The organism is Halovulum marinum (assembly GCF_009697225.1).
GTDB lineage: Bacteria > Pseudomonadota > Alphaproteobacteria > Rhodobacterales > Rhodobacteraceae > Halovulum > Halovulum marinum.
Window position 1 is genome coordinate 451,372 of the sequence record NZ_WIND01000002.1, and the last position, 54,869, is coordinate 506,240.

Below are 54,869 nucleotides of genomic sequence, written 5' to 3' on the forward strand. Positions count from 1 at the left end.
CGCGCCCATGGTGAAGACGTCGCGCAGGATGCCGCCGACGCCGGTCGCCGCGCCCTGGTAGGGCTCGATGTAGGACGGGTGGTTGTGGCTCTCCATCTTGAAGACCACCGCCAGTCTTCGTCCATCGGGGCCGTCGCCGATGTCGACCACGCCGGCGTTCTCGCCCGGCCCGCAGATCACCTGCGGGCCCTCGGTCGGCAGCGTGCGCAGCCATTTCTTCGACGACTTGTACGAGCAGTGCTCGTTCCACATGGCCGAGAAGATGCCCAGCTCGGTCAGGTTCGGATCGCGCCCCAGCAGGCGGCGGATCCGCTCCATCTCGTCGGGCGAAAGGCCGTGTGCGGTGGCAAGGTCTTCGATGGTGTCGCGGTCGCTCACGCCGGGTCCTCTTCAGCTCGGGCGCCCGCGGGGGCGCGGCCATGTCTTAGGATCGGGCGCTGTTTAGGGCAGTCGGCGGCAAAGGGGAAGGGGCGTCGCCGCCGCCGCGCCGCGCATCGGCCCGGCCGGCGCGCGAAAGATGTTGGCTTGCCACCGGATTGCCCCGACAATCGCCGCGCCTCGCTGCGGCCGGCACGGCGCCGGGCAGGCGGGCCGATTGCGAAGAGGAGGATCATGCTTTTCATCGAGCCGATCGCGGACCGGGACGCCAGCGGGCCGGCCGCCGAATTACGCGGACGAGCGGCAGGGCCTCGGCCGCGTTCTGAACCTGCACCGGGCGCTCGCGCACATTCCGTCGCTGGCGCGGCACTTCGAGGCGATGACCGGCGAGCTCAAGGCGCAGATGGGACTGCGCCGATACGAGCTTGTGACCATCGCGGCGGCGCTGGCGCTGCGCAGTTCCTACTGCGCGCTGGCCCATGCCTCGGTCCTGCTGCGCGACGGCATGGAGCCTGACGAGCTGTTGCGGATCGTCACCGATCCGCCCGGCGCGGCGCTGACCGGGGCCGAGCGGGAGATGATGGCCTATGCCGGCGAGATCGCCCGCGACGCCGCGGCGATCGACCCGGCCCGGATCGAGCGGCTGCGGGCGCACGGGTTCGCGGATGCCGAGATCTCCCGGATCGCCGCGACCGCGGCCTTGCGCAGCTTCTTCAGCAAGTACCTCGACGCGGTCGGCACCGCGCCGGACGCGGACTACCTGGCGCTCCCGCCCGAGTTGCGCGAGGCGCTGGTCCGCGGGCGGGCCATCGCCGCCGCACCCGGCGACACGGCGGCGCCGCCGGCCTGACCAGCGAACGCTGCCCGCCGCCTGGGGCTGTCGGCAAAAAAGGCCCGGGGCTTTCGCCAAAAAAAAGGCCGAGCACAAGGCTCGGCCCAAGTCCAACAGGGAGGTGAGAACGCTGCCGCGCTCTCGACCCCTGATATAGCGGGCACGCCCCCTGCAGACAAGCTTTAGGGCGTCCCGCACCGTGCATACCCGCCATATTGATTCCGCATAGCTGCAGATGCGTCACAGGAAGCCGGCCGCGGGCTCGGGCTGAATATCCATGATGTCGGGATGGCGTCTCTTGAAGGTGTTGATCTCTTCGATGATGAAGTCCCGGAACGCCGCGACGCGCTTGGACTGCCGCAGTTCCTCGGGATAGGCGAGATAGACCGGGATCGACTTGCTCATTTCGCGCGGCAGCACGTTTACCAGCTGCGGGAAATCCGCGGCCACGTAATGCGGCAGCGAGCCGATCCCCAGCCCGTTCAGCACCGTCTGCAGGATGCCGAAATAGTTGTTCACCGTCAGCCGGCTTTCGAACTCGGCCAGCAGGAACGGCTGCAGCCAGGTCAGCCCGGCGCTGACCTGCCGGCTCGAGGGGCTCTGGGTGATGATCCGGTGCTGCGCCAGCTCGTCCCTGGTCTTCGGCACGCCGTGGAACTCGATGTAGTCGGTCGAGGCGTAGAACTTCATCACCACGTCCATCAGCCGCCGCCGGATCAGATCGGCCTGGCTGGGCTCTTTCATCCGGATCGCGACGTCGGCCTCGCGCATCGGCAGATCGAGGACGCGTTCCTCGAGGATCAGGTCGATCTTCAGGTTCGGATAGCGCTCGTAGAGCCGGCCCAGCCGCGGCGCCAGCCACATCGTGCCGAAGCCGGTGGTCGTGGTCACCCGCAACTCGCCATAGATCGCGTCGGAACTGTCGCGGATGCGCGCGGTCGCCGCGTCCAGCCGCTTGCGCATGGATTTCGTGGCGTCGAACAGTAGCTCTCCCTGCTCGGTCAGGATCAGCCCGCGCGCATGGCGGTGGAACAGGGTGACGTTGAGACTTTCCTCCAGCGCCCGGATCTGCCGCGACACCGCCGACTGGCTCAGGTGCAGCGCCTCGCCAGCGTGGGTCAGCGACCCCGCGTCGGCGACGGCATGAAAGATCCTGAGCTTGTCCCAGTCCATCGGCCCCTCCCGATCGTCCTTTGGCGCTCGGGCCGCTTCACGAACATGCGTCCGGGGCGCCGAGGAAGTGCGCATATTGCCAGACAGGGGCGCAATTGAAAGGTTTCTTTCTTTTCGCTGCATGGGGGCGTCCGCGGGCGCGAATTCGCTTTCCGCGCTCGGCGCCGGACCCCTATTATCCCCTGGAAAAGGGAGGGTGCGCATGAGTTTGCAATCGGTTTCCCTGAAGGACCGCTTCGACCTGACGAAACGCCAGATCCTGCTCGGCGGGATCCACGCGCTGGCCAGGCTGCCGCTGATGCAGGCGGCGCGCGACCGGGCTGCCGGCCACGACACCGCCGGCTACGTCACCGGGTACCGCGGCTCGCCGCTGGGCGGGGTGGACCTTGCGATGCTGCAGGCCGGCAAGCAGCTGGACGCGGCGGGGGTGGTGTTCAACCCCGGCCTGAACGAGGATCTCGCCGCCACCGCGCTCTGGGGCACGCAGCAGGCCGAGCTGCGCGGCGAGGGTGCGCACGACGGCGTCTTCGGCATGTGGTACGGCAAGGGGCCGGGGGTGGACCGCTGCGGCGACGTGTTCCGCCACGCCAACATGGCCGGAACCTCGCCGCTGGGCGGCGTGCTGGTCTGCATGGGCGACGATCACACCGGCGAAAGCTCCACCGTCCTGCACCATTCGGAATTCGCGCTGGTCGATGCGCTGATGCCGATCCTCAGCCCGGCGGGCGTGCAGGAGGTGCTGGACTACGGCATCCTCGGCTGGGAACTCAGCCGCTACTCCGGCTGCTGGGTCGGGCTCAAGTGCATCAAGGACACGATCGAGGTCAGCCAGGTCGTCGACGGCGATCCGCACCGGCTGCAGATCGTCGCCCCCACCGATTTCGAGATGCCCGAGGGCGGGCTGAGCATCCGCCTCGGCGACACGCCACCGGCGCAGGAGGCGCGGCTCCACGACTACAAGCGGTTCGCCGCGGAAGCCTTTGGCCGGGCGAACAAAATCGACAAGCGCATGCATGGGCAGGCGGGCGCGCGCATCGGCATCGTCTCGTCCGGCAAGGCCTGGCTCGACACCATCCACGCGCTCGAACTGCTGGGTATCGACGCGCAGCGCGCCCGCGCGCTGGGCATCACCACCTACAAGGTCGGCATGGTCTGGCCGCTGGACGAGCGCAGCTTCAAGGAATGGGCCGAGGGGCTGGAGCTGATCATCGTCGTCGAGGAAAAGCGCAAGCTGATCGAGGTGCAGATCAAGGAGGCGATCTTCAACGACCGCCGCGGCCGCCGCGTCATCGGCTGGAAGACCGAAGCGGGCGAGGTCGTCTTTACCGTCAAGGGTGCGCTCGATCCGGTGATGGTGGGGCGCAAGCTGGGCGGCCTGCTGGCCGCCGAGGGCATCGACGATCCGGACATCGCCGCCCGCAAGGCCCGGCTGGACGAGGCCGCCGCCGCCGACAACGCCCCGGACATCGCCGCGCGGCTGCCCTGGTACTGCGCCGGCTGCCCGCACAACACCTCGACCAAGCTGCCCGACGGCGCCCGCGCCTATGCCGGCATCGGCTGCCACTACATGGTGCAGTGGATGGACCGCGAGACGACCGGTTTCACCCACATGGGCGGCGAGGGCGTGAACTGGGTCGGCGAGGCGCCGTTTTCCAAGCGCAAGCACGTGTTCCAGAACCTTGGCGACGGCACCTACAACCACTCCGGCGTGCAGGCGATCCGGGCGGCCCTGGCGGCGAACACCAACATCACCTTCAAGATCCTCTACAACGACGCCGTCGCGATGACCGGCGGCCAGGCCAACGAAGGCGGGCTCTCGCCCCAGCAGATCGCCCGGGAACTTCTGGCGATGGGTGTGAAGAAGGTCGTCGGAGTCTACGATCCGAAAGAGGAAACAGACCTGCGCAGCTTCCCCTCCGAGGTGCCGATGCGCCCGCGCGAGGAGTTCATGCAGGTCCAGCGCGAGATGCCCGAGGTCGAGGGCGTTTCGGCCATCATCTACATCCAGACCTGCGCCGCCGAGAAGCGCCGCCGCCGCAAGCGCGGCACCTTCCCCGATCCCGACACCCGCGTCTTCATCAACCCGGACGTCTGCGAGGGCTGCGGCGATTGCGGCGTGCAGTCGAACTGCGTCGCCATCCTGCCCGAGGAAACCCCCTTCGGCCGCAAGCGCCGCATCGACCAGTCCGCCTGCAACAAGGACTTCAGCTGCCTCGACGGCTTCTGCCCCAGCTTCGTGACGCTCGAGGGCGCCGCGGTCCGCAAGGCCGAGCCGAAGGCGCTGTCGATGCCGGATCTGCCGGCGCCGGCGCTGCCGGCGATCGACGGCACCTTCAACATCGTCATCACCGGGGTCGGCGGCACCGGCGTCGTCACCGTCGGCGCGCTGCTGGGCATGGCCGCGCACCTCGAGGGAAAGGGCTCCGGCGTGATGGAGATGGCCGGCCTCGCGCAGAAGGGCGGCGCGGTGCACATCCACTGCCGCATCGCCGGGCGGCCCGGCGACATCAAGGCGATCCGCGTCGCCACCGCCGAGGCCGACGCGCTTGTCGGCTGCGACATGGTGGTGGCGGCCGGGTCCAAGACGCTGGGCCTGCTGGCGCGCGGGCGCACCCGTGCGGTGCTGAACACGCACGAGACGATGACCGGGGCGTTCACCCGCGATCCCGGTTTCCGCCTGCCCACCGACCGGCTGGGCGTCAGCCTGCGCGGGCGGATCGGCGACGACGCGTTGACCGCGCTCGATGCGACGGAGCTGGCGACCGAGGTGCTGGGCGACGCGATCTTCGCCAACGTGCTGATGCTGGGCGCTGCCTGGCAGGCGGGCATGGTGCCGCTGTCCGAGGCGGCGCTGCTGCGTGCGATCGAGATCAACGGCGCGGCGGTCGAGGGCAACCGCACCGCCTTCGCGCTGGGCCGCTGGGCGGTGGTGGATCCGGCGGCGACGACGAAGCTGCTGCGCCATGCCCCGGCGCCACAGGCCGAGGGCTTCGAGCAGATCGTCGCCCGCCGCGAGGCGCACCTTGTCCGCTATCAGAACGCGGCGCTGGCGCGGCGCTACCGCGCGCTGGTGGACCGGGCCGCCGCACGGGACAGCGCGTTCGGCGAAGCGGTGGCAAGAGGCTACCACAAGCTGTTGAGCTACAAGGATGAATACGAGGTGGCGCGGCTGCACCGCGAGACCTTGCAGACCGCCATCGAGCAGGAATTCACCGGCGTCCGGCGGGTCCGGTTCCACCTGGCGCCGCCGATCCTGGCGCGCAAGGGGCCGGACGGCCGCCCGGTCAAGCGCCGCTTCGGCCCCTGGATGATGCGCGCGTTCGGCGTGCTGGCGCCGTTCAAGGTGCTGCGCGGCACGCCGTTCGATCCGTTCGGATACAGCGCCGAGCGGCGCATGGAACGGGCGCTGATCCGCGACTACGAGGCCGAGATCGCGGCGCTGCTGGCCGACTGGCCCGCGGACCATGCCGACATCGCCCGCGCCCTGGCCGAACTGCCGCTGCAGATCCGCGGCTTCGGCCCGGTGAAGGAGCAGGCGGCCAACGCCGCCGCGGCCCGGCGCGACGAATTGCGCGCCGCGCTGCGCCAGCCGCCGCCTGCCGCGCAAAGCGCCGCCGAGTGAGCTTCGCGACAGGTTCCGCGCGCTCGTGACCGGTCGTTAGCGAATTTCGTGCTATCTTGTGCGCGGGGTAGCGTTAGGGGTGTGTGATGAAAGCTTTGTTCAAGGAAAGGCCGTTCACCTGTCGGACCTACAGCCGAGCCGAACGGCTGTCGGACGCCGCGATCCACATCGTCGGCGTGGTATCGGCGATCGTCGCGGCCGGGGTCCTGATCACGCTGGCGTTTTCCTGGCGGCCGGAGCCGGCGGTGCGCATCGGCGCGGTCATCTACGGGTTGTGCCTGTTGCTGATGCTGGCGGCGTCGGCGGCGTATCACATGACACCCTGGCAGGAATGGAAGGAAACGCTGCGGCGGCTGGACCAGTCGGCGATCTACGTCAAGATCGCGGGCACCTACACGCCGTTCGCGCTGCTGGCCGGGACCTTGCCGCTGCTGATCGGGATCTGGGGCGCGGCGGCCGCCGGACTGTCGCTGCGGGTGTTCGCGCCGAACCGGGCGGTGCCGGTGGCGCTGGCGCTCTACCTGCTGATGGGCTGGGCCGGGGTGCTGGTGGGCGACGCGCTGCTGGACAGCCTGTCGCCCAAGGCGCTGCTGCTGATGCTGTCCTCGGGCGTGATCTACACCGTGGGCGTGGTGTTCTACCTTTGGGATGCGCTGCCGTTCCACAACACGATCTGGCACGCCTTCGTGCTGGTCGGAACCGCGGTGATGTACGTCGCGATGCTGCTGCAGTTCGCCGAATTCCCGGCGGCGATCCCGCCCGCCGCGGTCATGCCTTCCTGATCAGCCAGACCTGGCGCGGAAAGCCGTCCTCGCGGCTTTCCACCAGTTCGTGCCCCTGCTCGGCGCAGAAATGCGGCACGTCCACCAGCGCCGCGGGATCGTCGGTCAAGACGCGCAGCACCTGGCCCGCGGCCAGCGGCGCAAGCCGCTTGCGGATCTTCAGCACCGGCAGCGGGCACAGCAGCCCGGCGGCGTCCAGTTCGGCATCCCAGGTCATTGAATCCGCCTAATCCCAGCTGTCGCGGATGTCCACGGGTTTGTAAGCCATCGACGGATGAGGCGTCGGGGCAGGGCGCGTAACGCCGTGCTCCGGCCTGTCGCCACCCGGGCGGAGATGCGAAAGACGCCATGTTCGGAGTCGAGTTCATCGACGTCATCGACGTCATCGACGGCTCGCGCGCGCGCCCGCTGTTCTTTCTCGTCCTGGCTGCGGCAAGCCTTTCCGCGCCTCGGCCAGATCGGCTGATCGGGCCTTCCCCTTCGCCGCGCCCGCGCATAGTCTGCGCGCGATGGCAGGGGCAGGCAGATGACGGCGGCGGATCCCGCGCGCACCGTGCGCAAGCGGCATGTGTTCTATGTGCCCGGCCACGACCCGGCCGGCGGGCGGCGCTATCGCGAGATCTATCGCGCCGAGGCGGCGAAGCAGGCGGCGGTCTCGGGCTACCGGATCGACGTCGAGGGGCTGCCGCCCGAGGACGGCGTCTACCGCTGGCAGGCCGAGGCGACGATCGACGGCGTGACCACGCGCACCACCTTCGACTTCCTGCTGTGGAACGACCTGGTCAAGCAAAGCCTGAACAAGTCGATGCTGGCCACCTACTGGCTGACCCTGCGCACCTTCTGGGCCTATCTGGCCAGCGGCACGCTGGCGGCGATCGCGCGGGTGCGCCCGGTGATGCTGTTCAGCACGCTCTACCCGATCGCCGTCTACCTGCTGACGCCGGTGGCAGGGCTGCTGGCGGGGCTGCTGGTCGCCTGGCTTGCCGGTCTGGTGCTGCCGGTGCCGGGCTGGGCCACGGCGCTGGCGATGCTGGCCGGCATGGCCGCCGCGCTGGCGTTGCTGCGGCGCTATGACCAGAGGTTCTTCATCACCTACCTGGTGCTGGCCTACGCCTACATCGCGCAGAACCGCGGCGGCACGCCGCCGGGGCTGTACGAGCGCGGGCTGAAGTTCAACGAACGGATCGCCGCGGCGCTGGCCTCGGACGTGGACGAGGTGCTGATCGTCGGCCACTCGGCCGGGGCCGGGATCGGCGTGTCGCTGTGCGCGATGCTGCTGCGCGACGGCAAGGTGCCGCCGGGCAAGCTGGCGCTGCTGGGCATCGGCTCGGTCACGCAGATGATCAGCTTCCTGCCGAAGGCGCAGTGGATGCGGGCCGACCTGAACCTGCTGGCGCAGACCGCGCACCTGGCCTGGATCGAGGTCTCGGCGCCGTCGGACGGGATGTGCTTCGCGCTGTCGGACCCGGCCGCGACCTCCGGCGTGAACCCGCCGCCCGAGAAGAAGCGCTGGCCGGTGGTGTTCTCGGCCGCCTATCACCAGAGCCTGTCCGAGGCGGTGCGCAATGACCCCGACTTCAACATCTACCGCAAGCATTTCCAGTATATTCACGCTTTCGACCGACCCCGGGACTACGATTACTTCCAGATCACCGCGGGGCCGCGGACGCTGATGGCGCGCTATGGCGGCCGCAAGTCCAGCAAGGGCCGCATCGACCGGCCCGCCAGCCGCTACCGGGACTTCTGATGGCCGAGCAAGACTACACCCCGCCGATGCCGCGCACGCGGCCCGAGAACGCCTCGATCCTGGCGCGCCTGCGGCTGGCGCGGCGCGACGTGTTCGCGTCGCAGCCGCGACGGCTCTACAGCGCGTGGATGGCGCAGCAGCGGGCGGTGTTCTTCGACAGCTTCACCATCAACCAGCCCGACATCGTCAAGCTGATCCTCGAGGGGCGCCCCGACGATTTCCCCAAGTCGCCGATCATCGGCGACACGCTGAAGCTGCTGCTGGGCGAATCGGTGTTCGTGACCAATGGCGAGCAGTGGAAGCGCCAGCGCCGGATCATCGACCCGGCGTTCGAGGGCGGCCGGCTGCGCGAGATCTTTCCGGCGATGGTCGAGGCCGGGAACGCCTGCGTCGCGCGCCTGTCCGGGCACGCGCCCGACCAGCCCGTCGAGATCGAGTTCGAGACCGCGCACGCCGCCGCCGACGTCATCTTCCGCACCCTGTTCACGATCCCGATCACCGACGACAAGGCGCGGCAGGTGTTCTACGGCTTCCGCGACTACCAGCGCGCGCAGCCGCTGATGACGTTCCCGGCGCTGCTGAAGATGCCGCCCTGGATCCCGCGGTTCCGCTCGTCGAAATCGGCGCGGGCGGCGGCGAAGATCCGCGGCGTGCTGACCGACATCATCAAGGTCCGACAGGCCGAGATCGCCGAGGGCCGGGCGCCGCGGGACCTGGCCACCAAGATCATGACCACCGCCGATCCGCAGACCGGCGAGACCTTCGACGCGCAGGAGATGACCGACCAGGTGGCGATCTTCTTCCTCGCCGGGCACGAGACCTCGGCCAGCGCGCTGGCCTGGACGCTCTACCTGCTGGCCTCGCGGCCCGAGGTGCAGGAGCGCGCGGCGGCCGAGGCGGCGGCGGCCTGGGACGCGGCGCCCGAGTTCGGCGACATGCGCAAGCTCGGCTTCGTGCGCGACGTGTTCCGCGAGGCGCTGCGCCTGTACCCGCCGGTGCCGATGATGGTCCGCGAGGCGCAGAAGGAGGAACGCTTCCGCAAGCGCAGGGTGAAGACCGGCTCGCTGTGCATCCTGTCGCCGTGGCACCTGCAGCGGCACGAGCGGATCTGGGACCGCCCGCACGTGTTCGACCCGGACCGCTGGAAGACGCCCGAGACGCGGGCGACGGCGCGCGCGGCGTACATGCCGTTCTCGACCGGGCCGCGGGTCTGCACCGGTGCCGGTTTCGCGATGATCGAGGGCGTGATCCTGCTGGCGCAGCTGCTGCGCGCGTTCCGCTTCGAACCCGTCGAGGGCCGCGTGCCGGTGCCGGTGCAGCACCTGACCGTGCGCTCGGAGAAGGGCATCTGGCTGCGGCTGGCGCCGCGTCAGAGCTGCTCGGCCGAGAAGGTGTCGCAGGCTTCCGGATCGCCGGACGCATAGCCGCGCTCGAACCATCGCTGGCGTTGCTCGCTGGTGCCGTGGGTGAAGCTGTCGGGCACCACCTGGCCCTGGCCGGCGCGCTGCAGCGCGTCGTCGCCGATCGCGGCGGCGGCGTTCATCGCCTCCTCGATGTCGCCCGGTTCCAGACTGCCGAAGCGGTCCTCGGCATGGCGCGCCCACAGCCCCGAATAGCAGTCGGCCTGCAACTCGATCCGCACCGACAGCCGGTTCGCCTCGGCCTCGGGCAGGCGGCTGCGGCGGGCGTTCACCTCGCCCAGCACGCCGGTCTCGTTCTGGACGTGATGGGCGACCTCGTGGGCGATGACATAGGCGAAGGCGAAATCGCCGCCCGCGCCCAGCCGCTGCTCGAGCGTCGCGAAGAAACTGGTGTCGAGGAAGATGCGCCGGTCGCCGGGGCAGTAGAACGGCCCGACCGCGGCGTTGGCGGTGCCGCAGGCCGAACCGGTGACGCCGGAATAGAGCACCAGTTCGGGTTCGGCATAGCTGCCGCCCGAGGCGTCGAAGATCGCGCTCCAGACCTCCTCGGTGTCGGCCAGCACGACGCTGACGAATTCCTCGGTGCGGTCGTCGATGGTGTTCGGTCCGGTCGGCTCGGACACCGGGCCGCCGCCGCCCTGCAGCAGCGGCGTCAGGTCGACCCCGGCGAAGGCGCCGATCAGCACCACCACCAGCGCGCCGAGCCCGCCGATCCCGGCGACGCGGCCGCCGCGCATGCCGCGCCGGTCCTGGATGTTGCGGCTGCCGCGCCGGCCCCGCCATTTCATGTCGTCACCTCGTGATTGTCGGGCTGGCCATACATCGCCGCGAACCTGGCCAGCACATACAGCCGGATCGCGCCGGCCAGTCCGCAGCCGACGCCGCGGGCGGCGTCGATCTCGGCCGCCAGCGCGTTCAGCGGCTTGTTCTCGGCGCGGGCGAGGGCGCGGAACGCGTGCCAGAACGGCTCTTCCAGCGAGACCGAGGTGCGGTGTCCGCGCAGGGTCAGCGACCGCTTCCGGGGCGGTCCATAGTCAACTTGCGTCATCGTCGGGCGAATCCTCGAGTCGGTGACCGTCCAGCTGCCGCGCCTGCTGCGCGCGGCGGGCCCGGTCGAGGCGCGCGGGCTCGCTCGCGGCGGCGGTGCCGGCGCGGGTCTCGGCATCGCTGCGGGCGCGTTTTTCGGCCCGGGAACGGGCCTTGCGGGCACGACGGAGATTGATGGTCTGACCGGTCATGTTCGTCTGTCCAGGCGGCTGTGGCGGCAGGGTCCAGAACAAGTATAGGGCGCCCCCTGGGGGTGGTCGAGGCGTCGGATACGCCCGTTGCAGGGGGATTTCACCGTGAAAACCCCATCAACCCGTTGTTTTAAAAGGAAAACCAAATCCTGAAAATAGATGAACGCCGGTCCGGTTTGCCGGGCCGGGCGATCCGGGCGGGGCAGGTACTGCGGCGCCGCCGCGGTGGCGCCGCGGGACGTCAGGGCAGGGTGATCTCGCCGCCGATGGTGTTGGTCTCCTCGCCGGCGTCGTTGTCGGAAAGAGAGCTGAACTGACCGCCGCCCGAGGCGCCGTCGAACGCGCCGGTGCCGCCGACCAGCTGCCAGTCGCCGGTGATGGCGCCCTGCTCGGACATGCCGGTCGCGGTCCACTCGATCGAGATCATGTCGCCGCCGCTGGCGGTGAAAACGCAGCGTCCGGCGCCGGTGACCTGCGGCGGCTTCACCTCGGTCGCGCCGAAGCAGGGGCCGGTGGCGCCGTGCAGCGGGTTCGACGGATCGGCATCGGCAATCTCGGTATATTCGCTGTGGTTCATGATCACCATGTGGCTGTCGGACAGCTGGTGGACCTTCGACATGTCCGAGGCCTTGCCGACGCCGTCGACGGTCCAGGACTGGGCCTGCGCCGGAACCTGCGACAGGCCCAGGCCCAGCACTGCAAGCGCGGCGACCACCGCGTGGCGGGTCGTTTCCGATTTCATCTTGTCCTCCCATACCAACAAGGCGCGCACGGCACCGGACCCGCCGCGCGCGCGGCAAGTATAGCAGAAAGCTGATGTTTTTGCGCTCAGGCGTCCCAGGCGGCGCGCACCTCGTCGTCCCAGCCCAGCGTCATCCGCGCGTCGCTGGCGATCACCGGGCGTTTCATCACCGCCGGCTGCGCCTCGAGCAGGGCGTCCACCTCGGCGTGTTTCAGATAGTCGTTGAGATTGCGCCAGGTCTGCGACTGGCGGTTTACCAGCCGGTCGCCGAACTCGGTCAGCAGCGGCTGCCATTCGTCGGCGCTGAGCGGCTGCGCGCGCACGTCGCGGAACTGCACCTTGTGGCCGGCGGCCTCGAGCGCCTTGCGCGCCTTGCGACAGCTGTCGCAGGTCGGCAGGCCATAGAGCGTGAGAACGGTCATCGGGGGACTCCTGTCGCTGGGTCGCCTGCCGGATATGCCACGGCCGCCGCGCCGGGGCCAGAGCTGGCGCCGGGCCGGGGCCGTGCCGTCCGTGCAACAGTCGTTCCCGCAGCGGCGCAGCGGCGGGAACCGCGGCTCCGGCCCCACGTTTCCCCGGGCCGACCGACGAGAGGACCGATGCGCCGCCTGATCCGCCTGCTTTGCACCTCGCCCGTCGAGGGTATCGCCCTGCTGCTGCTGGCCGGCGTGCTGGTCGCCGGCGTGCTGGACGCGACCGAGGCGCGCGAACTGCCGCCGCTTGGCCGCGTCGGTGCGCGCTGAACGCGGGGCCGGGCGGGCGCGGGGCGCCGGTTTCGTTCGATCTGTCCATGCCGCCTCTCGCTCCTGTTACGCCTGCGTCGAAAATGTTCCCGGCATTCATGCCGGGGCCGGCGGCGGAGAGGCAGCGCGCGGTGCTTTCCCCTTGGAATGCCGAAGGAATTTCCCCGTGGCGCGGCCGGTCAATATCATGTGACTTAAAACCCGGACATTCTCCTGCATCTTGAGGGCGTGTCCGGGCGCCTGCGCGCGGACGACCCGATACCCACAGCAGGAGCCTGCCCCGTGAAGCAGACAGCCGCCGCACCCGCCGCCGCCCGGGACCCGTCGCAGATCGCCGCCCGGTTCGCGCGCACCCGCGCGCGCAGCCGCGCGCTGGCCGCGCCGCTGACGCCCGAAGACATGATGCTGCAGTCGATGGAGGACGCCAGCCCGGCCAAGTGGCACCTGGCGCACACCACGTGGTTCTTCGAGGAGTTCATCCTCAAGCCGCGGCTGCCCGGCTACCGCTCGCCCGACGATCGTTTCGCGCTGCTGTTCAACAGCTACTATGTGCAGGCCGGGCCGCGGCACGCGCGCGACAAGCGCGGGCTGATCTCGCGCCCCGGTCTGGACGATGTCTGGGCCTACCGGGCGCAGGTCGACGACGGCATCGCCGCGCTGATGCAGGCCGGGCGCGACGATCTGGACCAGATCGCCGCGCTGGTCGAGCTGGGCTGCCACCACGAGATGCAGCACCAGGAGCTGCTGGTGACCGATCTGCTGCACGGGCTGTCGCACAACCCGCTGCTGCCGGCCTATCGCGACCCGGCGCCGAAGCCGGTCAGCCAGGAACGGCCGCTGAGCTTCACCCGCCACGACGGCGGCCTGGTCGAGATCGGCCACGACCCCGGCGATCCCGCCTTCGCCTACGACTGCGAGGGGCCGCGGCACCGGGTGTTCCTGGAGCCGTTCGCGCTGGCTGACCGGCCGGTGACGAACCGCGACTGGATCGCATTCATGGACGACGGCGGCTACCGCACGCCGACGCTGTGGCTGATGGACGGCTTCGCCGCCTGCGAGGCCGCGAGCTGGGACCGCCCGCTGTACTGGTGGCGCCAGGACGACGAGTGGTGGACCTTCACCCTGCGCGGCGCGCAGCCGGTGAACCTGGACGCGCCGGCGGTGCACGTCAGCTACTACGAGGCCGACGCCTTCGCCCGCTGGGCCGGCGCGCGGCTGCCGACCGAGGCGGAATGGGAACACGCCTGCGCCGGCGTCGCCATCGAAGGCAACTTCCTCGACGCGCGCGAGTTCCGGCCGCTGCCCGGTGGCGGGCTGTGGGGCGACGTCTGGGAATGGACGCAGAGCCCGTTCACCCCGTACCCCGGCTTCCGCCCGCCCGAGGGCGCGATCGGCGAGTACAACGGCAAGTTCATGGTCAACCAGTTCGTGCTGCGCGGCGGCTCGTGCGCGACGCCGGTCGAACAGATGCGCGAAAGCTATCGCACCTTCTTCCACCCGCACCAGCGCTGGCAGATGCTGGGGCTGCGCCTGGCCAGGGACGCCTGATCATGGACGCACCGCTGATCCGGGACCGCGCGCTGTACGCCGCCGCGCTGGACGGGCTGACCGCCCGGCCGAAGCGGATGGAGGCGAAGTGGTTCTATGACGCGCGCGGCAGCGCCCTGTTCGAGCAGATCACCCGGCTGCCGGAATACTACCCGACGCGGACCGAGATCGCGATCCTGCGCGCCGAGGCCGGGCGCATCGCCGCGCTGGTGCCCGACGGCGCGGCGCTGGTCGAGCCCGGCGCCGGGGCCAGCGTGAAGACCCGGATCCTGCTGGACCGGCTGGCGGGGCGGCTGGCCGGCTATGTGCCGCTGGACATCTCGGGCGGGTTCCTGAACCAGGTCGCCGAGGGGCTGCGGACGGACTATCCGGCGCTGCCGATCCGGCCGGTGGTGGCGGACTTCATGGCCGAACTGCCGGTGCCGGACGATCTTCGCCCGGCGCCCAAGGTGGTGTTCTTTCCCGGCTCGACCATCGGCAACCTCAGCCAGCAGCAGGCGGTGGCGCTGCTGCGCCGGGCGCGGGCGCTGCCGCATGTCGCGCGGATGTTCCTCGGCCTCGATCTGGTCAAGGACCCGGACACGCTGGTCGCCGCCTACGACGACGCCGCCGGCGTCACCGCCGCGTTCAACCGCAACCTGCTGGCGCGGCTGAACCGCGACGCCGGCGGCGGCTTCGATCCCGACAGCTTCGCGCACCAGGCGCGCTGGGTGCCCGACAAGGCCCGGATCGAGATGCACCTGGTCTCGGCGCGCGCGCAGGAGGTGCCGCTGGGGCACGAGACGATATGTTTCGCGCGGGGCGAGAGCATCCATACCGAGAACTGCCACAAGTACACGCCGGAGCGGCTGGAGGCGCTGATCCGGCCCGCCGGCTGGCGGCTGGGCCCGCTGCTGACCGACCGCGACCGGCAGTTTGCGGTGGCGGTGCTGGAGCCGACCGGCGACTGACCGCGGGCCGCGGTCAGCGGCGCGCGCCGCGGCCGCGGTCGAACCCCTTGCGGGCGGCAGCGCCGGCGCCGAGACCCCGGAAGAAGGCCTGTACCAGGTCGGGCGACGCGGGCGGGGGCGGCGGGCCGGGCGCCGCCGGTTCCGCGTCCCGGTCCGGATCGCGCCGGCCGCCGGCGAGCGCGACCAGGATCAGCCCGGTCCCGGTGTAGATCAGCCCGAAGGTCAGCGCGGCGATGCCGTGCCCGGCGGCGCTTGCCAGTGCGATCCAGCCGGCGACTGTCAGCAGGGCGATGCCGATGCCCAGGCACAGCCCGCCCGCCAGCCCCATCGCGCCGCGCCGCGCCGCGCGCCTGATCCTGCTGCGGATCATCGCGGCCGCCTCAGCGGCGTCCCGTCACCAGCCCGACCAGAAACCCGAACGCCGCGGCCATGCCGACGGCGGTGGCCGGGTTCTCGCGCACCTTGACCTCGACCTGCGAATAGGCGTCGGTGGCCTGCCGCTGCGCCTCGGCCAGGCCGGCCTCGCCCATCGCGGCGGCGCGCAGCGCCTGATCGCGTGCGTGGGTGGACAGATCCTCGGCCCGGGCCTTGCCGTACTCGCCCAGCGTGCGGGTCAGCGCCGCCATGTCGTCGCGCAGCGTGGCGATCTGCTCCTGCAGGTCCTCGATCGTCGGTTCGGTCTTGCTCGGGGTGTCGGCCGCGCGCGCCATTGGGTTCTCCTTGGGTCATGCAGGTGCGTAACACGAACGCCGCGGGCGCGGTAAAGTTCCCGTGCCGGCGCGGCGCAGACCCAGGCTGGGCGGGAACCAATTCACGGAATGTTCGTTGTCCGCCCATGAAGACGCGGCCCGCGTCACAGTCAGACAAGGAGAAATACCATGCTGGGTTGGGCCCTTACATTTCTCGTGATCGCGCTGATCGCCGGCATCTTCGGCTTCGGCGGCATCGCCAGCGCGTCGGCCGGGATCGCGCAGATCCTGTTCTTCGTGTTCCTGGTGCTGTTCATCGTCGCCATGGTGGCGCGCGCCGTCCGCGGCCGACCGCCGACCTGATCGCGTCCTGATCGCGTCGCACGACTCGCGCGCCGACGCGACCGGCGCGGGATCTGACGCGGGATGTGACGGCGGGCGCATCGCGAGACACCGAAACCGGGGGCGGCCTGAGGGCCGCCTTCGACCGTACCGGGGGCGCGGCGCCGCAGCCGCAGCCCGGTCCCGAAGCAGGAGATCACCATGGCCAATCCGAATTCAGTCATCCCCGGCCTGTCGGAGGTCGAGACCGGCGTGCGCAACGCGCCGGCGCTGGCCGACGCACTGTCGAGCGTGCTGTCCGACACCTACCGGCTGATGATCAAGACCCACAGCTATCACTGGAATGTCGAGGGGCCGCTGTTCCACGCCATCCATACGATGACCGAGGAACAGTACCAGGACCTGTTCGAGGCCACAGACGAGCTGGCCGAGCGGATCCGCGCGCTGGGACACCTTGCGCCCGGCCGGATCGACGAGATCACCGGCGGCTCGGTGGTCGGCGACACCGTCGACAACGCCACGGCGGTGCGGATGGCTGCCGACCTTGCGGCGGATCACGAGCGGCTGGCGCAGCGCCTGCACGCGCTGATCCGCATGGCCGAGGCGCAGAACGACCCGGTCACCGCCGACATGGCGACCGCGCGTTCGGCGGCACACGAGAAGTCGGCCTGGATGCTGCGCGCCACGGCGAAGTGAGTGCCGAAGTGAGCGGCGAAGCGAGCGGGCCGACGGCGGCGCGAGGCGCCCGAGCCGGCCGCGGCCGGGACCGGAGGAGCGGCTGACGTGCGAGCGGAAGGTGGACCGGCGATCTTGCAGACGATTGGCCCCGCCGGATGTCCAGCGGGGCCTGTCTGCAAGCCGGATCCTGGGAGCGGAAACTCAGGCCTGCAGCGTCTCGGTGCTGGAGAAGAACATCGCCTGGCTGACCGCCGACTGCACCTGCGCCTCGGAGTAGGGCTTGGTGATCACGAACGCCGGCTCCGGCCGGTCGCCGGTCAGCAGCCGCTCGGGATAGGCGGTGATGAAGATCACCGGGATGTCCGAGGCCGAGGCGAGTATCTCGTTCACCGCCTCGATTCCCGAGGACCCGTCGGCCAGTTGGATGTCGGACAGGATCAGGTCCGGCTTCTCGCGCAGGGCCTGCTCGACCGCGCCCTTGTGGGTGCGGGCGACGCCGGTGACGGAATGGCCCATGTCGGTGACGATGGTCTGCAGGTCCAGCGCGATGATCGGCTCGTCCTCGATCACCAGGATGCGGCCGCGCATGGCTTCTTCCATCTCGCGGTGCGCGACGCCGATCAGATGCTCGACCTCGCTGCCCGAAAGCGACATCACCGCCGCGATCTCGGGATGGGTGAATTCCTCGATCGTCGACAGCAGCAGCGCCTCGCGGGTGTCGGGGGTCAGCTGGGCAAGCCGGCGCTGCGCGCTTTGCGCGATGCCGATTTCGGATTCCTCGACCGGGGCGCCGGCGCTTTTCCAGATCATGTGGAACGCGCGGAACAGCGCCACCTTCGAAGACAGGTCGCGCTGGATGATGCTCGGATCTTCAAGTATCGCCTCGAGTGTCGCGGCGGCGTAGTTGTCTCCGGTCGTCTGGCTGCCGGTCAGCGCGCGCGCGTAGCGGCGCAGGTACGGCAGCAGCTGCCCCACGGTTTCGGAGAAAACGGCACCTTGTGCGTCGTTGGGCATGAAGTTCGGTCCCCTCTGCGTTTTTTGGGATATGTCGTTTTTCTTGGAACCGAACGCGGCCGGTGTGCGTTCGGTTCCCGACGAGAGCAGTTTTTTTGAATCCGGAACAGGACGAAGGATGGGCAACGATAACGAAAAGCCGGCGCTGGAACGGCAGATAGAAGAGAATCTGCGGCGCGTGTACCAGCAGAACATGCAAGAGGATGTGCCTGATCGTTTCAAGGAGCTTCTGGCGAAGCTGAAAGCGCGGGATTCCCAGTTTTCGGAGCAGGACAACGGTAAATGACCGCGGCGCAAGCGAAAGACATACCCGACCCGCGCGAAGAGCTGGTCGAGCATCTTCCGGCTATGCGCGCGTTCGCGTTGAGCCTGACGCGCAACCGCGCGGCTGCCGACGACCTGGTCCAGGATTCCATCGTCAAGGCCTGGCAGAACATCGACAAGTTCCAGCCGGGAACCAACCTTCGGGCATGGTTGTTCACGATTCTGCGCAACCTGTTCTACTCGGCGCGGCGCAAGAGCAAGCGCGAGGTGCAGGACAGCGACGGCGCGATGATGGCCACGCTGTCCGAGAAGCCCGAGCATGACGGGCGGCTGGCGATGGCGGATTTCGAGACCGCGTTCGCCAAGCTGAACGTCGAGCAACGAGAGGCACTTATCCTTGTCGGGGCCTCCGGCTTCTCCTACGAAGAGGCGGCGGGCATGTGCGGCGTCGCCATGGGCACGATCAAGAGCCGGGTCAACCGCGGCCGTGCCCGTCTGGTGGAGTTGCTGGATCTGAAGGAGGATGAGGCATTGGAGTTGACGGACAAGTCAACGATGGCGGTCGTCACGGCGCGCCTGCTGCCGAACAAGGACTTCGTTTGACGGCACGCCTCGGCGAGCTGACCCGGGGCCTCGCGTTCCGGTTCGCGATACTTCTGGCCCTGGCGCTTCTGCCCGTCGGGGCCATCGCCATCTATCAGACCCTGGAACTGGTCCGGGAGGCGAACGAGCAGGCCGAGGATTCGCTGCTGGCGATCGCCGCGGACGCGGCGGCGCGCGAAGCCGGGCTGATCCGCAGCGCGATCGGCGCGGGCGAGGCGATCGGCGCCATCGTTCCGGACCTCGGCGACGACCCGGACGAGTGCCGGCGGCTGCTGGCGGATTTCGTGCGCGCCTCGGGCCGGTACAGTTTCGCCGCCTTCGTCGATGCCGATGGCAGGCTGTGTTCGTCGAAGGGCAATGTCAGCGACATACGGACGGCGCGGATCTTCGACGGCATGCAGACCGCCAAGTCGCCGAAGGTGGATCTGGTGATCTCGGATATCCTCGACAGCGTGCCCTCGATCGTGGTCTCGGTGCCGATCAGGCCCGGCAGCGAGGAATTTGCCGGGTTCGTCTCGATCGCGCTGCCGCAGACCCGGCTGTTCAGCCGCCTGGACGAGGCGGGCACCGCGCGGCCGGTCGACATCGTGACCTTCAACTCCGGCGGGCAGGTCTTGTCAGCCGAGGCCGGCCTGCAGGGCGTGGAGAACCGCCTGCCTGCGGACCGGCCGCTGTCCTCTTTCATCGGCGAGATGGCCAACGCCTTTACCGGCGACACCGTGGCCGGCGAAAAGCGGGTGTTCGCCTCGGTGCCGCTGGTATCAGGCACGGTCTATGCGCTGGCGATCTGGGACGACGACACGCTGGCGTTCCAGCCGGGTGCGGGGAACCTGATGGTCCCGGTGCTGTTCCCGCTGCTGATGTGGCTGGCAAGCCTTTGCGTCGCGTTCCTGGCGGTGCGGCGGCTGGTGATCCGGCCGACCCGGAACCTGCGGGCGCGGATGCTGCAGTTCATGCGTTCGCGCCACATCAGTCCGCCGCGTGAAGGCCGCCTGGTGTCCGCCGAGCTGCAGGACATCGACGAGACCTGGAACCGGATGGCCGAGAGCGTGCTGCGCGACGAGGCCGAGATGGAGGACATGCTGCACGACAAGACCGTGCTGCTGCGCGAGGTCCATCACCGGGTGAAGAACAATCTTCAGCTGATCGTGTCGATCCTGAACATGAAGATCCGCCGGACCGCGGCGCCCGAGGCGAAGTCGGTGCTGCAGGACGTGCAGCACCGGGTGATGAGCATGGCGACGGTGCACCGGCATCTGTACGAAAGCTCCGACCAGGGCCGGGTGCCGATGGACGAGCTGATGCGCGCGATCGTCGCCCACGTCACCGCCGCGCTGCTGCCACCGGATTCCGGCATCTCGATCGGCGAGAACTACCAGGCGGTGGTCCTGTACCCCGACCAGGCGGTGCCGCTGACCCTGGCCGCGACCGAGGCGATCACCAACGCGCTGAAGTACCTCGGGCGGCCCGACGCCGGCACGCCCTGGATCTCCATCGGCCTGAGCCGCGAGGACAAGTCGGCGGTGCTGGAGGTCGCGAACTCGGTCGGGCCGCCGCTGCCGACCGCCGGCGGGCCGAACAGCAGCGGCATGGGCGAGCAGCTGCTGCGCGCATTCGCCGCGCAGCTCGACGGCGTGCTCTCCGCCGAGGAGGATGGGGAACGATACGTCATCCGGCTGCGTTTTCCGATCGGCAGCTTCGTGCAGGAAGTCGCCTGAGCAAGGAGTGTCACGATGCGCGACACGCAGCCGCCGCAGGGGGGCAGCCCGGCCGTTGCCAAACGGCGGCTGAAGGTTCTGGTGACCGCGGAGGAAGCCTATCCGGCGTTCGAACGCGCGGTGCTGGACGCGCGGCACGACCTGCGCATGGGATTCCGGATCTTCGATCCGGCCACCCGGTTGCGGTCTTCCGCCGGAAAGGCGGTCGGAACCGACTGGGCCGACCTGCTTGCCGATGCGCTGGCGCGCGGCGTGCGGATCGAGCTGCTGCTGGGCGATTTCGACCCGCTGATGGCGACCGAGCTGCACCGCTGCTGCTGGCGCACGATGCGCATGCTGGCCGGGGTGCGCGAGCTGGCCGGTCCGGACGCCGCACCGCTGGTGGTGCGCCCGCTGCTGCATCCCGCCGCCGTCGCCACGCTGCCGCGGCTGGTGTTCTGGCCGCTGACCGCGATGATCCTGCGGCGCAGGTTCCGCGAACTGAACAAGCTGCCGCACGCCGAGCAGGCGCTGCGCCGCGCCGAGTCGCCCGGTCTGTGCGCGCTCGAGTCGCACCCGCCGTTCTGGCCGCTGCCGCTGTTCCCGGTGTCGCACCACCAGAAGATCGCCACGATCGACGACCGGCTGGTCTACATCGGCGGGCTCGACCTGGACGAGCGCCGCTGGGACAGCCGCGAGCACGACCAGCCGGCGCAGGACACCTGGCATGACGTCCAGCTGCTGCTCGAGGATGCGGCGCTGGCGCGCTCGGTGCGGGCGCATCTGGACAGCGTGCCGGCGGTCACCGCCGGGCGCGCCGCGCCGCCGCCGGCGCCGGGGCTGCTGCGCACGCTGTCGCGGCGGCGGCGGCACGGATCGCTGGCGCTGGCGCCGAAGACCGTGGTGCGCGACCTGGCGGTGGAGCATTACCGCCAGGTGCGCCGCGCCGAGCAGCTGATCTACCTCGAGACGCAGTTCTTCCGCGACCTCCGGCTGGCGCGGCGGCTGGCGGCGCGGGCCCGGTCCCAGCCGGGGCTGAAGCTGATCGTGGTGATCCCCGCCGCGCCCGAGGTGGTCGCCTTCACCCAGGCGCCGCCGCTGGACGGGCGGTTCGGCGATTTCCTGCAGACGCGCTGCCTGATGCGGCTGCGCCGCGCGTTCGGCGACCGGCTGCTGGTCGCCAGCCCGGTGCAGCCGCGCCGGAGCAACGGCGTCGACGCCGGGGCCGAGCGCGCCTCGCTGCGCGGCTCGCCGCTGGTCTACCTGCATTCCAAGGTGTCGATCTTCGACGACCGCGCGGCGATCGTGTCCTCGGCCAACCTGAACGGCCGCTCGCTGAGCTGGGACACGGAGACCGGCGTCTGCCTGTCCGACCCGGACGAGGTGGCGCAGGTGCGGGCGCGGGTGATGGGGGCCTGGCTGGACGACGAGCCGCCCCCCGAGGCGCTGGATCCGGCGACGGCGTTCGGCTACTGGCGCGGGCTGGCGCAGGCGAACGCGCGCTCGGCACCGGCGCGCCGCCGCGGCTTTCTGGTGCCCTATGACATCCGGGCCGCGCGCGCGACCGCGCTGCCGGTGCCGGGCGCCCCCGAGGAAATGGTCTGAGGAAATGGTCTGAGCGCGCCGGCGGCTCCGGCCGGTCGCAGCAACGCCTGCCGATGCCGCGGCGGGCGGATACAAGGCCGGCCGCATCGCTTGCAGACACGAAAAAGGGCGGACCCGGATGGGCCCGCCCCTTCTGCCGTCGGTGAAGGGAATGAATTACCCTTCGTACTCCGGCATGTTCTCCAGTTCCTCTTCGGTCATCGGAACGTAGATCCGGTACTCGATTTCGGCTTCGGCCTCGAGCGCGGCGTCACCGCCGGCCGCGGTGTCGGTCACCGCCGTCGGCGCTCCCTCGGTGCCGACCGCAGCGCCGGTGTCCATGGCCGTATCGGCTTCGGCTTCGGTCTCGAAGCGCAGGTCCTCGAACGCGACCGCGACCGGCTTCTCGCCCAGACCCAGGAAGCCGCCGACGTCGATGATGACCTCGGTCACCTGACCGTTGGCATCGAGGATCAGTTCGCCGATCTCGCCGACGCGTTCGTCATCCGACGAGTACACCGGCTTGCCGGTCAGCTCTTCGGTGTTGATGTCGGCAACATCGAGCATGCCCTCGGTCTCGGCCTCGAGCTCGGTCTCGGTCTCGGCCTGCATGGTCTCGGTCTCGGTTTCGAGCTCGGTCTCGCCCTCGGCCTGCATGGTCTCGGACTCGGCCTCGACCGCGGTCTCGGAGTCGCCTTCGGCCTGCAGGGTCTCGCCCTCGGCCGAGCCTTCGGTGGTCAGCGTCGTGCCGCCCTCGGCGGAGGTGTCGCCGGCCTGGACCTGCGTCTCGGCCTCGACCTCGGTCTCGGTGGTCGTGTCCTGGGCAAAGGCGGTACCCGCCATCAGCGCCATTGCGGTGATGGAGGCGAAAGTCTTGGTCATACGCATATCGTCTCTCCTTTCGAATCCGCCGGTAGCCGGCGTATCGTGACGGAGAAACGCAAAGACCGGGGCATCGGTTCCGGAACCGCCGCCGGCGTTCGCGAAAATCCGCCCATGCCGAAATTTTCCTTTGAATTCCGACCGCTTCAGCCGGAAATCGGCGGCGGTCGGGTCGGGTCGGGCCGGGACCGCGCGGCGGCTGCGGGCGCCGCCGGCGACAATGTCACCATCGCCAGCCCCGCCAGCAGCAGCGCCGCGCCCGCCAGCCGGGGCAGGGTCGCCGGCTCGCCCACCACCAGCGTCGCCAGCACCCAGGCGGTCAGCGGCTCGGCCAGCGCCAGCGTCACTGCGGTCGACGCCGCCAGCCGCCGCAGCCCCCAGGTGTAGAGCGCGTAGGCCAGCGCCGTCGCGCCGACGCCCAGGAACGCCAGCACCGGCCAGACCTCCGGCGCCGCCAGCCATGCGGTCGGCGCCAGCGCCAGCACCGGCAGCGTCGCCAGTGCGGCGACGCCGAACGTCGCCGCGGCCAGCGTCGCGGGCGGCGCGCGGTGGCCGATCCGGCTGGTGGCCAGCGAGTAGGCGGCATAGGCGGCGCCGGCCAGCGCCGCCAGCAGCGCGCCGCCCGCCAGCGCGTCGCCGGTGTCGCCGGTGGCGACCAGCAGCCCGGCGCCGGCGATCGACAGCGCCTGTCCCGCGGCGCGCCGGCCGCGCGGCAGGCGGCGGGTCGCGGCGACCTCCCAGGCGGTGACCCAGACCGGCGCGCTGCCGATGGCGATGGCGGTGCCGACGCCGACGCCGGCGCGCAGCACCGCCAGGAAGAACAGCAGGTTGTAGGCGCCGATCGCCAGCCCGGCGAACAGCACGCCGCCCGGCGGCAGGCCGCGGAAGGCGGCGCGGGTGGCGGGCGCGGACAGCGCCAGCGCCAGCAGCGCGAGCGCGCCGATTGCCAGCCGCAGCGCGCCCACCACCAGCGGCTGCCGGTCCGGCGGCAGCGCCGCCTGCAGCGTGCCGGTGGTGCCCCACAGCATCGCCGCCGCGATCACCGCGGCAATTCCCGCCAGTCGTGCGCCGTCCCGCATCTGCCCATCCCGCCCCGTGCCGGGGATGCATAGCGCCGCGCAAGGCCATTGCAAAGCGCTGCGGCCGGGGGTGACTTTGCGCGCCGAAGCCTCTAGGCCGGTGGGCGAGGCAGACAAGCATGCAAGGGGCGGAAACGGCCATGATCGAGGACGGAACAATCGCGGTGCTGTTCTGGGTGTTCGCGCTGGGCTCGGCGGCGCTGGATCACGCGGACGGGCTGTTCGAACGCGAGGCGGCGCAGCGCTTCGGCACGGTCAGCGTCGCTGCCGCGCAGATCGACGGCCGCGATGCCGGCACCGAGGGCCGCGTCAGCTGGTATCCGGGCGTCAGCTACGGCCCGCTGCGCCCGGTGATGGAGATCGGCGCCGGCACCGACGGCGGCGGCTATGCCGGCATCGGCTTCGCCGTGCAGAAGGAACTCGACCTGGGCCCGGTGCCGCTGTTCCTGGGCATGGAATTCGTGCCGGGGCTGTGGCTGGGCGACGCGGCGGACCGGCTGGGCGGGGCGTTCACCATCCGCTCGGGCGTCGAGGTCGGCGTGCGGCTGGGCGCGATGGACGGCGCCCGGCTGAGCGTGGTCATGGACCACCGCTCGAACGGAGAGCTGTATTCCGACAACGCCGGCCTGGAGACCGTGGGCCTGCGCCTGCACATGCCGTTCTAGCCGGCCGCGCAAGGCCCGCGCGCCGGATCGTGCCGCCAGCCGGAGCGTCCGGCCGGAACCCGGCCCGGAGTAGGGGGCGCGGCGCTCTGCGGCCCGATGCCGCGCGAGAGATATGGCGAAGCGGCGACGCCGCCGGCCTGCGCCCCTTGCAGCCGCCGGTCGCCGGCACTATTCCTTTGGACAAGCAAGCGACGCCACGACATTCCATGACCCGCCCGGGCGGGCCCCTGAGAGGCAGGACGACATGACCGATCCGCTTTCCGCTCTGACCAGCTACATCATCCCGACGGTGGACGAGACCACCGCCCGCGGCTCGATCCGCTACGACATCTTCTCGCGGCTGCTGAAGGAGCGCATCGTCTTCGTCTCGGGCCCGGTCCACGACGAGATGGCGACGGTGATCGTGGCGCAGCTGCTGTTCCTCGAGGCCGAGAACCCGAAGAAGGACATCGCGATGTACATCAACAGCCCGGGGGGGATCGTCACCTCGGGCCTGTCGATCTACGACACGATGCAGTACATCCGTCCGAAGATCTCGACCGTGTGCATCGGCCAGGCCGCGTCGATGGGCTCGCTGCTGCTGGCGGCGGGCAGCCCCGGCATGCGCTTCGCGCTGCCGAACGCGCGGATCATGATGCATCAGCCCTCGGGCGGGTATCAGGGCCAGGCCTCGGACATCATGATCCACGCCCGCGAGACCCAGGCGCTGAAGCGCCGGCTGAACGAGATCTACGTCCAGCACACCGGCCGCAATCTCGAAGAGGTCGAGGCGGCGCTGGACCGCGACAATTTCATGACCGTCGAACGCGCCAGGGAATGGGGCCTGATCGACGAGGTCGTCACCAACCGCGCCGGCACCGAAGGCTGAGCGCACGGGGACTGAGCGCGCCGGGGGCGACGATCGCCGATGGCCCGGCATTCCGCCCAGGCGCGGCCGCAAGGATCGCGCGCTATTCGAAGCGCGCGGGCCGGCCGGACCGGGGGCCGGATCGGAGGGCGGCTCGGAGGGCGGCTCGGGGGCTGACCGCAGGGCCGGGACTGCAGAGGGACGACCGCCCGCAACGGGCGCTGACGGAGGGTGTGGCGCAGGACACGGAATCGTGCGATCTGCCGTTGCAGCCAAGGCAATTTTGGCTCCGTCTCTTGTCAATTCCCGCCGGCCCATGCCTTAATGGCGGGCAGGCGGAACGTTGACTCGGGCTGAGCAGATGCCTCACCGGCCACCGGGCCACAGGGGCAGAGGAGGAAGCGAATGAGCAAATCAGGCAGCGGCGAGAGCAAGAACACGCTCTACTGTTCGTTCTGTGGCAAGAGCCAGCACGAGGTCCGCAAGCTGATCGCCGGCCCGACCGTGTTCATCTGCGATGAATGCGTCGAGCTGTGCATGGACATCATCCGCGAGGAAACCAAGTCCAGCCTGGTGAAATCCTCGGAAGGGGTGCCCACCCCGCAGGAGATCTGCGCGGTGCTGGACGATTACGTCATCGGCCAGGAAGTCGCCAAGCGCGTCCTGTCGGTGGCCGTGCACAACCATTACAAGCGGCTCAACCACGCCTCGAAGAACCCCGAGGTCGAGCTGTCGAAGTCGAACATCATGCTGATCGGCCCGACCGGCTGCGGCAAGACGCTGCTGGCGCAGACGCTGGCGCGGATCCTGGACGTGCCGTTCACCATGGCCGACGCCACCACCCTGACCGAGGCCGGCTATGTCGGCGAGGATGTCGAGAACATCATCCTCAAGCTGCTGCAGTCGGCGGAATACAATGTCGAGCGGGCGCAGCGCGGCATCGTCTACATCGACGAGGTCGACAAGATCTCCCGCAAGTCGGACAACCCGTCGATCACCCGCGACGTGTCGGGCGAGGGCGTCCAGCAGGCGCTGCTGAAGATCATGGAAGGCACCGTGGCCAGCGTCCCGCCGCAGGGCGGGCGCAAGCATCCGCAGCAGGAGTTCCTGCAGGTCGACACCACCAACATCCTGTTCATCTGCGGCGGCGCCTTCGCCGGGCTGGACAAGATCATCAGCCAGCGCAACAAGGGCTCGGCGATGGGCTTCGGCGCCGACGTCAAGGACGAGGAGCAGCGCCGCGTCGGCGAGGTGTTCCAGGACCTGGAGCCCGAGGACCTGCTGAAATTCGGCCTGATCCCCGAGTTCGTCGGCCGGCTGCCGGTGATCGCCACGCTGAACGACCTGGACGAGGACGCGCTGGTCACCATCCTGACCAAGCCGAAGAACGCCCTGGTCAAGCAGTACCAGCGCCTGTTCGAGATGGAGGACGTGCAGCTGTCCTTCACCGAGGAGGCGCTGACCGCGATCGCCCGCCGCGCCATCGAGCGCAAGACCGGTGCGCGCGGCCTGCGCTCGATCCTCGAGGAGGTCCTGCTCGACACCATGTTCGAGATCCCGGCGATGCAGGGGGTCGAGGAGGTGGTCGTCAACGAGGACGCGATCGAGCGCGACGGCGAGCCGCTGCTGATCTACGCCGACAAGAAGCAGGAGCCGGCCAGCGCAGGCTGACCGGACCCGACTCGGCAAGGGGCCGCCGGAGGTTCCGGCGGCCTTTTTCGTCCGGAGGCACGCGCCCATGGCCCGCCGCACGATTTCCTCCGGCTCCCGCTTCGAGGCCGAGATCGGCTATTCCCGCGCGGTGGTGTGCGACGGCTGGGTGTTCGTGTCGGGAACGACCGGGATGGACTACGCCACGATGACCCTTGCCGACGCCCCCGAGGCGCAGGCGCGGCAGGCGCTGCACAACATCACCGCGGCCCTGGCCGAGGCCGGGGCGACGCTCGACGACGTGGTGCGGGTCGCCTATGTGCTGCCGGACCGGGCCGATTTCGCCGCCTGCTGGCCCGCCCTGCGCGCCGCCTTCGCCGCCGCGCGGCCGGCCGCCACGATGATCCAGGCCGGGCTGATCGACCCGGCGATGAAGATCGAGATCGAGGTTACCGCGCGGCTTCGCGCCTAGGCTCTGGACCTCGGCCCCCGGCCTCAATAGAAGGGGTGGGAGTTCAACGAGAGGCACGCGATGAGCCTGCTGGCACAGATATTCACCTGGTGGAACGGCCAGACCATCGGCACCCGCATCTTCACCTCGCGCCACGGCACGAAGGTGGGCGCGGACGACCAGGGCAACGTGTTTTATCACAGCGCCGACGGCAAGCGACGCTGGGTGATCTACAACGGCGAGGCCGAGGCGAGCCGGGTCAGCCCGGAGTGGCACGGCTGGCTGCATCACACCTATCAGGCGCCGCCGACCGAGGCGCCGCTGCCGCGCAAGTCCTGGGAAAAGCCGCATGTGCCGAACGTGACCGGCACCCCCGCCGCCTACCACCCGCCGGGCAGCCTGTACACCGCGGGCCGGGCGCCGGGGCCGGACTACGAAGCCTGGACACCGGAGTAGCGGCATGGCGAATTCGGTGACCGAGACGCTGCTGGGCGCGGTGGTCCTGCTGACGGCGGCAGGCTTCGCCGTCTACGGCAACCAGACCGTCGGCCTGGGCGCCGGCGGCGACGGCCGCTACCAGCTGCACGCCAGTTTCAATTCGGTCGAGGGCATCGCCACCGGCACCGACGTGCGCATGGCCGGGGTCAAGATCGGCAGCGTCAGCCGGCTGGGGCTGAACCCGCAGACCTACCAGGCCGAGGTCGGGCTGGCGATCCGCGACGACATCAAGCTGCCGGAGGATTCCGACGTCAAGATCGCCTCGGAAGGTCTGCTGGGCGGGAATTTCGTCGAGATCACCCCCGGCGGATCGGACCTGATGCTGGCCGACGGCGACGAGATCCTGCTGACGCAGAGCGCGATCAGTTTCCTGAACCTGCTGATGAAATTCGTCACCGGCGACAAAGAGGAAGGGTGATGGCGGTGCCTTGCCCGATGCGCGCGGCGCTGGCCGCGCTGGCGCTGTGCGGTGCGGCGCTGACCGCCGCCGCGCAGGACGTGGACCTGAACGATCCCGGCATCCTGACGCTGCCGCTGGACCAGCTGCCGCGCGGGCCGAACGATCCCGCGCCGCAGCCCGACGCGCAGCCGCAGCCCGCCGAGGAACAGCCCGACGCGCAGCCGCAGCCCGCCGAGGAACAGCCCGAACCGCGCCCGCTGGACGATCCCTTCGCCGACGAGCCGCGCGCGCGCCTGCCCGATCCCGCGCCTGCCGGCGCACAGGCGCCGCCGGGCGAGATGCTGGAGGCGCCGAAGGCGCGGCTGCGCGGCCTGGACAAGCTGAGCAACACGGTCAACGACTTCGAGATTCGCGTCGGCGAGACGCTGGCCTTCAAGCGGCTGGTCGTTACGCTGGCGGCCTGCCGCTACCCCCGCGGCGATATCACCGAGGAGGCCTATGCCTTCCTGAAGATCCGCGACCGCCGCGAGGAGGAGGACCGGTTTTCGGGATGGATGCTGGCGTCAAGCCCGGCGCTGTCGGCGCTGGACCATCCGCGCTACGACGTCTGGGTGCTGAGCTGCAACACCGACTGAGGCGGCTCTGACAGCGGCAGCCGCCAGAAGTCGGCGGGGCGGCGCAGCGCCTTCTCCAATTCCTGGTGGTAGTGCGCGCGCGGGATCTCGACCGCGCCCATGCGTTCGAGATGCTCGGTCACGAACTGGGTGTCGAGCAGGCTGAAGCCGCCCGCGCGCAGCCGTGCGACCAGATAGACCAGCGCCAGCTTCGACGCGTCGGGGCGCTGCGAGAACATGCTTTCGCCGAAGAACGCCCCGCCCAGCGCCACGCCGTAAAGGCCGCCGGCCAGCGTCCCGTCCTCCCACAGCTCGACCGAGTGCGCGTAGCCCATGCGGAACAGCTCGTGATAGAGTTCCTCGATCTGCGCGTTGATCCAGGTCTCCTGCCGGCTGGCGCAGGCGTCGACCACGTCCATGAAGCGGGTGTTGACCCGGACCTCGAAGCCGCCGCGCCGGATCTTGCGGCGCAGCGAGCGCGAGACGTGCAGCCCGTCGAGCGGCAGCACCCCGCGCAGCTTGGGATCGACCCAGAAGATCTCGTCCGACAGCGCGCCCTCGGCCATCGGAAAGATGCCCGAGGCATAGGCCTCGAGCAGCAGGCGCGCGCTGATCGGTGGAAAGTGAGGGTCGTCCCGCACGCTGCTTGTCCGCCCCCTCGCGCCGTTTCGGTCCCGGTTCCGGGCCCGGTGTCAGTCCTTCCGCGCCAGGAACTTCTCCAGCCAGTGGATGGTGTAGTCCCCGGTCTGGATGTCGGCCTGGTCCAGCAGATCGTAGAACAGCGGCGTGGTCGTTTCAATGCCGTCCACGATCAGCTCTCCCAGCGCGCGGCGCAGCCGCGCCAGCGCCTGCGGCCGGTCGTTGGCATGCACGATCAGCTTGCCGATCAGGCTGTCGTAATAGGGCGGGATCGAGTAGCCCTGATAGAGCGCGCTGTCCATCCGCACCCCCAGGCCCCCGGGCGCGTGATAGGCGGCGATGCGGCCGGGGCTGGGCCGGAACTCGGGCAGTTTCTCGGCGTTGATCCGCACCTCGATGGCATGGCCGACGGGGGTCAGATCGTCCTGGTGCAGGGTCATCGGCTCGCCGGCGGCGACGCGGATCTGCTCCTGCACCAGATCGACGCGATAGACCGCCTCGGTCACCGGGTGCTCGACCTGCAGGCGGGTGTTCATCTCGATGAAGTAGAACTCGCCGTCCTCGTAGAGGAACTCGATGGTGCCGGCGCCGGAATAGCCCATCTCGCCCACCGCGTCGGCGCAGACCTTGCCGATCCGGGCGCGGGTTTCGGCGTCGATGGCGGGCGAGGGCGATTCCTCGAACACCTTCTGGTGGCGGCGCTGAAGCGAACAGTCCCGCTCGCCCAGGTGCACCGCGCGGCCCTTGCCGTCGCCGAACACCTGGATCTCGATGTGGCGCGGCTTCTGCAGGTATTTCTCGATGTAGACCTGGTCGTTGCCGAAGGCGGCCTTGGCCTCGGAGCGGGCACCCTGGAAGGCGTGGTCCAGTTCGGACCTGGAGCGCGCCAGCTTCATGCCGCGCCCGCCGCCGCCCGCGGTGGCCTTGATGATCACCGGATAGCCCATCTCGTCGGCCAGGCGCCGCGCCTCGGCCAGGTCGGGCACGCCGCCTTCCGAGCCGGGCACGCAGGGCACGCCCAGGGCGCGCATGGTCTCCTTGGCGGTGATCTTGTCGCCCATCATCCGGATGTGCTCGGACGAGGGGCCGATGAAGGTGATGTTGTGATCCTCGAGCACCTGCACGAAGGCGGCGTTCTCGGACAGAAAGCCGTAGCCGGGATGGATCGCCTCGGCGCCCGAGACCTCGCAGGCCGAGACGATCGAGGGCACCGAAAGATAGCTGTCTGTGCCCGGCGGCGGGCCGATGCAGACGCTTTCGTCGGCCATGCGCACGTGCATCGCGTCCGAGTCGGCGGTGGAATGCACCGCGACCGTCGCGATGCCCATTTCCTGGCAGGCGCGGATCACGCGGAGCGCGATCTCGCCGCGGTTGGCGATCAGGATCTTCTTGAACACGTAACGCCCCTCACTCGAGGATCAGGAGCGGCGCGCCGAACTCGACCGGCGAGCCGTCCTCGATCAGGATGCGCTTCACCGTGCCGGCGCGCGGCGCCGGGATCTGGTTCATCGTCTTCATCGCCTCGATGATCAGCACGGTCTGACCTTCCGAGACCTTGTCGCCGACGCTGACGAACGCCGGCGCGCCCGGCTCGGGCTGCAGGTAGGCGGTGCCGACCATCGGCGAGGTCACCGCGCCGGGGTGCTGCGCCGGATCCTCCGGGGCCTCAGCGACGGCGGAGGCGGCCGCCGGGGCAGGGGCCGCGGCGGCGTGATGCACCGGGGCCGGCGCCGGCTGCATCTGCGGCGCCGCCAGGGTGCCGCGGGCGACCCTGACATCCAGCGTGTCGTCCTCGCCGAAGCTGCGGCGGACCTCGACCTCGCTGAGGTCGTGCTCGCGCAGCAATGCGGCCAGCGCCGCGATGAATTTCACGTCGGAAGTGTGATCGCTCTTGCTCATCCGGTCCCCGGCTCTGCCTCGCATCGGTGCCGCGGCCCGTCCGGGCCACGCGGTGCATGCCTTATACGGGGAGAGCGTGCACAGGAAAAGTGCCGATCCCCTTCTGCCGCCTACATCTTGTCGCGCTGCGCGTCCACCATATCCTGCATCTGCGCCAGCGGAGGATAGCCGCGCACCAGCTCGTCGCCGATCGCGAAGGTCGGCGTGCCGCCGATCTGCAGCGCCGCGCCCAGCTCGCGGTTGGCCTGCAGGATGCGGGTGACCCGGTCGCTCTGCGCCAGCGCCGCCATCGCCTTGACATCGACGCCGGACGTCCGCGCCAGGCCCTCGACCACCTTCGCGTTCAGCGGGCCCTTGTGCTGCATCAGCCGGTCCGAGAACGCCTTGTAGAGCGCCTGGTCCTGTTCCAGCAGCACCGCCACCGCGGCGCGGGCGGCGATCTCGGAGGCCGGCCCGAGGATCGGGAATTCCTTCTGGATCAGGCGGATCTCGCCGTCGCGGGCCAGCAGTTCGCCGACCTCGGGATGGGCGCGCTTGCAGAAGCTGCACTGATAGTCGAGGAACTCGACGATAGTGACGTCGCCGTCGGGGTTGCCGCCGACCCGGGAATGGCCGTCGTCGAGGATCGCGTCGCGGTGCGCCTCCAGCGCCCGCGCCGCCTGCTGCGCCCGCGCCTCGGCCCGGCGCGATTCGAGCTCGGAGATCACCTCCATCAGCACTTCCGGGTTCTTCAGCAGATAGGTGCGGATCTCGCGGCCCAGCAGGGCGCGGTCCTCGTCGCTGAGATCGTCGAACGGGCCGGCCGCGACGGCTGAACCCATGCCCATGCCCAGCACCAGCAGCAGCGGAAACAGCAGTCTCATGAATTCGGTGTCCTTTCTCGGCTTTCGGTCGCGCCGCGCGGCGAGGGTGTCAATGACGGTCGGGCTCCGGCCGCCGTGGAACCGCCACCTGGCGGGGCGGCGTTCGGGGCCGCAGCAACCGGCGCGCTGGCCGGAAGCCGGGCCGGGGGCCTTGCCACGGTCTGCTGAAAATGGTGAGCCTCCGCTGGTGGACCGCAACAGCCAGAGGCGAAACCGATGCGAACTTCAAGCCGCGGCGAGGTCGATCCCTTCATCGTGATGGATGTCGCCGAGCGGGCGCGGATCGCCGAAGCGGCGGGGCGGCGCATCGTCCACATGGAAATCGGCCAGCCCGGCACCGCCGCGCCGGCGGCCGCGCGCGCCGCCGTGGCCCGCGCGCTGGACGCCGAGACGCTGGGCTACACCGTCGCCCTGGGCCTGCCGGCGCTGCGCGCGCGGATCGCGCGGCTGTACGGCGAATGGTACGGCATCGACCTGGATCCGGGCCGGGTGGTGGTCACCGCCGGCTCCTCGGCCGGGTTCCAGCTGGCGTTCCTGTCGCTGTTCGACGCCGGCCAGCGGGTCGGGATCGGCGATCCGGGCTATCCCAGCTACCGCAACATCCTCAAGGCGCTGTCGCTGCAGCCGGTGCGGATCGAAACCGGCGCCGACACCCGCTATCAGGTCGCGCCGGCGCATCTGCACGGCCTGGGGCTGGACGGGCTGCTGGTGGCCAGCCCGGCGAACCCGACCGGCACGGTGCTGGACCGGCCGCACCTGGCGGCGCTGATGGCCGCCTGCGCCGAGGCCGGGACCGCCTTCGTCTCGGACGAGATCTACCACGGGCTGACCTATGGCGGGCGCGCGACCACGGCGCTGGAGGTGGGCGACGACGTCTACGTGATCAACTCGTTCTCGAAGTTTTTCTCGATGACCGGCTGGCGGGTCGGCTGGATGGTGGTGCCCGCGGACCATGTGCGCCGGGTCGAGCGGCTGGCGCAGAACCTGTTCATCTGCGCGCCGCACGTGGCGCAGGTCGCCGCGCTGGCGGCGCTGGACGCGCAGGACGAGATGCGGGCGAACGTCGCCACCTACGCACGCAACCGGGCGCTGCTGCTCGATGCGCTGCCGCGCGCCGGGTTCGCGCGGATCGCGCCGCCCGACGGCGCGTTCTACCTGTACGCGGACGTGGCGCACCTGACCGACGACAGCCGCGCGCTGGCGGCCGAACTGCTGGAGCGGGCCGGGGTGGCGGTGACGCCGGGGCTGGATTTCGATCCGGTGCGCGGCCACCGCTGGCTGCGGTTCTCCTACGCCGGCGCGCATGCCGAGATGATCGAGGGGGCAGAGCGGCTGAAGGCCTGGTACCAGGCGCGCGGCGCGTCCTGAGGGGCGGGCGGCGCGATCCCCGGGACCGCGCCGCCGCCGGCCTTATTCGGAGCTGCTGAGCGCGCGCGACCACCAGCCGCGCTTGCGCCCGGCGGTCTCGTCCTCGCCGCCGTCCTCGGCCTCGGTCGCGGGCTGCGGCGCAGCGGGCTCGGCACGGTCCGTTTCGGTACGGTCCGTCTCGACCCGGTCCGCCTCCGCCGCCGGGGCCGTGCCGGTCATTACCGCCGACGCGGCGCCGACGACGGCTTCGATGGTTTCCTTCGCCGAGGCGCGCACCCGCGGCTTGCGCTGCCGCGCGGCTGCACCGGCGGGCGGCGTCTCGGCGGGTGGTGTCCCGGCGGGATGTGTCTCGGCGGGCTGTGCGTCGACGGGCGCGGGCGCTTCGGACGGCCACGCCTCGGGCGCGGTGTCGGCCCCGGCGGCGCTGTCCGCAGTGGCGGCGGCGTCGGCAAGGGCCGGCTCGGGTTCCGGCGTTTCGGCCGGCTCGATCGACTCCTCGGCGGCCTGTCCGACCGGGATGTCGCCGTTGCCGTTGTTGTCGTCATCGTCGTCTTCGGTCACCGTCTCGCTGGCGCTCTCGACGATCTCGGACGCGGCGGATTTCCGCTTGCGGCTGCGCGCGCGCGGCTTGCGCGGCGCCGGCTCGCCATTGTCGTCCGCGGCCTCGGCCGGGCTGTGCACCGCGGCGTCACCGGCGTCCACCAGCACGTCGCCGGACGCGTTATCGCTGGCCGGCGTCGCGGCCGGCGCTTCGGCGGGCACGGCTGTGTCCCGCGGGGCGCCGTCGGTCGCGCTGTCGGCACCATGCTGCGCCTCGTCGCGGTTCTTGCCGCCGCGCCGCCGGCGACGGCGCTTCTTCTTCTTCTGCTGACCGTCGTCGCCGGCGGCCTCGGCCGCAGGCCGCTCGGCCGGGATCTCCTCCGGCTCCTCGACGGTCTCGTCCTCGAGGTCGGCGATCGGCGCGATGCGGATGGTCTCGAGCTCCTGCGCCTGCGGCACGGCGCGGCTGGCGGTGCTGAAACGCTGGATCTCGTAATCCGGGCTGATCATCGCCGGGCGACCCTCGACGCGCACCGACAGGCCGAACCGGCCCTCGATCATCGCGATGTGGTCGCGCTTGGCGTTCAGCAGGTAGTTGGCGATCTCGACCGGGCAGGCGACCAGCACCTCCTTGGCGCGCTGGCGCACGCCTTCCTCCTCCAGCTCGCGCAGGATCGCCAGGCCGAGGCTGTCGGACGAGCGCACCCGGCCGGTGCCGTGGCAGTGCGAGCAGGGCGCGGTGGTGGCCTCGAGCATGCCCGGGCGCAGCCGCTGGCGGCTCATCTCGAGCAGCCCGAAGCTGGAGATCCGGCCGACCTGGATGCGGGCGCGGTCGGTCTTCAGCTTGTCCTTCAGCCGCTTCTCGACCGAGGCGTTGTTCCGGCGGTCGTCCATGTCGATGAAGTCGATCACGATCAGCCCGGCGAGGTCGCGCAGACGCGCCTGGCGGGCGACTTCCTCGGCGGCCTCGAGGTTGGTCTTGAGCGCGGTCTCCTCGATCGAGCCTTCCTTGGTCGAGCGGCCGGAGTTCACGTCGACCGCGACCAGCGCCTCGGTCACGTCGATCACGATGTAGCCGCCGGACCGCAGCTGCACGGTCGGGTTGAACATCGCCGTCAGGTAGTTCTCGACCTGGAAGCGCGCGAACAGCGGCAGCGGATCGGTGTACAGCTTCACGTTGCGGGCGTGGGACGGCATGAGCATCTTCATGTAGTCCTTGGCCTCGCGGTAGCCGGACTCGCCCTCGACCAGCACCTCGTCGATGTCGCGGCTGTAGAGGTCGCGGATCGAGCGCTTGATCAGGCTGCCTTCCTCGTAGATGTGCGCCGGCGCGATCGAGCGCAGCGTCAGATCGCGAATCTGCTCCCACTGGCGCAGCAGGTATTCGTAGTCGCGCTTGATCTCGGTCTTGGTGCGCTTGGCGCCGGCGGTGCGGATGATCAGCCCCGCGCCCTGCGGCACGGTGATCTCGGAGGCGATCTCCTTCAGCTTCTTGCGGTCGGGGGCGTTGGTGATCTTGCGGCTGATGCCGCCGCCGCGGGCGGTGTTGGGCATCAGCACGCAATACCGGCCGGCCAGCGACAGGTAGGTGGTCAGCGCCGCGCCCTTGTTGCCGCGCTCTTCCTTGACGACCTGCACCAGCAGGATCTGGCGGACCTTGATGACCTCCTGGATCTTGTAGCGGCGCGGGCGGGGGCGGCGCGGGGCGATGTCCTCTTTCGGATCGTCCGCACCGACGGTGTCGACCTCGTCGACCTTGGCATCGGCCGCCTCGGCGTCGGTCTCGGCGTGGGCATCGTCGTGGGCATCGTCAGCGGCGTCGGTATCGTCACCGCCACGCGATGCATCTGCCGCATCATCGGCCTGCGCCGGCTCCGGCTGCGAGGCCGACGGCGTTTCCGACGCCTCCGGGTCGCTGGCGCCGTCGGCAGCCTCGGCCCTGGGGCGCGCGCCCGCGGTTTCGGGCAGATCCTCGACCAGCGTCGACTCGTCGGTCTCGGCCGGCAGGTCCTCGGCCAGCACGGCATCGCCGGCGCTGGCGGCGCCGTCACGGCTGGGCTGCGACTTCGAGCGGCCGCGCGAGCGCGAGCGGGAACGGCCGCGCGACGGCTTTTTCCGATCTTCCTCGTCTTCCTCGCTTTCGGCGCGGTCCAGCGCCTGTTCCTCGGCCAGCAGCGCCTCGCGGTCGGCGACCGGGATCTGGTAGTAGTCCGGATGGATTTCCGAGAACGCGAGGAAGCCGTGGCGGTTGCCGCCGTAGTCGATGAACGCGGCCTGGAGCGACGGCTCCACCCGGGTGACCTTGGCGAGATAGATGTTCCCCGCCAGCTGGCGCTTGTTCAGCGATTCGAAATCGAATTCGTCGACCTTGTTTCCTTCGACCACGACCACGCGGGTCTCTTCCGCGTGGGTGGCGTCGATAAGCATTTTCTTGGGCATGTTGTCTTTCTGGAGATCCCGTTCCGCCGCTGCCGCGCGGGGCGCGGGGGGCACGGGACGTCACCTGTTCGGGCGAGGGCGCGCACGACCGGACCCCTCCGACGGGCGGCGGAAGCCATCCCTCGGGTCGGTTCTGCAAGGCCGGCGCGGTTCATCGCGGTTCGTCTCCTGGTCCCGGGCGGGCCCGGGGCACATTTTCGTTTCCCGGCAAACGGCCGGGGCGGGTGGCGCAAAGGCCGGTCGCTTTTCAACGGAGCTCAGGGGCAGGGTCTGCCGGTGCAGCCCCGGAGTGAGCGACAAATACAGTTCGCCGACGGATTTTTCGCAGCGATGCGGCGAAGATAACCGCGCAAGACAGACGAGTACAATCGAATTCTGGTGCAAGATGGTGTAGTCTGCGGGCAATGTGACACCACCGCCGCGAAGGCGGGATCGGAAATCGAGCGGAGGCAGGTCTTGTTCGCAACCCGTGTGCGCCGTCTTTGGGGCGGTCTTGTTCTGGTGCCGGTTCTGGTGCCGGTTCTGGTGCCGGTTCTGGTGCTGGCGGCGGCGCTGTCCGGCGGCGGGGCTTCGGCGGCCGGTCCGGCCCGTCTGGCGCTGGTCGAGGCGTCGGCCTGGGGCGCGCACTGGATCGAGCTGGAACTGCCGCGGCCGATGCCGTGGCGCGCCTTCGTCGCCGACGGCCCGCCGCGGCTGATCGTCGATCTCGGCACCGAGTCGCTGGCGGCGCCGGACGTGCCGGCGGCGGGCGCGGTGCGGCCCCTGCGGGCGGGCCGGCTCGCCGCGGGCTGGTCGCGGCTGGTGCTGGCGCTCGACCGGCCGCTGACGGTGGCGCACGCGGCGCTGTCCGAGGGGCGGCTGGCGATCGAGCTGGCGCCGGCGGGGCGGGGCGGCTTCGCGGACGCGGCGCGGCTGGCGCCGGGCCATGCGGCGCCGGCCCGCGCGGCGCCGCCGGACGCGGCGGCCAGGGGGCGTGCGCGAATCGTGCTCGACCCCGGCCACGGCGGCGTCGATCCGGGCGCGACCCGCGGCGACGTGCGCGAAAAGGACATCGCGCTGGCCCTTGGGCTCGAGTTCGCCGCGCTGCTGGAGGCGACGGGGCGCTACGAGGTGCTGCTGACCCGGCGCGACGACCGCTTCCTGCTGCTCGACGACCGGGTGGCCTTCGCCCGCGCCACCGACGCGGCACTGTTCCTGTCGCTGCACACGAACACGGTGACCGAGGGCAAGGCCAGCGGCGCGGCGATCTACGCGCCCTCGCAAATCGCCTCGGACCCGGCCAGCGCGCGGGTGGCGCTGCTGGAGAACCGCTCGGACCAGCGCGCGGGGCTGCCGGGGCGGCCCGAGCAGGACGACGTGACGCTGACCCTGTTCGACATGGAGCGCCCCGCCACCGAGGCCCGCGCCCGCATCGCCGCCCAGCGGATTGTCGCGGCTCTGGTCGCCTCGAGCAGGGCGATCCGCTCACGGCCCTTGCGGGCTGCGGATTTTCGCGTATTGAGAGCGCCGGACATGCCGTCCCTGTTGCTCGAGCTCGGTTTCCTGTCGGATCCGGGCGATCTGGCAAGGATGCAGTCGCCCGAATGGCGGGCCGAGGTGGGGCGGGCCCTGATCCGCGCGCTGGACGAGTGGCGCGAAGCGGACGAGGACTTCCTGGCGTTGATGCGCCGGTAGGCGGGAGCTAGATAGATGGCGATGACACATTTACTCCGCCGTGCGGGCAATCGCGCGCAATCGGGCGCGCGGGGAACGCTCAACTTCATCGGCTTCCTGTTCAGCTGGCTGAGCCTGGGCCTGATCATGGGCGTGCTGGTGCTTGGCGGCATCTTCTACCTCTATGCGCGCGATCTGCCGGACCATCAGCAGCTGGCGCAGTACGAGCCGGCGACGCTGAGCCGGATCTACTCCGCCCGCGGCCTGATCATGGACGAGTTCGCCCGCGAGCGGCGGATCTTCACGCCGATCGACGAGATCCCCGATCTGGTGAAGGGCGCGTTCCTGTCGGCCGAGGACAAGAATTTCTACGAGCATCCCGGCTTCGATCTGCGCGGCATGGTCGCGGCGATGGTGCAGGCGGCCAGGGGCGAGACGCTGCGCGGCGCCTCGACCATCACCCAGCAGGTGATGAAGAACTTCCTGCTGGACGGCGAGCGCTCGGCGACGCGCAAGATCAAGGAGCTGATCCTGTCGGTGCGCGCGGAATCGACCCTGAGCAAGGACGACATCCTCGAGCTGTACATGAACGAGATCTTCCTCGGGCAGAATTCCTACGGCGTCACCGCGGCGGCGCAGACCTATTTCGCCAAGACCCTGGAAGAGCTGACCCCGGCCGAGGCCGCCTATCTGGCGGCGATGCCGAAGGCGCCGTCGAACTACCACCCCGTGCGCGAGAAAGAGGCCGCGGTGTCGCGGCGGGACTTCGTGCTGCGCGAGATGTTCGAGAACGGCTACATCACCGCCGAGGAGTTCGAGGACGCCATCGCCTCGGATCTGCTGACGGTGCAGTCCGGCGACGTGCTGTCGTCGCGCGACGCGCTGCCGTCGCGCGACTACTTCACCGACGAGATCCGCCGCCAGCTGGGCGAGAAGCTGGAGGGCGGCGAGGACGAACTGTTCACCGGCGGCCTGACCGTGCGCGCCACGGTCGATCCGGAACTGCAGGCCGCCGCCGCCAAGGCGCTGCGCGCCCGGCTCGAGGAATACGACCGCAGCCGCGGCGTCTACCTGGGCCCGGTCGCCACCATCGGGGCCGACACGCTGACGGACGAAAGCGGCTGGCGCACGGCGCTGGCCGCCAGCCGCGCGCCGCGCGACGTCGTCGGCTGGATTCCGGCGGTGGTGCTGGAGGTGGGCGAGAGCTCGGCGCGGATCGGCATCGAGGGCGTCGAGGACGACGAGGACGGCCACTTCCTGACCCTGGGCGACGCGGACTGGATCGGCCGCATCCGCGACGGCGACCGCAGCGGCGGCAAGCCGACAACGGCGGGCGCTCTCTACCGCGTCGGTGACGTGGTGATGGTCAAGGCGATCACCGAGGGCGGCGAGTTCCAGCGCTGGTCGCTGCGCCAGATCCCCGAGATCGAGGGCGCGTTCATGGCGATGGACGTGACCACCGGCCGGGTGCTGGCGATGCAGGGCGGCTTCAGCTACCAGCATTCGGTGTTCAACCGCGCCACCCAGGCGACGCGGCAGCCCGGCTCCAGCTTCAAGCCGTTCGTCTACGCCGCGGCGCTGGACAGCGGCTACACCCCGGCATCGATCGTCGTCGACGCCCCGGTCGAGGTGGAATCGGGCGGCGAGATCTGGCGGCCGACGAACTCGTCGAACCGGTTCTACGGCCCGGCGCCGCTGCGCACCGGCATCGAGCAGTCGCGCAACCTGATGACGGTGCGGGTGGCGCAGGACATCGGCATGGACCGGGTCAGCGCCTATGCCGAACGCCTGGGCGTCTACGACGACATGCCGGAATACCTCAGCTACGCGCTGGGGGCGGGCGAGACGACGCTGTTCAAGATGGTCGCCGCCTACGCGATGTTCGGCAACGGCGGCAAGCGGGTCGAGCCGACGCTGGTCGACCGGGTGCAGGACCGCTACGGCCGCACCATCTACCGCCACGACCAGCGCGGCTGCCGCGGCTGCGAGGCCGAGGAGTTCGCCGGCGAGCTGCCCTGGATCTGGGATCCGGCGCGGCAGGTGATGGACCCGGTGACCGCCTACCAGCTGAGCTCGATGATGCAGGGCGTGGTGTCGCGCGGCACCGCCGCCAGCACCGTCGGCGCCCGGCTCGGCGTGCCGATCTCGGGCAAGACCGGCACCACCAACGACGCCAAGGATGCGTGGTTCCTGGGCTTCACCCCGCGGATCGCGGCGGGCTGCTACATCGGCTTCGACACGCCGCGGAACATGGGCTCGGGCGCCTACGGCGGCACGCTGTGCGGCCCCGTGTTCGCCGATTTCATGGAGGTGGCGCTGAAGGACCACGGCAGCTTCGAGCGGCCGCAGCCGCCGAACACGGTGTTCGTCAAGATCGACCGCTTCACCGGCCAGCGCCTGCCGGACAACGCCTCGGGCGAGCAGGTGGTGACCGAGCTGTTCCGCCGCGGCGAGGAGCCGTCGGTCGGCGGCTACGGCACCTTCGTCGACGGCGGCTTCGCCATGGGCGCGGACCTGCCGCTGTTCAGCCGCGAGGAGGGCGGGCAGTCGGCGCAGAGCGTCACCCGCGACGGCCAGCGCAAGGTGATCCGCACCAGCCCGTCGTTCGGCACCCTGTCCTCCGGCGGGCTGTACTGAGCCGGAGCGCGGCCTTGTAGCTTCCGGCGGCATTTCCTAGAACGTCCGGGCCGCCGTCGACCGACGCCGGCCCGGACATGGAAGAAGACGGCACCGATGCGCGCAGAGACCGAGAACAACATCGCGGACATCCGGAAGTCGCTGGACCTGCTGCGGCAGCGGCTGGGCGAGACCGCCGAGCATCGGCTGGAAGAGCTGAACGCGATGTCCGAGGATCCGGACCTGTGGAGCGACCCGGCCCGCGCCCAGAAGCTGATGCGCGAGCGCCAGCAGCTGTCCGACGCGCTGGACCGGTTCGCCGGTTTCCGCACCGAGCTGCAGGACAACCGCGACCTGATCGAACTGGGCGAGGCCGAGGACGATACCGAGGTCGTCGCCGAGGCCGAGGCCGCGATCGCCGATCTGAAGCTGCGCACCGCGCAGGCCGAGCTGGAGGCGCTGCTGGACGGCGAGGCCGACGGCAACGACACCTTCCTCGAGATCAACGCCGGCGCCGGCGGCACCGAGGCCTGCGACTGGGCGCAGATGCTGCAGCGCATGTACGTCCGCTGGGCCGAGGCGCACGGCTACAGGGTCGAGCTGCAGTCCGAGGAAGCGGGCGCCGAGGCGGGGATCAAGTCGGTCGCCTACAAGATTTCGGGCGCCAACGCCTACGGCTGGCTGAAGTCCGAGTCGGGCGTACACCGGCTGGTGCGGATCTCGCCCTTCGGCAAGGGCACGCGCGAGACCTCGTTCGCCAGCGTGTGGGTGTACCCCGTGGTCGACGACAACATCGAGATCGAGGTCAACCCGGCCGACATCCGCATCGACACCTACCGGTCCTCGGGCGCGGGCGGCCAGCACGTCAACACCACCGATTCGGCGGTGCGGATCACCCACGCGCCCACGGGCATCGTGGTGACCAGTTCCGAGAAGTCGCAGCACCAGAACCGCGACATCGCGATGAAGGCGCTGAAATCGCGGCTCTACCAGATGGAGCTGGACAAGCGGAACGCCGAGATCAACGCCCAGCACGAGGCCAAGGGCAGCGCCGGCTGGGGCAACCAGATCCGGTCCTATGTGCTGCAGCCCTACCAGATGGTGAAGGACCTGCGCACCAACGTCGAGACCTCGGACACGCAGGGCGTGCTGGACGGCGACCTGGACGCGTTCATGGCCGCCGCGCTGGCGCAGGAAGTTTCCGGCAAGAGCCGCGCCGAGGCCAACGCCGAGGATTGAGCGGGCGGCGGAACCGCACACCCGCGAGCGGCGTTCGTTCTCCGTACCAAGGGGGAATGAACATGAAGGACATCTTCCGGATCATCATCGCGATCATCCTGCCGCCGCTCGGGGTCCTGCTGGAAGTGGGCCTGGGCAAGCACTTCTGGATCAACATCCTGCTGACGATCCTGGGTTATGTCCCCGGCATCGTGCACGCGGTCTACATCATCGCCCGCGATGAACGCCCGCACACCATCTGATCGGGTGGCCGATCCGGTCTCGGGCGCCTCGACCGAATCGATGGCCGAGGTCGTCGCCGCCGACGATCCGCACATGGCCGAGCTCGACCAGTTGGCGCGTCTGCTCGACAGCCGGTTCCGGGTGCTGGGCATCCGCTTCGGCTGGGACGGCCTGCTGGGCCTGATTCCGGGCGTGGGCGACGCGGCGACGCTGGCGCCGGCCGCCTGGCTGATCTGGCGCGGTCACCGCATGGGCGCCCGTCGCCGCACGCTGGTGCGCATGGGGATGAACACCGCGATCGATACCGTGATCGGCGGCATCCCGGTGGTCGGCGATCTGTTCGACATCGGCTTCAAGAGCAACCTGCGCAACGTCGATCTGCTGCGGCGCGAGCTGTCGCGCAAGGCGCGGACGCGCAGCGGCCCGGCGGCGCGGCGCCGGCAGGATCGCCCGGCCCAGACCGGCGCGCGCCGCCGCTGACGCCATCTTCGGTCTGCCGGTTCTTCGGGCAGGCACGCCGCTGTCTGACGCATAAATCATCACTTCCGGCATTCCGCCCCCTGCCGCGCCCCCCCGAGCTTGCCTTGCCGCCGCCGCCCCGCGACGACTTCCCGCCAATGCAGAAGCGGCCGCACAAAGCGGCCCGGAGCGGGAGATGAAACGGAATGAATGGCGCGGATACCGCCTGGCTGATCGTGGCCACGGCGCTGGTACTTTTCATGACCCTGCCGGGGCTTGCCCTGTTCTACGGCGGGCTGGTGCGCTCGCGCAATGTGCTCAGCGTGCTGATGCAGACGATGTCGATCGCCTGCCTGATGTCGGTGCTGTGGCTGGTCGCCGGCTACTCGATCGCCTTCGGCCCGGCCGAAAGCGGGCTGTTCGGCGGATTCGGCAAGATGTTCCTGGCCGGCGTCGACGCCGAGACCCTGTCGGGTACGATCCCCGAGGTGCTGTTCTTCGCCTTCCAGATGACCTTCGCGATCATCACCCCGGCGCTGATCGTCGGCGCCTATGTCGAGCGCATCTCCTACGGGTTCGTGATGCTGTTCTCGGCGCTGTGGATGCTGCTGTGCTACGCGCCGGTGGCGCACTGGGTCTGGGGCGGCGGGATGCTGGCCGACGGCGGCATCCTGGGCGCGACGGGAGCGAGGGATTTCGCCGGCGGCATCGTCGTGCACGAGACCGCCGGGATCGCGGCGCTGGTGGTGGCGCTGGTGCTGGGCGCACGCGGCGACAGGTCCAAGCCGCCGCACAACCCCGGTTACGTCATGATCGGCGCGTCGATGCTGTGGGTCGGCTGGTTCGGCTTCAACGCCGGCTCGCAGCTGGCGGCGGACGGCGGCGCGGCGATGGCGCTGGTGGTCACGCACATCTCGGCCGCCACCGCCTCGCTGTCGTGGGCGCTGTGGGAGCGGATCAAGTACGGCAAGGCGTCGATGGTCGGCCTGGTCACCGGCACGATCGCCGGCCTGGCCTCGATCACCCCGGCGTCGGGCTTCGTCGGACCGGTCGAGGCGCTGGTGATCGGCGCGGTCGCCGGCGTGCTGTGCCAGGAGGCCTGCCGCGTGGTGAAGGAGATGCTGAAGATCGACGACACGCTCGACGTGTTCGCGGTGCATGGCGTCGGCGGCATCTTCGGCACGATCATGATCGCCGTGTTCGGCGCCGGCAGCCTGGGCGCACAGCTGGGCGCGCTGGCGGTGGTCGGCCTCTACACGCTGGTGGTGACCTTCGTGCTGGTGAAGATCGTCGCGCTGGTGTTCCCGATCCGCGTCACCGAAGAGGACGAACTGGTCGGCCTCGACCTGGCCTCGCACGGCGAGCGCGCCTACGACGTGGTGTCGTGATCCGGACCGCCGCGGACCGGGCGAGCGGGCACCCCGCCCGGCCGGTCCATGGCCCGGCCTATTCGGCCATCTATTCGGCCATGACCTCGCCCGATCCGCCAAGCTCGGCGGGGAAGTCCCGCAGCTTCGGCAACCCGTCCTTCATCGGCAGCACGGTCTCGGCATAGTTCACGTGCACGCCGGGCGTGAATGCGATGCCGGGAAGCACCGCGGCGTAAACGTCGACCAGTTTCAGCCCCGGATGCCGGGCCATGACGTGCCCGCCGCAGTCCTTGCACCACATCCGGTCGGAGTTCTCGGTCTTGTTGTACTGTCCCAGGCGATCCTGCCCGCGGGTGACGCGCACCTTGTCGGGCGCCCACAGGGTGAAGGCGTTCACCGGGCCGGCCGACCAGTGACGGCAGCTGGCGCAGTGGCAGTAGCCCATCGCCTCGGGCGCGCCCGTCACCTCGATCTCGACGGTGCCGCAGAAGCATGTTCCGGTCTGCGTGTCGCTCATGACAATTTCCCCTGTTTGCCCCGCCGTGTGGCAGGGACTCCCCTGTTTTTCCCTGCCGCACGGCAGGGGGCGGGCCGGAGCATAGCACATGCACCCCTCGCATCGAACGCCTTCGGGGAACCGCTTGGGGCGAGGGCAGCCACGCCCGGTATCTCGCGGATGGCGTGAGCACCACCAAAAAAAAGGCACCGCGAAGGGCGGTGCCGAGCAGACAGATGCCTGATGCGTCGGGGCCTGTCAGCCGCCGTTGTTGGCGCTGGGCAGCGGTTTCTTCTGGCCGTCGTTCTTCAGCGGATCGTCGTTGCGCTGGACCGAGCCCTCGAAATGGGCGCCGCTCTCTATGGCGATGGTCTTGTGGACGATGTCGCCCTCGACGCGCGCGGTCGCGGTCAGGCGGACCTTCAGCCCGCGCACGCGGCCGACGACGCGGCCGGTGACGACGACGTCATCGGCGACGACCTCGCCCTTGACGGTGGCGTTCTCGCCGACGGTCAGCAGGTGCGCGTGGATGTCGCCCTCGACCGAGCCCTCGATCTGGATGTCGCCGGCGGTCTTCAGGTGACCGGTCACCACCAGGTCCGACGACAGCACCGAGGGCTGCGCCTTGGGCTTGGACTGCGCCGGCGCCGTGCTGGCGCCGGTGCTCGGGCCCGAGCTGGGCGCCGACGCGGGCGGCGAGCCCGGCGGCGTGGACGGCTTGGCCGTGGTGGTGGTTGCGGTGGGGGCGTCCTGCCCCTCGTGCGGTTTGTTCTTAGAAAACATCTTGAGCAGCCTTTATGTATGTCAGCGGGTTTACCGGACTGCCACCAAGCCGCACCTCGTAGTGCAGGTGTACGCCGGTACTGCGACCCGTGTTCCCCATATCGCCGATATGATCGCCGCGGGCAATCCGATCACCGACCTTGACACGGATTTTGTCCTGATGGGCGTAGTAGGTTTCAAAGCCGAAGGCGTGCTGGATCTTGACCAGCTTGCCGAAGCCGCTGGACCAGCCGGCATAGGTCACGACCCCGTCGGCCGTGGCCTCGATCCGGGTGCCGCGCGGCCCGGCCAGGTCGATGCCGTTGTGCGCGCGGCGGCTGCCGTTCTTGGGATCGTTGCGGGGGCCGAAGCCGCTGGTGAAGCGGTGCGCCTGGCGCACCGGCATCGTGAACGGGATCTTGGTCGCCGCGATCCGCATCATGTTCGTGCGGTCCATGCCGGCCATCAGGCTGGCCAGGCGGGCGTTGGCTTCGGGCTCGTCGCCGCCGGCGAGGCTGGCGGGGATCACCATGCCGTCGCCGCCGATGCCGCTGTACTCGCTGCTGACCTTCCGCAGCAGGCTGTCGACGTCCAGGCCGGTGCCCTCGAACAACTTCTCGAGCGGCTTGAACGACACCTGCACCGCGTCCTCGAGGGTGGCGATCAGCCGCTCCTGCCGGTCGGCGGCGATCTCCATGCGCAGCTTCATCGCGGTGATCTGGGTGCGCAGCCGGGTCATGTCCTCGCGCTGGGTGTCGCGGTCGCGCACGGCGCTCTGCAGCATGTCGGACATCGCGTCGAGCACGACCTCCATCTCGCCGGCCTGCGCGGCGTCGTCGCCCAGGTCGGTGCGCAGCGAGGCGAGCCGGCTGTCCAGCCGCGCCGCGCGCTGCTCGGCGGCATCGCGGTTCTGCACCGCCTGGACCAGCTGGGTGCGCATCGCGTCCAGCTCGGCGGCCAGTTCGTCCTCGGCGTCCAGGCTCGTCCGCAGCATCCGCTGCTGCGCGACGATCCGCGCCAGCGCGGCGTCCAGCTTCGCGGTCGCCTCGCGGGCGCGCTCGGTGGCCGCTGCCAGCCGCGTGTCCAGCGCCTCGATGCGCTCGCCATAGGCCTGCTCGACCATGCCGACCTCGGCGCCCTGGCCGGTGTCGCCCAGAGACGAGACCAGGAAGCCGGCGGTCGCCGTCAGCGTCCAGCCCAGCCCCAGCGCGGCGGCCGCGGCCAGCACCGTCATCCGGCCGCGCGTCAGCCGGATCTCGTGGGTGGCCGTCGAGGTTTCGATGAGAATGCGGTGTGTACCGGTTTCGGTCTCGGTCGCGGTGTTTTCAGCCGCCATCGTGTGCCGCCATCGTGTTCGGATCTTCCGTTGTTGTTGTCTGCCCGCGCCTGCCTGCGGCCCCGGTTCCGACTGTTCCGACGTGCTTAGCCAAGCCGGGCGTCCGGCGCAACGTCACGCCCGGCGCCGGGCGGTCGCGTCGGCGAAATGCCGCTCACGGGGGCGTGTGCGCGCGTGTGCGGCGTTTTTCTGCGGCGGCGTGGTCTGGCGGTCACGCCCTGGCGTCGGCTCGCGCCACGCGCTCGCCGGGGCTCCGGCCAGAGGAACCCGATCCCGGATCGCCACCGGCGCGAGCCGATCGTCGTCGGCAGGCGGGGCGCCTCGCCGCCCGGCGCGGCGGCAGGATCCGCGTTCAGAGCGCGCGCACCGCCTCGAGCACGTCCTCGGCGTGGCCAGGCACCTTCACCTTGCGCCAGATCCGGGCGATGCGGCCGTCGCGGCCGATCAGGAAGGTGGTGCGCTCGATGCCCATGAAGGTCTTGCCGTACATGCTTTTCCGCTTCCAGACGCCCATCCGCTCGCACAGATCGCCCTCGGCGTCCGACAGCAGCGGCAGTTCCAGCCCGTGTCTGGCGGCGAACTTGTCGTGACTGGCGACGGTGTCCTTCGACACCCCCAGAACCTCGGCACCGGCGGCGCGGAACTGCCCGAGCAGGCCGGTGAAGGCGACCGCCTGCCTGGTGCAGCCGCTAGTATCGTCGCGCGGATAGAAGTACAGCACCAGGATCCGCCCGGCGAAATCCGACAGCGACACAGTTTCGCCGCCGTCGCGCGGCAGGCTGAACGCGGGCGCGGGCGCGCCGGATTCAAGTTCGTTCATGGGTGGTCCCTTTGCCTTGGTCACGGTTCGGGACACTGTTAAGGTACCTGATCCGCAAGGGGCAAGACGCGAACGCCGGGGGACCGGCGCCGCGGCAAGAGGGGCCGGAAGCGGCGGGCCGGGCGCCGCGCCCGGAGGGTAGCGCGAAGGACACCGCTTGAAGGCGAAGCGACTGCAGGACAGCACCATCGTGCCGGCCAGGGCGCCGCGCGCCCGTCTGCGGGGCCGTCTGCGCGGCCGCGCGCGGCCCGGCCCCGGCGCGGCGTTCTGCGGCTTCTGCCTGCGCGAGGTGTGTTCGGCGCTGACCAAGCTGGTGACGGCGGCGGTCATCCTGGCCGCCGGGCTGATGCTGCTGCTGCAGGACGGCACGCTGTCGCTGGCCCGCATCGCGCCCGAGGTCAGCCGCCTGGTCGCCGGACGGCTGGGCGCGGACGACGTCCGGGTCGGCGACATGTCGCTGACTCTGGGCGCGGGCGAGGGGCCGGCCGGGCTGACGCTGTCGAACGTGCGCATCGGCGGGCTTGCCGGCGGCGGCACGCTCGAGGTGCCGCGCATGGCCACCGGCTTCTCGATGGCCGACAGCCTGCGCGGCCGGATCCGGCCGCGGACGCTGGACCTGGACGGCATCGGCCTGAAGCTGCGGCGCGGCGCCGACGGTGCGCTGCACCTGGTGGCGGCGGACGGCGCGGCGCCAGTGCGGATCTGGCCGCCCGCGGGCAGCGGCGGCGGCGACATGCAGGCGTTTCTGCGCGCGGTGTCGGGCGGCGCTCTCGGCGGCGGGCGCGGTGGTTCCGGCGCTGGCGGGCCGCTGATGCTGGACGCGCTGGAGCAGGTCCGCTTCGGCCAGGTGGCGCTGCGCTTCGAGGACGCGCGCACCGGCGCGCGCTGGCGCGCCGACGATGCCGGCGCGCGGCTGCTGCGCGACGGCGATTTCCTCAGCGGTTCGGTCAACGCGGTGCTGCGGCGCGCCGGGGCAGCGCCGGTGCCGGTGCTGGCCTCGGTCAGCCGCAACACCCGGATCGGGCGGACGCGTTACCAGCTGCGCTTCGAGAATGCGCGCCCGGCGGATCTTGCCGGGCAGGTCGCGGTGCTGGACTGGCTGTCGGTGATCGACGCGCCGGTCAGCGGCGCGCTGGCGGCCGAGGTCGCCGACGACGGCACGCTGCTGTCGCTGGCCGGGCGGCTGCAGATGGGGCAGGGCGCGGTGACGCCGCTGCCCGGTCGGCGCTTCGGCTTCGACGGCGCCGGCGCGTATTTCACCTGGGATCCCGACCGCTCGGCGTTCGACGTGACCCGGCTGCGGCTGGACACCGCCTACGGCGCGCTGACCGCGCGCGGCACGGTGCTGGTCGAGCGCTCGGCAGCCGGCGGCGTCGCCAGCCTGACCGGGCAGCTGGCGCTGTCCGACCTGACCCTGGCCGCGAACCCGGGCCGCGACGCGCCGCTGCGCTTCACCGCGGGCGAGGCGCTGGCCCGGGTCACGCTGGATCCGTTCCGGATCGAGCTGGGCCGCCTTGCCGTGCGCGGCGACGCCGGCAGCGCCGAGGTCTCGGGGAAGATCGCGGCGCTGCCCGACCGCTGGCAGCTGGCGCTGGACGCCAGCGCCGAGGGGCTGGAGATCGGCCAGGTGCTGGCCGGCTGGCCCGAGACGGCGCTGCGCAACGTGCGCCGGTTCGTGTCCAACCGGGTCAGCGAGGGGCGGGTGCGGCGGCTGGACGCGTTCCTGCGCGCCGACGGCGGACGGCCCGAGGTCGGACTGGACCTGGCCTTCGACGGCGGCCGCGCGCGGCTGGTCGACGGCATGCCGCCGCTGGTCGGCGCGGCCGGCCGGGCGCAGCTGGTCGGCGACCGCTTCGACCTGGTGCTGGAGCAGGGCCGCTCCGGGCCCGGCGCCGGCGCGGGGCTGGACCTGGCCGGCAGCCGCTTCGCCATCGCCGACGTGCGCCAGGACCCGCCGCTGGGGCGGGCGACGGTGACCGGGCGCGGCGGCATCCCGCAGATGCTGGCGCTGATCGACAACCCGCCGCTGCGGCTGCTGTCGCGCGCCGGGCTGGACGCCGGGCTGGCGCGGGGCCGGGTCGCGGCGCGGGCCGTGCTGGACATCCCGCTGATCGACGGGCTGCGGGCCGATGACATCGGCATCGGCGCCACCGCGACGCTGACCGATGTCGCCTCGGACACGCTGGCGCGCGGCCGGCCGCTGCGCGCCGACCGGCTGACGCTGACCGCCGACCGCGAGACCCTGCGCGTCGAGGGGCCGGTGACGGTTTCCGGCGTGCCGGTGCAGGCCGCGTTCCGCCGCGACCTGGGGCCGGACGCCGGGCCGGCCGAGGTGCGCGGCACGCTGGACGTCACCGCCGAGACCGCCGCCGGGCTGGGGATTCCACTGCCGCCGGGCACGCTGGGCGGGCGCGGCGCGGGCAGCTTCGTGCTGACGCTGCCGACGGACCGCGCGCCGGTTTTCCAGGCCGACGTCGCGCTGGGCGGTCTGTCGCTGGCGATCCCGGCACTGGGCTGGCGCAAGGCGGCGGCCTCGGACGGGCGGCTTACCCTGCGCGGTGCGCTGTCGGACCCGCCCCGGGTCGATCGGATCGCGCTCAGCGGCCCCGGCCTGACGCTTGAGGGCAGTCTGGACCTGGCCGCCGGCCGCCTGGCCGGGGCATCGCTCGACCGGCTGCGGCTGGGCGGCTGGCTGGACGCGCCGGTGCGCTGGCGCGCCGGCGGCGACGTGGCGATCCGCGGCGGGCGCATCGACCTGCGCCGCGGGCTGCCGGCCACGGCCGCGGCCGGCGGCGGCGGGCGCATCGCGCTGGACGGCACCGAGGTGGTCATCGCCGACCGCATCCGCCTGACCGGGCTGAGCGGCACCCTGGCGCCGGGGGCGGCGGGCGCGGACCGGTTCCGGGCACGGGTCAACGGCGCGGCGCCGGTGTCGGGGGTGATCGCCGACGACGGCCAGATCTACCTGCAGAGCGACGAGGGCGGCGGCGGCGCGGTGCTGGCGGCGGCGGGTCTGAACCGCAACGTGCAGGGCGGCACGCTGCGGGTGACGGTGGCGCCGGGCGAGGGCGGGCCGCTGACCGGCGGCTTCTCGATGCAGGATGCGCGGCTGGTGAACGCGCCGGTGATGGCGCAGATGCTGTCGGGCCTGTCGGTGATCGGTCTGGCCGAACGGCTGGCGGGCCCGGGCATCCTGTTCCGCGACGCCCAGGGCCGGTTCGCGATCGACCGCGGGCGGGTCCATGTGCGCGACGCGCGCGCGGTCGGTGCCAGCCTGGGCGTCACCGTGGACGGGGTGTACGACACCAACGCCGACGCGCTGGACCTGGGCGGCGTGGTCTCGCCGGTGTACATGCTCAACGGCATGGTGCAGCGGCTGGCGGGGATCGGCGCGCTGCTGGGCGGCCGCCCCGGCGAGGGCTTGCTGGGCGCGAATTTTCGGGTTACGGGCCGCGCGGCCGCCCCGCAGGTGTCGGTCAACCCGCTGTCGCTGCTGACGCCGGGCGCCACGCGGGGCCTGTTCCAGAGCCGCTCCCGGGCCGCGCCCGGGGGCTGAACCCCGAGGCGCGCCCATGTCCGAGCTGACGCTCGACGATTTCGACTTCGACCTGCCCGAGCGGCTGATCGCGCTGCGCCCGGTGCGGCCGCGCCCGGCCTCGCGGCTGCTGCTGGCGCGCGGCGACGCGATCGCCGACCGGCATGTGCGCGACCTGCCGCAGATCCTGCGCCCGGGCGACCTGCTGGTGTTCAACGACACCCGCGTGCTGCCGGCCCGGCTGCGCGGCCTGCGCCGGCGCGACAGCGCCCACGGCACCGGCGAGTCGCGGATCGAGGTGACGCTGGCCACCGCCCGCCCCGACGGCAGCTGGACGGTGCTGGCGAAACCCGCCAAGCGGCTGGCACCGGGCGACGTGATCGTCTTCGACGACGCCCTGAGCGCCGAGGTGCTGGGCCGCGACGGCGGCGAGGTGCACCTGCGTTTCGACGCCGAGGGCGATGCCTTCGACGCGGCGCTGCAGCGGCTGGGCGAGATGCCGCTGCCGCCCTACATCGCCGGGCGCCGCGCCGCGGACGCGCGGGACACCGAGGATTACCAGACCGTGTTCGCGCGGGTGCCGGGGGCGGTCGCCGCGCCCACCGCCTCGCTGCACTTCGACGAGGGGCTGCTGGCGGCGCTGGCGGCGGCGGGCGTGGCCAGCACCCATGTCACCCTGCACGTCGGCGCGGGCACGTTCCTGCCGGTGACCGCCGCGCGGATCGAGGACCACCGGATGCACGCCGAATGGGGCGAGGTGACCGCGGCGGCGGCCGAGACCATCGCCGCCACCCGCGCCGCCGGCGGGCGGGTGATCCCGGTCGGCACCACCGCGCTGCGGCTGATCGAATCGGCGGCGCGCGGCAGCGGCGCGATCGCGCCGTTCCGCGGCGAGACCGACATGTTCATCCGCCCCGGCTTCGCGTTCCGCGTCGCCGACGGGCTGATGACGAACTTCCACCTGCCGCGCTCGACGCTGATGATGCTGGTCTCGGCGCTGATGGGGGTGGCGCGGATCCGCGCGATCTATGCCCACGCCATCGCCCGGGACTACCGGTTCTTCTCCTACGGCGACTCGTCGCTTCTGCTGCCCGAGGACTGAAAACGACCGTTGCCGTCGCTGTCAGCCATGATAGGCGTCGCCGCGGTGCGCGATACCTCGTCTGCGCAAGGAGTGGGCCGATGATCTCTGTGGTGACCAACGCATGGGCGCTCCTGCTGGGGCTGCTTCTGCTGATGATCGGGAACGGGCTGCAGGGCACGCTGCTGGGGGTGCGCGGCTCGCTGGAGGGATTCTCGGCCAGTTCGATGTCCTACGTGATGTCGGCGTATTTCCTCGGGCTGCTGATCGGCAGCCGGGTCAGCGGCAACCTGATTCGGCGCGTCGGCCATGTGCGGGTGTTCGCGGCGCTGGCCTCGCTGATCTCGGCCGGCTTCATCCTCTATGCCGCGGTGCCGCACCCGGTCAGCTGGGGGATCATGCGGCTGATGGTCGGCTTCTGCTTCGCCGGGGTCTACGTGGTCTCGGAAAGCTGGCTGAACGAGAGCGCGACGAACGAGACCCGGGGCCAGGCGCTGTCGCTCTACGTGATGGTGCAGATGATCGGGGTGATCTCGGCCCAGGCGCTGCTGAACCTGGCCGATCCGACCGGCTACACGCTGTTCGTGGTGATCTCGGTGCTGGTGTCGGTCTCGGTCGCGCCGATCCTGCTGTCGGCCACGCCCGCGCCGGTGTTCGAGGCCGCCAAGCCGATGACGCTGCGGCAACTCTACGAGGCGTCGCCGCTGGGCATGGTCGGCATGTTCGCGCTGGGCGGCGTGCTGTCGGCGATCTTCGGGATGTCGGCGATTTTCGCGACCGAGGCCGGGTTCTCGGCCGCCGAGACCTCGATCTTCGTGGCGCTGATCTACACCGGCGGGCTGATCCTGCAATACCCGATCGGCTGGCTGTCGGACCGGATGGACCGGCGCGTGCTGATCGCCGGCTCGACCGCGCTGGGCGCGGCGGTGGTGCTGGGCTCGATCCCGCTGCTGGACAGCTTCGTCGTGGTCTGCATCGCCGGCTTCATGGTCGGCGGCGTGGCGAACCCGCTCTATGCGCTGCTGATCGCCTATACCAACGACTTCCTCGAGCACGAGGACATGGCCGCCGCCTCGGGCGGGCTGATGTTCGCGAACGGGCTGGGGGCGATCTCGGGGCCGCTGCTGATCGGTCTGCTGATGGACCGGCTGGGCACCTGGACCTTCTTCGGCTTCACCGGCACGCTGATGGCGGCGATCTCCGGCTACGCGGTCTACCGGATGTCGAAGCGCGCCGCCCCGGACGAGACTTCGGCCTATGTCCCGGTGCTGTCGCAGGCCTCGCCGTTCGCGGTCGAGATGGCGCAGGAATACGCCGCCGAGATGGCGCAGGAGGACGAGGAGCGCGACGCCGCCGCGCCGCAGCCCGAAAAGGCCGGCGCACACGTCTGAGCCCGGTTGCCAACCCGCGCGGGCGCGTGTTTCATGAGCCGCATGACAGACGCGCTCGAACACCGGACCGCCCGCGAGATCCTGGACTTCTGGCTGACCGAGGTCGGCGAGGAGGGGTGGTACAAGGTCGACCCCGAGGTCGACGAGAAGATCCGCACCCGGTTCCTGCCGGCGTGGGAGGCGGCGCATGACGCCGGCGCCGCGCCGTGGATGGACAGCGCCGACGAGGCGCTGGCCTCGCTGATCCTGCTCGACCAGTTTCCGCGCAACCTGTTCCGCGGCGAGGCGCGCGCCTTCGCCACCGACGGCGCGGCGCGGGCCTGCGCCTCGGCGGCGGTGCTGCGCGATTTCGACCGCGAGACGCCGGTGCCGCAGCGCCAGTTCTTCTACCTGCCGTTCGAGCATTCCGAGGACCCGCTGGACCAGGCCCGCGGCGTCGAGCTGACCGCCGAGCGCATGGGCGAGGGCGAGATCTGGCTGCACGCCCGCGTGCACCAGGAGATCATCGCCCGGTTCGGCCGCTTTCCCTATCGCAACGCCGCGCTCGGGCGCGAGACCACCGACGACGAGCGCGCCTTCCTCGAGGGCGAGGGTTACGGCGGGCTGCTGCGCGCGCTGCGCGGGTCATAGCGGCTTTGACCTGGGGTCGATGGTCTCTGGCCTGCAGATGGTTTAAGGGTAAGCAAATCCCTGTCGAAGGAGCGAGACATGGCAGACAGTGAATTCGATGTGGTCGTCATCGGCTCGGGGCCGGGCGGTTACGTCGCCGGCATCCGCGCGGCGCAACTGGGCCTGAAGACCGCCGTGATCGAGCGCGAGCATATCGGCGGCATCTGCCTGAACTGGGGCTGCATCCCCACCAAGGCGTTGCTGCGCTCGTCCGAAGTGTTCCACCTGATGGAGCGGGCCAAGGATTTCGGCCTGAAGGCCGAGAACGTCGGCTACGACATCGACGCGGTGGTCAAGCGGTCGCGCGCGGTGGCCAAGCAGCTCAGCGGCGGCGTCTCG

The 54,869-nt window shown here is 70.6% G+C and carries 55 protein-coding genes (2 of these 55 only partly in view); 33 read left to right on the forward strand and 22 right to left on the reverse strand.

Annotated elements, in window-relative coordinates; all coding sequences use genetic code 11:
• Positions 1-378 carry the beginning of a phosphoribosylformylglycinamidine synthase subunit PurL gene (gene purL, locus GE300_RS05250; RefSeq protein ID WP_325063112.1) on the reverse strand. It extends 1,830 nt beyond the left edge of the window, so 378 of the gene's 2,208 nt are visible here — the first part of the coding sequence; the start codon lies at positions 376-378; its stop codon lies beyond the left edge, outside the window.
• A gap of 139 nt (positions 379-517) precedes the next feature.
• On the opposite strand from purL, the gene GE300_RS23520 reads away from it, so the two are divergent.
• Positions 518-1,228, forward strand: coding sequence for a carboxymuconolactone decarboxylase family protein (locus GE300_RS23520; protein ID WP_154445486.1), 711 nt, complete (start codon positions 518-520; stop codon positions 1,226-1,228).
• Positions 1,229-1,450: 222 nt separating this feature from the next.
• Here GE300_RS23520 and GE300_RS05260 read toward each other — a convergent pair whose 3' ends face one another.
• Complete coding sequence (locus tag GE300_RS05260) at positions 1,451-2,383, reverse strand: LysR family transcriptional regulator (RefSeq protein ID WP_154445487.1); 933 nt, start codon at positions 2,381-2,383, stop codon at positions 1,451-1,453.
• A gap of 202 nt (positions 2,384-2,585) precedes the next feature.
• On the opposite strand from GE300_RS05260, the gene GE300_RS05265 reads away from it, so the two are divergent.
• On the forward strand, positions 2,586-6,005 hold the full coding sequence (locus GE300_RS05265; RefSeq protein WP_154445488.1) for an indolepyruvate ferredoxin oxidoreductase family protein: 3,420 nt from the start codon (positions 2,586-2,588) through the stop codon (positions 6,003-6,005).
• 86 nt (positions 6,006-6,091) lie between these two features.
• Positions 6,092-6,787, forward strand: coding sequence for a PAQR family membrane homeostasis protein TrhA (gene trhA, locus GE300_RS05270; RefSeq protein ID WP_154445489.1), 696 nt, complete (start codon positions 6,092-6,094; stop codon positions 6,785-6,787).
• On the opposite strand, the gene GE300_RS05275 is transcribed toward trhA, so the two are convergent.
• Positions 6,774-7,004 carry a sulfurtransferase TusA family protein gene (locus tag GE300_RS05275; RefSeq protein WP_154445490.1) on the reverse strand — a complete coding sequence of 77 codons (231 nt, stop codon included), beginning with the start codon at positions 7,002-7,004 and terminating at the stop codon, positions 6,774-6,776. The genes trhA and GE300_RS05275 overlap by 14 nt on opposite strands.
• A 309-nt stretch (positions 7,005-7,313) precedes the next feature.
• Between GE300_RS05275 and GE300_RS05280 the strand changes: the two genes are divergently transcribed.
• Together GE300_RS05280 and GE300_RS05285 are read left to right on the forward strand one after the other, a co-directional pair.
• Positions 7,314-8,534 carry a hypothetical protein gene (locus tag GE300_RS05280; RefSeq protein ID WP_154445491.1) on the forward strand — a complete coding sequence of 407 codons (1,221 nt, stop codon included), beginning with the start codon at positions 7,314-7,316 and terminating at the stop codon, positions 8,532-8,534.
• On the forward strand, positions 8,534-9,958 hold the full coding sequence (locus GE300_RS05285) for a cytochrome P450 (protein WP_154445492.1): 1,425 nt from the start codon (positions 8,534-8,536) through the stop codon (positions 9,956-9,958). The genes GE300_RS05280 and GE300_RS05285 overlap by 1 nt, the downstream gene beginning before the upstream one ends.
• Here the strand turns inward: GE300_RS05285 and ypfJ are convergent.
• From ypfJ to GE300_RS05310, 5 genes are all read right to left on the reverse strand, one after another.
• Positions 9,904-10,743: a KPN_02809 family neutral zinc metallopeptidase gene (gene ypfJ / locus GE300_RS05290; RefSeq protein WP_154445493.1), complete on the reverse strand. Its 840-nt coding sequence runs from the start codon at positions 10,741-10,743 to the stop codon at positions 9,904-9,906. The two genes, GE300_RS05285 and ypfJ, sit on opposite strands and share 55 nt — an antisense overlap.
• Positions 10,740-11,003: a ribbon-helix-helix domain-containing protein gene (locus GE300_RS05295; protein WP_154445494.1), complete on the reverse strand. Its 264-nt coding sequence runs from the start codon at positions 11,001-11,003 to the stop codon at positions 10,740-10,742. The genes ypfJ and GE300_RS05295 overlap by 4 nt, the downstream gene beginning before the upstream one ends.
• Positions 10,990-11,193, reverse strand: coding sequence for a DUF4169 domain-containing protein (locus tag GE300_RS05300; protein ID WP_154445495.1), 204 nt, complete (start codon positions 11,191-11,193; stop codon positions 10,990-10,992). The genes GE300_RS05295 and GE300_RS05300 overlap by 14 nt, the downstream gene beginning before the upstream one ends.
• Before the next feature lie 241 nt (positions 11,194-11,434).
• Positions 11,435-11,935 (reverse strand): hypothetical protein, encoded by a 501-nt coding sequence (locus GE300_RS05305; RefSeq protein WP_154445496.1) that lies wholly within the window; start codon positions 11,933-11,935, stop codon positions 11,435-11,437.
• 86 nt (positions 11,936-12,021) lie between these two features.
• Positions 12,022-12,357: an arsenate reductase family protein gene (locus tag GE300_RS05310; RefSeq protein WP_154445497.1), complete on the reverse strand. Its 336-nt coding sequence runs from the start codon at positions 12,355-12,357 to the stop codon at positions 12,022-12,024.
• A gap of 177 nt (positions 12,358-12,534) precedes the next feature.
• On the opposite strand from GE300_RS05310, the gene GE300_RS05315 reads away from it, so the two are divergent.
• From GE300_RS05315 to egtD, 3 genes are all read left to right on the forward strand, one after another.
• Positions 12,535-12,678 carry a hypothetical protein gene (locus GE300_RS05315; protein ID WP_154445498.1) on the forward strand — a complete coding sequence of 48 codons (144 nt, stop codon included), beginning with the start codon at positions 12,535-12,537 and terminating at the stop codon, positions 12,676-12,678.
• A gap of 282 nt (positions 12,679-12,960) precedes the next feature.
• Positions 12,961-14,226, forward strand: a complete 1,266-nt coding sequence (gene egtB / locus GE300_RS05320; protein WP_325063113.1) for an ergothioneine biosynthesis protein EgtB — start codon at positions 12,961-12,963, stop codon at positions 14,224-14,226.
• A gap of 2 nt (positions 14,227-14,228) precedes the next feature.
• Complete coding sequence (egtD, locus tag GE300_RS05325) at positions 14,229-15,176, forward strand: L-histidine N(alpha)-methyltransferase (RefSeq protein WP_154445499.1); 948 nt, start codon at positions 14,229-14,231, stop codon at positions 15,174-15,176.
• A gap of 13 nt (positions 15,177-15,189) precedes the next feature.
• Here the strand turns inward: egtD and GE300_RS05330 are convergent, their stop codons facing one another.
• Both GE300_RS05330 and GE300_RS05335 read right to left on the reverse strand, forming a co-directional pair.
• The gene (locus GE300_RS05330; protein ID WP_154445500.1) at positions 15,190-15,546 is read right to left on the reverse strand and encodes a hypothetical protein; all 357 of its coding nucleotides are present in this window, start codon (positions 15,544-15,546) and stop codon (positions 15,190-15,192) included.
• Positions 15,547-15,556: 10 nt separating this feature from the next.
• Complete coding sequence (locus GE300_RS05335) at positions 15,557-15,886, reverse strand: DUF883 family protein (RefSeq protein WP_154445501.1); 330 nt, start codon at positions 15,884-15,886, stop codon at positions 15,557-15,559.
• A 168-nt stretch (positions 15,887-16,054) separates the two neighbouring features.
• On the opposite strand from GE300_RS05335, the gene GE300_RS05340 reads away from it, so the two are divergent.
• Both GE300_RS05340 and GE300_RS05345 read left to right on the forward strand, forming a co-directional pair.
• Positions 16,055-16,228, forward strand: a complete 174-nt coding sequence (locus GE300_RS05340) for a DUF1328 domain-containing protein (protein ID WP_154445502.1) — start codon at positions 16,055-16,057, stop codon at positions 16,226-16,228.
• A 180-nt stretch (positions 16,229-16,408) separates the two neighbouring features.
• Positions 16,409-16,903 (forward strand): Dps family protein, encoded by a 495-nt coding sequence (locus GE300_RS05345; protein WP_154445503.1) that lies wholly within the window; start codon positions 16,409-16,411, stop codon positions 16,901-16,903.
• Between the two features lie 183 nt (positions 16,904-17,086).
• On the opposite strand, the gene GE300_RS05350 is transcribed toward GE300_RS05345, so the two are convergent.
• Positions 17,087-17,899, reverse strand: a complete 813-nt coding sequence (locus GE300_RS05350; protein ID WP_154445504.1) for a response regulator — start codon at positions 17,897-17,899, stop codon at positions 17,087-17,089.
• Between the two features lie 118 nt (positions 17,900-18,017).
• Between GE300_RS05350 and GE300_RS22850 the strand changes: the two genes are divergently transcribed.
• The 4 genes from GE300_RS22850 to GE300_RS05365 are packed head-to-tail and all read left to right on the forward strand — an operon-like array spanning position 18,018 to position 22,068.
• The gene (locus GE300_RS22850; RefSeq protein WP_233416770.1) at positions 18,018-18,185 is read left to right on the forward strand and encodes a NepR family anti-sigma factor; all 168 of its coding nucleotides are present in this window, start codon (positions 18,018-18,020) and stop codon (positions 18,183-18,185) included.
• Positions 18,182-18,766 carry an RNA polymerase sigma factor gene (locus GE300_RS05355; RefSeq protein WP_154445505.1) on the forward strand — a complete coding sequence of 195 codons (585 nt, stop codon included), beginning with the start codon at positions 18,182-18,184 and terminating at the stop codon, positions 18,764-18,766. The genes GE300_RS22850 and GE300_RS05355 overlap by 4 nt, the downstream gene beginning before the upstream one ends.
• The gene (locus GE300_RS05360) at positions 18,763-20,484 is read left to right on the forward strand and encodes a sensor histidine kinase (RefSeq protein ID WP_154445506.1); all 1,722 of its coding nucleotides are present in this window, start codon (positions 18,763-18,765) and stop codon (positions 20,482-20,484) included. Before GE300_RS05355 ends, GE300_RS05360 begins: the two co-directional genes overlap by 4 nt.
• Positions 20,485-20,499: 15 nt before the next feature.
• Positions 20,500-22,068, forward strand: coding sequence for a phospholipase D family protein (locus tag GE300_RS05365; protein ID WP_154445507.1), 1,569 nt, complete (start codon positions 20,500-20,502; stop codon positions 22,066-22,068).
• Between the two features lie 156 nt (positions 22,069-22,224).
• Here GE300_RS05365 and GE300_RS05370 read toward each other — a convergent pair whose 3' ends face one another.
• Both GE300_RS05370 and GE300_RS05375 read right to left on the reverse strand, forming a co-directional pair.
• Entirely contained in the window at positions 22,225-22,935 is a 711-nt protein-coding gene (locus GE300_RS05370) for a PRC-barrel domain-containing protein (protein WP_154445508.1), read from the reverse strand.
• A 140-nt stretch (positions 22,936-23,075) separates the two neighbouring features.
• Positions 23,076-24,008, reverse strand: a complete 933-nt coding sequence (locus GE300_RS05375; protein ID WP_154445509.1) for a DMT family transporter — start codon at positions 24,006-24,008, stop codon at positions 23,076-23,078.
• Positions 24,009-24,148: 140 nt separating this feature from the next.
• On the opposite strand from GE300_RS05375, the gene GE300_RS05380 reads away from it, so the two are divergent.
• The 7 genes from GE300_RS05380 (at position 24,149) to GE300_RS05410 (ending at position 29,154) form a co-directional block, all read left to right on the forward strand.
• A complete protein-coding gene (locus GE300_RS05380; RefSeq protein WP_233416771.1) occupies positions 24,149-24,673 on the forward strand; it encodes an acyloxyacyl hydrolase in 525 nt (174 codons plus the stop codon).
• Positions 24,674-24,917: 244 nt separating this feature from the next.
• The gene (locus tag GE300_RS05385) at positions 24,918-25,541 is read left to right on the forward strand and encodes an ATP-dependent Clp protease proteolytic subunit (RefSeq protein ID WP_154445511.1); all 624 of its coding nucleotides are present in this window, start codon (positions 24,918-24,920) and stop codon (positions 25,539-25,541) included.
• A 384-nt stretch (positions 25,542-25,925) separates the two neighbouring features.
• Positions 25,926-27,191, forward strand: a complete 1,266-nt coding sequence (clpX, locus tag GE300_RS05390; protein WP_154445512.1) for an ATP-dependent Clp protease ATP-binding subunit ClpX — start codon at positions 25,926-25,928, stop codon at positions 27,189-27,191.
• 67 nt (positions 27,192-27,258) lie between these two features.
• Entirely contained in the window at positions 27,259-27,642 is a 384-nt protein-coding gene (locus GE300_RS05395) for a RidA family protein (protein ID WP_154445513.1), read from the forward strand.
• Positions 27,643-27,702: 60 nt separating this feature from the next.
• Positions 27,703-28,077 (forward strand): NADH:ubiquinone oxidoreductase subunit NDUFA12, encoded by a 375-nt coding sequence (locus GE300_RS05400; protein WP_154445514.1) that lies wholly within the window; start codon positions 27,703-27,705, stop codon positions 28,075-28,077.
• Positions 28,078-28,081: 4 nt separating this feature from the next.
• Complete coding sequence (gene mlaD / locus GE300_RS05405) at positions 28,082-28,537, forward strand: outer membrane lipid asymmetry maintenance protein MlaD (RefSeq protein WP_154445515.1); 456 nt, start codon at positions 28,082-28,084, stop codon at positions 28,535-28,537.
• Positions 28,537-29,154 (forward strand): DUF2155 domain-containing protein, encoded by a 618-nt coding sequence (locus GE300_RS05410; protein WP_233416772.1) that lies wholly within the window; start codon positions 28,537-28,539, stop codon positions 29,152-29,154. Before mlaD ends, GE300_RS05410 begins: the two co-directional genes overlap by 1 nt.
• Here GE300_RS05410 and aat read toward each other — a convergent pair.
• The 4 genes from aat to GE300_RS05430 form a co-directional block, all read right to left on the reverse strand.
• A complete protein-coding gene (gene aat, locus GE300_RS05415) occupies positions 29,118-29,774 on the reverse strand; it encodes a leucyl/phenylalanyl-tRNA--protein transferase (protein ID WP_325063114.1) in 657 nt (218 codons plus the stop codon). The genes GE300_RS05410 and aat overlap by 37 nt on opposite strands.
• A 51-nt stretch (positions 29,775-29,825) precedes the next feature.
• The gene (gene accC, locus GE300_RS05420) at positions 29,826-31,169 is read right to left on the reverse strand and encodes an acetyl-CoA carboxylase biotin carboxylase subunit (protein ID WP_325063115.1); all 1,344 of its coding nucleotides are present in this window, start codon (positions 31,167-31,169) and stop codon (positions 29,826-29,828) included.
• A 10-nt stretch (positions 31,170-31,179) separates the two neighbouring features.
• Positions 31,180-31,671 (reverse strand): acetyl-CoA carboxylase biotin carboxyl carrier protein, encoded by a 492-nt coding sequence (gene accB / locus GE300_RS05425; RefSeq protein ID WP_154445516.1) that lies wholly within the window; start codon positions 31,669-31,671, stop codon positions 31,180-31,182.
• A 110-nt stretch (positions 31,672-31,781) separates the two neighbouring features.
• Complete coding sequence (locus tag GE300_RS05430) at positions 31,782-32,534, reverse strand: DsbA family protein (protein ID WP_154445517.1); 753 nt, start codon at positions 32,532-32,534, stop codon at positions 31,782-31,784.
• 216 nt (positions 32,535-32,750) lie between these two features.
• Between GE300_RS05430 and GE300_RS05435 the strand changes: the two genes are divergently transcribed.
• Complete coding sequence (locus GE300_RS05435; protein ID WP_154445518.1) at positions 32,751-33,902, forward strand: aminotransferase class I/II-fold pyridoxal phosphate-dependent enzyme; 1,152 nt, start codon at positions 32,751-32,753, stop codon at positions 33,900-33,902.
• Positions 33,903-33,944: 42 nt separating this feature from the next.
• On the opposite strand, the gene GE300_RS05440 is transcribed toward GE300_RS05435, so the two are convergent.
• On the reverse strand, positions 33,945-36,881 hold the full coding sequence (locus GE300_RS05440) for a ribonuclease E/G (RefSeq protein ID WP_154445519.1): 2,937 nt from the start codon (positions 36,879-36,881) through the stop codon (positions 33,945-33,947).
• Between the two features lie 456 nt (positions 36,882-37,337).
• Here GE300_RS05440 and GE300_RS05445 point away from each other — a divergent pair, with 456 nt between their 5' ends.
• The 6 genes from GE300_RS05445 to GE300_RS05470 all read left to right on the forward strand — a co-directional run bounded on the left by GE300_RS05445 (position 37,338) and on the right by GE300_RS05470 (position 44,458).
• Positions 37,338-38,555, forward strand: a complete 1,218-nt coding sequence (locus GE300_RS05445; RefSeq protein ID WP_154445520.1) for an N-acetylmuramoyl-L-alanine amidase — start codon at positions 37,338-37,340, stop codon at positions 38,553-38,555.
• A gap of 21 nt (positions 38,556-38,576) precedes the next feature.
• On the forward strand, positions 38,577-41,171 hold the full coding sequence (locus GE300_RS05450; protein ID WP_154445521.1) for a penicillin-binding protein 1A: 2,595 nt from the start codon (positions 38,577-38,579) through the stop codon (positions 41,169-41,171).
• 96 nt (positions 41,172-41,267) lie between these two features.
• Positions 41,268-42,389 carry a peptide chain release factor 2 gene (gene prfB, locus GE300_RS05455; RefSeq protein WP_154445522.1) on the forward strand — a complete coding sequence of 374 codons (1,122 nt, stop codon included), beginning with the start codon at positions 41,268-41,270 and terminating at the stop codon, positions 42,387-42,389.
• Between the two features lie 62 nt (positions 42,390-42,451).
• Positions 42,452-42,631 carry a YqaE/Pmp3 family membrane protein gene (locus tag GE300_RS05460; RefSeq protein WP_154445523.1) on the forward strand — a complete coding sequence of 60 codons (180 nt, stop codon included), beginning with the start codon at positions 42,452-42,454 and terminating at the stop codon, positions 42,629-42,631.
• Between the two features lie 73 nt (positions 42,632-42,704).
• Positions 42,705-43,091, forward strand: a complete 387-nt coding sequence (locus GE300_RS05465; RefSeq protein WP_154445594.1) for a DUF4112 domain-containing protein — start codon at positions 42,705-42,707, stop codon at positions 43,089-43,091.
• 185 nt (positions 43,092-43,276) lie between these two features.
• Entirely contained in the window at positions 43,277-44,458 is a 1,182-nt protein-coding gene (locus GE300_RS05470) for an ammonium transporter (RefSeq protein ID WP_154445524.1), read from the forward strand.
• Between the two features lie 70 nt (positions 44,459-44,528).
• On the opposite strand, the gene GE300_RS05475 is transcribed toward GE300_RS05470, so the two are convergent.
• The 4 genes from GE300_RS05475 to GE300_RS05490 all read right to left on the reverse strand — a co-directional run bounded on the left by GE300_RS05475 (position 44,529) and on the right by GE300_RS05490 (position 47,854).
• On the reverse strand, positions 44,529-44,957 hold the full coding sequence (locus tag GE300_RS05475; RefSeq protein ID WP_154445525.1) for a GFA family protein: 429 nt from the start codon (positions 44,955-44,957) through the stop codon (positions 44,529-44,531).
• A gap of 237 nt (positions 44,958-45,194) precedes the next feature.
• On the reverse strand, positions 45,195-45,719 hold the full coding sequence (locus GE300_RS05480) for a bactofilin family protein (RefSeq protein ID WP_154445526.1): 525 nt from the start codon (positions 45,717-45,719) through the stop codon (positions 45,195-45,197).
• Positions 45,709-47,034 carry a DUF5930 domain-containing protein gene (locus GE300_RS05485; protein WP_154445527.1) on the reverse strand — a complete coding sequence of 442 codons (1,326 nt, stop codon included), beginning with the start codon at positions 47,032-47,034 and terminating at the stop codon, positions 45,709-45,711. Before GE300_RS05485 ends, GE300_RS05480 begins: the two co-directional genes overlap by 11 nt.
• Before the next feature lie 352 nt (positions 47,035-47,386).
• A complete protein-coding gene (locus GE300_RS05490; RefSeq protein WP_154445528.1) occupies positions 47,387-47,854 on the reverse strand; it encodes a peroxiredoxin in 468 nt (155 codons plus the stop codon).
• Between the two features lie 157 nt (positions 47,855-48,011).
• Here GE300_RS05490 and GE300_RS05495 point away from each other — a divergent pair, with 157 nt between their 5' ends.
• The 5 genes from GE300_RS05495 to lpdA form a co-directional block, all read left to right on the forward strand.
• The gene (locus GE300_RS05495; RefSeq protein WP_154445529.1) at positions 48,012-51,410 is read left to right on the forward strand and encodes an AsmA-like C-terminal region-containing protein; all 3,399 of its coding nucleotides are present in this window, start codon (positions 48,012-48,014) and stop codon (positions 51,408-51,410) included.
• Positions 51,411-51,435: 25 nt separating this feature from the next.
• On the forward strand, positions 51,436-52,491 hold the full coding sequence (queA, locus tag GE300_RS05500) for a tRNA preQ1(34) S-adenosylmethionine ribosyltransferase-isomerase QueA (RefSeq protein ID WP_154445595.1): 1,056 nt from the start codon (positions 51,436-51,438) through the stop codon (positions 52,489-52,491).
• A gap of 80 nt (positions 52,492-52,571) precedes the next feature.
• Entirely contained in the window at positions 52,572-53,861 is a 1,290-nt protein-coding gene (locus tag GE300_RS05505) for an MFS transporter (protein WP_154445530.1), read from the forward strand.
• 33 nt (positions 53,862-53,894) lie between these two features.
• On the forward strand, positions 53,895-54,491 hold the full coding sequence (locus GE300_RS05510; RefSeq protein ID WP_233416773.1) for a DUF924 family protein: 597 nt from the start codon (positions 53,895-53,897) through the stop codon (positions 54,489-54,491).
• Between the two features lie 78 nt (positions 54,492-54,569).
• Positions 54,570-54,869 carry the start of a dihydrolipoyl dehydrogenase gene (gene lpdA / locus GE300_RS05515; RefSeq protein WP_154445531.1) on the forward strand. Its footprint extends 1,098 nt past the window's final position, so only the first 300 of its 1,398 coding nucleotides appear in the window; it begins with the start codon at positions 54,570-54,572; its stop codon lies off the right edge, out of view.

Excerpts from the sequence above, each read along its gene's own strand:
- GE300_RS05370 (WP_154445508.1), bottom strand. The coding sequence starts at position 22,935 with ATGCGTATGACCAAGACTTTCGCCTCCATCACCGCAATGGCGCTGATG.
- GE300_RS23520 (WP_154445486.1), top strand. The coding sequence starts at position 518 with ATGTTGGCTTGCCACCGGATTGCCCCGACAATCGCCGCGCCTCGCTGC.
- GE300_RS05470 (WP_154445524.1), top strand. The coding sequence starts at position 43,277 with ATGAATGGCGCGGATACCGCCTGGCTGATCGTGGCCACGGCGCTGGTA.
- GE300_RS05355 (WP_154445505.1), top strand. The coding sequence starts at position 18,182 with ATGACCGCGGCGCAAGCGAAAGACATACCCGACCCGCGCGAAGAGCTG.
- mlaD (WP_154445515.1), top strand. The coding sequence starts at position 28,082 with ATGGCGAATTCGGTGACCGAGACGCTGCTGGGCGCGGTGGTCCTGCTG.
- GE300_RS05275 (WP_154445490.1), bottom strand. The coding sequence starts at position 7,004 with ATGACCTGGGATGCCGAACTGGACGCCGCCGGGCTGCTGTGCCCGCTG.
- GE300_RS05430 (WP_154445517.1), bottom strand. The coding sequence starts at position 32,534 with ATGAGACTGCTGTTTCCGCTGCTGCTGGTGCTGGGCATGGGCATGGGT.
- GE300_RS05345 (WP_154445503.1), top strand. The coding sequence starts at position 16,409 with ATGGCCAATCCGAATTCAGTCATCCCCGGCCTGTCGGAGGTCGAGACC.
- GE300_RS05395 (WP_154445513.1), top strand. The coding sequence starts at position 27,259 with ATGGCCCGCCGCACGATTTCCTCCGGCTCCCGCTTCGAGGCCGAGATC.
- clpX (WP_154445512.1), top strand. The coding sequence starts at position 25,926 with ATGAGCAAATCAGGCAGCGGCGAGAGCAAGAACACGCTCTACTGTTCG.
- trhA (WP_154445489.1), top strand. The coding sequence starts at position 6,092 with ATGAAAGCTTTGTTCAAGGAAAGGCCGTTCACCTGTCGGACCTACAGC.
- GE300_RS05300 (WP_154445495.1), bottom strand. The coding sequence starts at position 11,193 with ATGACCGGTCAGACCATCAATCTCCGTCGTGCCCGCAAGGCCCGTTCC.
- prfB (WP_154445522.1), top strand. The coding sequence starts at position 41,268 with ATGCGCGCAGAGACCGAGAACAACATCGCGGACATCCGGAAGTCGCTG.
- GE300_RS05465 (WP_154445594.1), top strand. The coding sequence starts at position 42,705 with ATGGCCGAGCTCGACCAGTTGGCGCGTCTGCTCGACAGCCGGTTCCGG.
- GE300_RS05410 (WP_233416772.1), top strand. The coding sequence starts at position 28,537 with ATGGCGGTGCCTTGCCCGATGCGCGCGGCGCTGGCCGCGCTGGCGCTG.
- GE300_RS05340 (WP_154445502.1), top strand. The coding sequence starts at position 16,055 with ATGCTGGGTTGGGCCCTTACATTTCTCGTGATCGCGCTGATCGCCGGC.
- GE300_RS05265 (WP_154445488.1), top strand. The coding sequence starts at position 2,586 with ATGAGTTTGCAATCGGTTTCCCTGAAGGACCGCTTCGACCTGACGAAA.
- GE300_RS05505 (WP_154445530.1), top strand. The coding sequence starts at position 52,572 with ATGATCTCTGTGGTGACCAACGCATGGGCGCTCCTGCTGGGGCTGCTT.
- GE300_RS05435 (WP_154445518.1), top strand. The coding sequence starts at position 32,751 with ATGCGAACTTCAAGCCGCGGCGAGGTCGATCCCTTCATCGTGATGGAT.
- GE300_RS22850 (WP_233416770.1), top strand. The coding sequence starts at position 18,018 with ATGGGCAACGATAACGAAAAGCCGGCGCTGGAACGGCAGATAGAAGAG.
- GE300_RS05400 (WP_154445514.1), top strand. The coding sequence starts at position 27,703 with ATGAGCCTGCTGGCACAGATATTCACCTGGTGGAACGGCCAGACCATC.
- GE300_RS05280 (WP_154445491.1), top strand. The coding sequence starts at position 7,314 with ATGACGGCGGCGGATCCCGCGCGCACCGTGCGCAAGCGGCATGTGTTC.
- GE300_RS05330 (WP_154445500.1), bottom strand. The coding sequence starts at position 15,546 with ATGATCCGCAGCAGGATCAGGCGCGCGGCGCGGCGCGGCGCGATGGGG.
- GE300_RS05450 (WP_154445521.1), top strand. The coding sequence starts at position 38,577 with ATGACACATTTACTCCGCCGTGCGGGCAATCGCGCGCAATCGGGCGCG.
- GE300_RS05295 (WP_154445494.1), bottom strand. The coding sequence starts at position 11,003 with ATGACGCAAGTTGACTATGGACCGCCCCGGAAGCGGTCGCTGACCCTG.
- GE300_RS05460 (WP_154445523.1), top strand. The coding sequence starts at position 42,452 with ATGAAGGACATCTTCCGGATCATCATCGCGATCATCCTGCCGCCGCTC.
- GE300_RS05375 (WP_154445509.1), bottom strand. The coding sequence starts at position 24,008 with ATGCGGGACGGCGCACGACTGGCGGGAATTGCCGCGGTGATCGCGGCG.
- GE300_RS05260 (WP_154445487.1), bottom strand. The coding sequence starts at position 2,383 with ATGGACTGGGACAAGCTCAGGATCTTTCATGCCGTCGCCGACGCGGGG.
- GE300_RS05315 (WP_154445498.1), top strand. The coding sequence starts at position 12,535 with ATGCGCCGCCTGATCCGCCTGCTTTGCACCTCGCCCGTCGAGGGTATC.
- GE300_RS05510 (WP_233416773.1), top strand. The coding sequence starts at position 53,895 with ATGAGCCGCATGACAGACGCGCTCGAACACCGGACCGCCCGCGAGATC.
- egtD (WP_154445499.1), top strand. The coding sequence starts at position 14,229 with ATGGACGCACCGCTGATCCGGGACCGCGCGCTGTACGCCGCCGCGCTG.
- GE300_RS05385 (WP_154445511.1), top strand. The coding sequence starts at position 24,918 with ATGACCGATCCGCTTTCCGCTCTGACCAGCTACATCATCCCGACGGTG.
- GE300_RS05440 (WP_154445519.1), bottom strand. The coding sequence starts at position 36,881 with ATGCCCAAGAAAATGCTTATCGACGCCACCCACGCGGAAGAGACCCGC.
- ypfJ (WP_154445493.1), bottom strand. The coding sequence starts at position 10,743 with ATGAAATGGCGGGGCCGGCGCGGCAGCCGCAACATCCAGGACCGGCGC.
- GE300_RS05350 (WP_154445504.1), bottom strand. The coding sequence starts at position 17,899 with ATGCCCAACGACGCACAAGGTGCCGTTTTCTCCGAAACCGTGGGGCAG.
- GE300_RS05485 (WP_154445527.1), bottom strand. The coding sequence starts at position 47,034 with ATGGCGGCTGAAAACACCGCGACCGAGACCGAAACCGGTACACACCGC.
- GE300_RS05310 (WP_154445497.1), bottom strand. The coding sequence starts at position 12,357 with ATGACCGTTCTCACGCTCTATGGCCTGCCGACCTGCGACAGCTGTCGC.
- accB (WP_154445516.1), bottom strand. The coding sequence starts at position 31,671 with ATGAGCAAGAGCGATCACACTTCCGACGTGAAATTCATCGCGGCGCTG.
- GE300_RS05305 (WP_154445496.1), bottom strand. The coding sequence starts at position 11,935 with ATGAAATCGGAAACGACCCGCCACGCGGTGGTCGCCGCGCTTGCAGTG.
- GE300_RS05480 (WP_154445526.1), bottom strand. The coding sequence starts at position 45,719 with ATGTTTTCTAAGAACAAACCGCACGAGGGGCAGGACGCCCCCACCGCA.
- GE300_RS05335 (WP_154445501.1), bottom strand. The coding sequence starts at position 15,886 with ATGGCGCGCGCGGCCGACACCCCGAGCAAGACCGAACCGACGATCGAG.
- GE300_RS05490 (WP_154445528.1), bottom strand. The coding sequence starts at position 47,854 with ATGAACGAACTTGAATCCGGCGCGCCCGCGCCCGCGTTCAGCCTGCCG.
- GE300_RS05475 (WP_154445525.1), bottom strand. The coding sequence starts at position 44,957 with ATGAGCGACACGCAGACCGGAACATGCTTCTGCGGCACCGTCGAGATC.
- GE300_RS05380 (WP_233416771.1), top strand. The coding sequence starts at position 24,149 with ATGATCGAGGACGGAACAATCGCGGTGCTGTTCTGGGTGTTCGCGCTG.
- GE300_RS05365 (WP_154445507.1), top strand. The coding sequence starts at position 20,500 with ATGCGCGACACGCAGCCGCCGCAGGGGGGCAGCCCGGCCGTTGCCAAA.
- GE300_RS05285 (WP_154445492.1), top strand. The coding sequence starts at position 8,534 with ATGGCCGAGCAAGACTACACCCCGCCGATGCCGCGCACGCGGCCCGAG.